At 69.3% G+C, this 44,378-nt stretch carries 44 protein-coding genes, 1 tRNA gene and 6 pseudogenes (1 of these 51 running past the window's edge); 28 read left to right on the top strand and 23 right to left on the bottom strand.

Annotation, left to right across the window (positions count from 1 at the left end):
- On the bottom strand, window positions 1–481 hold the 5' portion of the coding sequence (locus tag ACWD1U_RS24635) for a Uma2 family endonuclease (protein WP_451110562.1). Its footprint begins 74 nt before the window's first position; 481 of the gene's 555 nt are visible here — the first part of the coding sequence; its start codon is at window positions 479–481; its stop codon lies off the left edge, out of view.
- Window positions 482–654: 173 nt separating this feature from the next.
- Between ACWD1U_RS24635 and ACWD1U_RS24640 the strand changes: the two are divergent.
- The 5 genes and pseudogenes from ACWD1U_RS24640 to ACWD1U_RS24660 all read left to right on the top strand — a co-directional run.
- Window positions 655–933 (top strand): annotated as a pseudogene (locus ACWD1U_RS24640) (hypothetical protein); the annotation flags it as partial.
- A 161-nt stretch (window positions 934–1,094) separates the two neighbouring features.
- Window positions 1,095–1,670, top strand: a complete 576-nt coding sequence (locus ACWD1U_RS24645; RefSeq protein WP_451110563.1) for a hypothetical protein — start codon at window positions 1,095–1,097, stop codon at window positions 1,668–1,670.
- 17 nt (window positions 1,671–1,687) lie between these two features.
- Window positions 1,688–2,950: a peptidoglycan-binding protein gene (locus tag ACWD1U_RS24650; RefSeq protein WP_451110564.1), complete on the top strand. Its 1,263-nt coding sequence runs from the start codon at window positions 1,688–1,690 to the stop codon at window positions 2,948–2,950.
- On the top strand, window positions 2,947–3,657 hold the full coding sequence (locus tag ACWD1U_RS24655) for an ABC transporter ATP-binding protein (RefSeq protein ID WP_451110566.1): 711 nt from the start codon (window positions 2,947–2,949) through the stop codon (window positions 3,655–3,657). Before ACWD1U_RS24650 ends, ACWD1U_RS24655 begins: the two co-directional genes overlap by 4 nt.
- On the top strand, window positions 3,654–4,964 hold the full coding sequence (locus ACWD1U_RS24660) for an ABC transporter permease (protein ID WP_451110568.1): 1,311 nt from the start codon (window positions 3,654–3,656) through the stop codon (window positions 4,962–4,964). The genes ACWD1U_RS24655 and ACWD1U_RS24660 overlap by 4 nt, the downstream gene beginning before the upstream one ends.
- 103 nt (window positions 4,965–5,067) lie before the next feature.
- Here ACWD1U_RS24660 and ACWD1U_RS24665 read toward each other — a convergent pair whose 3' ends face one another.
- Window positions 5,068–5,427 (bottom strand): SH3 domain-containing protein, encoded by a 360-nt coding sequence (locus ACWD1U_RS24665; RefSeq protein ID WP_451110570.1) that lies wholly within the window; start codon window positions 5,425–5,427, stop codon window positions 5,068–5,070.
- Window positions 5,428–5,776: 349 nt separating this feature from the next.
- Between ACWD1U_RS24665 and ACWD1U_RS24670 the strand changes: the two genes are divergently transcribed.
- Window positions 5,777–7,411, top strand: coding sequence for a sensor histidine kinase (locus ACWD1U_RS24670; RefSeq protein ID WP_451110572.1), 1,635 nt, complete (start codon window positions 5,777–5,779; stop codon window positions 7,409–7,411).
- 9 nt (window positions 7,412–7,420) lie between these two features.
- Here ACWD1U_RS24670 and ACWD1U_RS24675 read toward each other — a convergent pair whose 3' ends face one another.
- The 3 genes from ACWD1U_RS24675 to ACWD1U_RS24685 all read right to left on the bottom strand — a co-directional run bounded on the left by ACWD1U_RS24675 (window position 7,421) and on the right by ACWD1U_RS24685 (window position 9,685).
- Entirely contained in the window at window positions 7,421–8,140 is a 720-nt protein-coding gene (locus ACWD1U_RS24675; protein WP_451110574.1) for a response regulator transcription factor, read from the bottom strand.
- Between the two features lie 533 nt (window positions 8,141–8,673).
- Window positions 8,674–8,814, bottom strand: coding sequence for a DUF397 domain-containing protein (locus tag ACWD1U_RS24680; protein WP_451110575.1), 141 nt, complete (start codon window positions 8,812–8,814; stop codon window positions 8,674–8,676).
- Window positions 8,768–9,685: a helix-turn-helix domain-containing protein gene (locus tag ACWD1U_RS24685; RefSeq protein WP_451110636.1), complete on the bottom strand. Its 918-nt coding sequence runs from the start codon at window positions 9,683–9,685 to the stop codon at window positions 8,768–8,770. The genes ACWD1U_RS24680 and ACWD1U_RS24685 overlap by 47 nt, the downstream gene beginning before the upstream one ends.
- A gap of 128 nt (window positions 9,686–9,813) precedes the next feature.
- Here ACWD1U_RS24685 and ACWD1U_RS24690 point away from each other — a divergent pair, with 128 nt between their 5' ends.
- Window positions 9,814–10,314, top strand: a complete 501-nt coding sequence (locus tag ACWD1U_RS24690; protein WP_451110577.1) for an ATP-binding protein — start codon at window positions 9,814–9,816, stop codon at window positions 10,312–10,314.
- Window positions 10,315–10,450: 136 nt separating this feature from the next.
- Here the strand turns inward: ACWD1U_RS24690 and ACWD1U_RS24695 are convergent, their stop codons facing one another.
- On the bottom strand, window positions 10,451–10,978 hold the full coding sequence (locus ACWD1U_RS24695) for a YbjN domain-containing protein (RefSeq protein WP_010032094.1): 528 nt from the start codon (window positions 10,976–10,978) through the stop codon (window positions 10,451–10,453).
- 222 nt (window positions 10,979–11,200) lie between these two features.
- On the opposite strand from ACWD1U_RS24695, the gene ACWD1U_RS24700 reads away from it, so the two are divergent.
- Complete coding sequence (locus ACWD1U_RS24700) at window positions 11,201–11,620, top strand: hypothetical protein (protein ID WP_451110579.1); 420 nt, start codon at window positions 11,201–11,203, stop codon at window positions 11,618–11,620.
- 4 nt (window positions 11,621–11,624) lie between these two features.
- Here the strand turns inward: ACWD1U_RS24700 and clpB are convergent, their stop codons facing one another.
- Window positions 11,625–14,246 carry an ATP-dependent chaperone ClpB gene (gene clpB / locus ACWD1U_RS24705; RefSeq protein ID WP_451110580.1) on the bottom strand — a complete coding sequence of 874 codons (2,622 nt, stop codon included), beginning with the start codon at window positions 14,244–14,246 and terminating at the stop codon, window positions 11,625–11,627.
- A 139-nt stretch (window positions 14,247–14,385) separates the two neighbouring features.
- On the opposite strand from clpB, the gene ACWD1U_RS24710 reads away from it, so the two are divergent.
- Window positions 14,386–14,802, top strand: a complete 417-nt coding sequence (locus ACWD1U_RS24710; protein ID WP_451110582.1) for a pyridoxamine 5'-phosphate oxidase family protein — start codon at window positions 14,386–14,388, stop codon at window positions 14,800–14,802.
- Window positions 14,803–14,979: 177 nt separating this feature from the next.
- Here ACWD1U_RS24710 and ACWD1U_RS24715 read toward each other — a convergent pair whose 3' ends face one another.
- Window positions 14,980–15,315, bottom strand: coding sequence for a hypothetical protein (locus tag ACWD1U_RS24715; protein ID WP_451110584.1), 336 nt, complete (start codon window positions 15,313–15,315; stop codon window positions 14,980–14,982).
- Between the two features lie 304 nt (window positions 15,316–15,619).
- Here ACWD1U_RS24715 and ACWD1U_RS24720 point away from each other — a divergent pair, with 304 nt between their 5' ends.
- Entirely contained in the window at window positions 15,620–16,651 is a 1,032-nt protein-coding gene (locus ACWD1U_RS24720; protein WP_451110586.1) for a helix-turn-helix transcriptional regulator, read from the top strand.
- Window positions 16,648–17,634, top strand: coding sequence for a LuxR C-terminal-related transcriptional regulator (locus tag ACWD1U_RS24725; RefSeq protein ID WP_451110588.1), 987 nt, complete (start codon window positions 16,648–16,650; stop codon window positions 17,632–17,634). Before ACWD1U_RS24720 ends, ACWD1U_RS24725 begins: the two co-directional genes overlap by 4 nt.
- Here the strand turns inward: ACWD1U_RS24725 and ACWD1U_RS24730 are convergent.
- From ACWD1U_RS24730 to ACWD1U_RS24760, 7 genes and pseudogenes are all read right to left on the bottom strand, one after another.
- Window positions 17,597–17,791: pseudogene (locus ACWD1U_RS24730) on the bottom strand (LuxR family transcriptional regulator); the annotation flags it as partial. The gene ACWD1U_RS24725 and the pseudogene ACWD1U_RS24730 overlap by 38 nt on opposite strands.
- A 100-nt stretch (window positions 17,792–17,891) precedes the next feature.
- Window positions 17,892–19,001, bottom strand: a complete 1,110-nt coding sequence (locus ACWD1U_RS24735; protein ID WP_451110590.1) for a sugar ABC transporter substrate-binding protein — start codon at window positions 18,999–19,001, stop codon at window positions 17,892–17,894.
- A gap of 271 nt (window positions 19,002–19,272) precedes the next feature.
- Complete coding sequence (locus ACWD1U_RS24740) at window positions 19,273–19,725, bottom strand: heat shock protein transcriptional repressor HspR (RefSeq protein WP_031142455.1); 453 nt, start codon at window positions 19,723–19,725, stop codon at window positions 19,273–19,275.
- A gap of 5 nt (window positions 19,726–19,730) precedes the next feature.
- Complete coding sequence (dnaJ, locus tag ACWD1U_RS24745; RefSeq protein WP_451110592.1) at window positions 19,731–20,909, bottom strand: molecular chaperone DnaJ; 1,179 nt, start codon at window positions 20,907–20,909, stop codon at window positions 19,731–19,733.
- Window positions 20,910–20,942: 33 nt separating this feature from the next.
- A complete protein-coding gene (gene grpE, locus ACWD1U_RS24750; RefSeq protein ID WP_451110594.1) occupies window positions 20,943–21,596 on the bottom strand; it encodes a nucleotide exchange factor GrpE in 654 nt (217 codons plus the stop codon).
- Window positions 21,593–23,449 carry a molecular chaperone DnaK gene (gene dnaK, locus ACWD1U_RS24755; protein ID WP_451110595.1) on the bottom strand — a complete coding sequence of 619 codons (1,857 nt, stop codon included), beginning with the start codon at window positions 23,447–23,449 and terminating at the stop codon, window positions 21,593–21,595. The genes grpE and dnaK overlap by 4 nt, the downstream gene beginning before the upstream one ends.
- 94 nt (window positions 23,450–23,543) lie before the next feature.
- Window positions 23,544–24,554 (bottom strand): MraY family glycosyltransferase, encoded by a 1,011-nt coding sequence (locus tag ACWD1U_RS24760; RefSeq protein ID WP_451110597.1) that lies wholly within the window; start codon window positions 24,552–24,554, stop codon window positions 23,544–23,546.
- 241 nt (window positions 24,555–24,795) lie between these two features.
- On the opposite strand from ACWD1U_RS24760, the gene ACWD1U_RS24765 reads away from it, so the two are divergent.
- The 5 genes from ACWD1U_RS24765 to ACWD1U_RS24785 all read left to right on the top strand — a co-directional run bounded on the left by ACWD1U_RS24765 (window position 24,796) and on the right by ACWD1U_RS24785 (window position 29,317).
- Window positions 24,796–27,120: a (Fe-S)-binding protein gene (locus ACWD1U_RS24765; protein ID WP_451110599.1), complete on the top strand. Its 2,325-nt coding sequence runs from the start codon at window positions 24,796–24,798 to the stop codon at window positions 27,118–27,120.
- Window positions 27,121–27,205: 85 nt separating this feature from the next.
- Window positions 27,206–27,385: a hypothetical protein gene (locus ACWD1U_RS24770; RefSeq protein ID WP_451110601.1), complete on the top strand. Its 180-nt coding sequence runs from the start codon at window positions 27,206–27,208 to the stop codon at window positions 27,383–27,385.
- Between the two features lie 223 nt (window positions 27,386–27,608).
- A complete protein-coding gene (locus ACWD1U_RS24775) occupies window positions 27,609–28,244 on the top strand; it encodes a hypothetical protein (protein WP_451110602.1) in 636 nt (211 codons plus the stop codon).
- 3 nt (window positions 28,245–28,247) lie between these two features.
- The gene (locus ACWD1U_RS24780; protein WP_451110604.1) at window positions 28,248–28,664 is read left to right on the top strand and encodes a phage holin family protein; all 417 of its coding nucleotides are present in this window, start codon (window positions 28,248–28,250) and stop codon (window positions 28,662–28,664) included.
- The gene (locus ACWD1U_RS24785; RefSeq protein ID WP_451110606.1) at window positions 28,640–29,317 is read left to right on the top strand and encodes a DUF3618 domain-containing protein; all 678 of its coding nucleotides are present in this window, start codon (window positions 28,640–28,642) and stop codon (window positions 29,315–29,317) included. The genes ACWD1U_RS24780 and ACWD1U_RS24785 overlap by 25 nt, the downstream gene beginning before the upstream one ends.
- A 184-nt stretch (window positions 29,318–29,501) precedes the next feature.
- Here ACWD1U_RS24785 and ACWD1U_RS24790 read toward each other — a convergent pair whose 3' ends face one another.
- Window positions 29,502–30,347, bottom strand: a complete 846-nt coding sequence (locus tag ACWD1U_RS24790) for a PRC and DUF2382 domain-containing protein (protein WP_451110637.1) — start codon at window positions 30,345–30,347, stop codon at window positions 29,502–29,504.
- A gap of 405 nt (window positions 30,348–30,752) precedes the next feature.
- Here ACWD1U_RS24790 and ACWD1U_RS24795 point away from each other — a divergent pair, with 405 nt between their 5' ends.
- From ACWD1U_RS24795 to ACWD1U_RS24810, 4 genes and pseudogenes are all read left to right on the top strand, one after another.
- Window positions 30,753–32,276, top strand: coding sequence for a VCBS repeat-containing protein (locus ACWD1U_RS24795; RefSeq protein WP_451110607.1), 1,524 nt, complete (start codon window positions 30,753–30,755; stop codon window positions 32,274–32,276).
- 105 nt (window positions 32,277–32,381) lie between these two features.
- A pseudogene (locus ACWD1U_RS24800) lies at window positions 32,382–32,588 on the top strand (hypothetical protein); the annotation flags it as partial.
- Window positions 32,589–32,618: 30 nt separating this feature from the next.
- A complete protein-coding gene (locus ACWD1U_RS24805; RefSeq protein WP_451110609.1) occupies window positions 32,619–34,052 on the top strand; it encodes an FG-GAP-like repeat-containing protein in 1,434 nt (477 codons plus the stop codon).
- A gap of 130 nt (window positions 34,053–34,182) precedes the next feature.
- Window positions 34,183–35,196, top strand: coding sequence for a Yip1 family protein (locus tag ACWD1U_RS24810; protein ID WP_451110611.1), 1,014 nt, complete (start codon window positions 34,183–34,185; stop codon window positions 35,194–35,196).
- Between the two features lie 173 nt (window positions 35,197–35,369).
- On the opposite strand, the gene ACWD1U_RS24815 is transcribed toward ACWD1U_RS24810, so the two are convergent.
- The 3 genes from ACWD1U_RS24815 to dcd all read right to left on the bottom strand — a co-directional run bounded on the left by ACWD1U_RS24815 (window position 35,370) and on the right by dcd (window position 37,437).
- The gene (locus ACWD1U_RS24815) at window positions 35,370–36,203 is read right to left on the bottom strand and encodes a hypothetical protein (RefSeq protein WP_451110612.1); all 834 of its coding nucleotides are present in this window, start codon (window positions 36,201–36,203) and stop codon (window positions 35,370–35,372) included.
- 122 nt (window positions 36,204–36,325) lie between these two features.
- A complete protein-coding gene (locus ACWD1U_RS24820) occupies window positions 36,326–36,850 on the bottom strand; it encodes a phosphoribosyltransferase (RefSeq protein ID WP_451110614.1) in 525 nt (174 codons plus the stop codon).
- An 11-nt stretch (window positions 36,851–36,861) separates the two neighbouring features.
- On the bottom strand, window positions 36,862–37,437 hold the full coding sequence (gene dcd / locus ACWD1U_RS24825) for a dCTP deaminase (RefSeq protein WP_309097764.1): 576 nt from the start codon (window positions 37,435–37,437) through the stop codon (window positions 36,862–36,864).
- Between the two features lie 515 nt (window positions 37,438–37,952).
- On the opposite strand from dcd, the gene ACWD1U_RS24830 reads away from it, so the two are divergent.
- Window positions 37,953–38,026, top strand: a tRNA-Gly gene (locus tag ACWD1U_RS24830).
- Between the two features lie 79 nt (window positions 38,027–38,105).
- Here ACWD1U_RS24830 and ACWD1U_RS24835 read toward each other — a convergent pair.
- Window positions 38,106–38,500, bottom strand: a pseudogene (locus tag ACWD1U_RS24835) (tyrosine-type recombinase/integrase); the annotation flags it as partial.
- 23 nt (window positions 38,501–38,523) lie between these two features.
- On the opposite strand from ACWD1U_RS24835, the pseudogene ACWD1U_RS24840 reads away from it, so the two are divergent.
- Window positions 38,524–38,791: pseudogene (locus ACWD1U_RS24840) on the top strand (phosphorothioated DNA-binding restriction endonuclease); the annotation flags it as partial.
- On the opposite strand, the pseudogene ACWD1U_RS24845 reads toward ACWD1U_RS24840, so the two are convergent.
- Window positions 38,769–39,167, bottom strand: a pseudogene (locus tag ACWD1U_RS24845) (transposase); the annotation flags it as partial. The pseudogenes ACWD1U_RS24840 and ACWD1U_RS24845 sit on opposite strands and share 23 nt — an antisense overlap.
- A gap of 230 nt (window positions 39,168–39,397) precedes the next feature.
- Window positions 39,398–40,036 (bottom strand): hypothetical protein, encoded by a 639-nt coding sequence (locus ACWD1U_RS24850; RefSeq protein ID WP_451110616.1) that lies wholly within the window; start codon window positions 40,034–40,036, stop codon window positions 39,398–39,400.
- 156 nt (window positions 40,037–40,192) lie between these two features.
- Here ACWD1U_RS24850 and ACWD1U_RS24855 point away from each other — a divergent pair, with 156 nt between their 5' ends.
- From ACWD1U_RS24855 to ACWD1U_RS24875, 5 genes are all read left to right on the top strand, one after another.
- A complete protein-coding gene (locus tag ACWD1U_RS24855; protein ID WP_451110618.1) occupies window positions 40,193–40,519 on the top strand; it encodes a hypothetical protein in 327 nt (108 codons plus the stop codon).
- A complete protein-coding gene (locus ACWD1U_RS24860; protein ID WP_451110620.1) occupies window positions 40,519–40,869 on the top strand; it encodes a WXG100 family type VII secretion target in 351 nt (116 codons plus the stop codon). The genes ACWD1U_RS24855 and ACWD1U_RS24860 overlap by 1 nt, the downstream gene beginning before the upstream one ends.
- Window positions 40,870–40,892: 23 nt before the next feature.
- Window positions 40,893–41,123, top strand: coding sequence for a hypothetical protein (locus ACWD1U_RS24865; RefSeq protein ID WP_451110621.1), 231 nt, complete (start codon window positions 40,893–40,895; stop codon window positions 41,121–41,123).
- Between the two features lie 83 nt (window positions 41,124–41,206).
- Window positions 41,207–41,788 carry a hypothetical protein gene (locus ACWD1U_RS24870; protein WP_451110623.1) on the top strand — a complete coding sequence of 194 codons (582 nt, stop codon included), beginning with the start codon at window positions 41,207–41,209 and terminating at the stop codon, window positions 41,786–41,788.
- A gap of 40 nt (window positions 41,789–41,828) precedes the next feature.
- Window positions 41,829–42,455, top strand: coding sequence for a hypothetical protein (locus tag ACWD1U_RS24875; RefSeq protein ID WP_451110624.1), 627 nt, complete (start codon window positions 41,829–41,831; stop codon window positions 42,453–42,455).
- Between the two features lie 501 nt (window positions 42,456–42,956).
- Here the strand turns inward: ACWD1U_RS24875 and ACWD1U_RS24880 are convergent.
- Window positions 42,957–43,508 carry a hypothetical protein gene (locus tag ACWD1U_RS24880; protein WP_451110626.1) on the bottom strand — a complete coding sequence of 184 codons (552 nt, stop codon included), beginning with the start codon at window positions 43,506–43,508 and terminating at the stop codon, window positions 42,957–42,959.
- Window positions 43,509–43,819: 311 nt separating this feature from the next.
- Here ACWD1U_RS24880 and ACWD1U_RS24885 point away from each other — a divergent pair, with 311 nt between their 5' ends.
- A complete protein-coding gene (locus tag ACWD1U_RS24885) occupies window positions 43,820–44,284 on the top strand; it encodes a hypothetical protein (RefSeq protein ID WP_451110628.1) in 465 nt (154 codons plus the stop codon).
- Window positions 44,285–44,378 lie beyond the last annotated feature (94 nt).

The following is a 44,378-nucleotide window of genomic DNA, read 5'->3' on the forward strand; positions in this document are numbered from 1 at the left end:
GGGGGATGGGGAGCTTGCCCGTGCCGTACTTGTGGGTGTGTGCCGCGATGTAACCGGTGCCGGTCGGCTGGGTGTGGAGGACGACTTCCTGGGCGTACGGGTCGACGACCAGGTAGATCGGGATGCCGTAGCGGCCGTACTTCGCGGTGCAGTCGTCGTAGTCCTTGCGTGCGGAAGAGGTCGAGACGACCTCGGAGATCAGCAGGACGTCCTCGAAGCTGTAGCGCTTGCCTTCCTTGCGTGCGTCCTCGCGCAGGATCGCGAGGTCGGGGGCGGAGTTCTCGTCGGCGGGGAAGTCGATGTAGACGTCGGAGGTGACCTTCGCGTGACGGCCGAGGGCGAGAGCGGAGTCGATCTGCATCGACCTGATGGTGCTGGAGTGCTCTTCGCTCTGTGGGGTCATGATCACCTTTCCGTCGGCCCCGAACAGGACCGTGTACCCCTTGGGGAACTCGGTGTGCACGATCGCGTCGACGCTCATGGACGGCTCCTTCCCGTGTGTGGTCAGGATACGACGGACAGTGTCGCCTCACCGAGCCCGGCGGTACTGCCGGGGGACCGGTCCGGACGGCTTGTGCGGCCGGCTCACCGACGATGCCGCATACCCGCAGCCGGGCCTGTCGCACCGCCGACGAAGAAGTAGGCCAACGAGGTGTCGCCTGGGTGACCGGCACCCCGGAACTCGTGACCGCCGTCCGGCCGGCCAAGCAGCACCTGACCTACGTCAGCGCGGTCCCCTTCCAGTACGCGATCGCCGAGGCGCTGCGCCTGCCGGACGCAAACTTCGACGGCTTCACAAGAGGGACGACGTCCTCCACGAGGCCGCCGTTCGATTGCGGCGCCTGGCTTCGTGACATCACCTTCCCCTGCCGGCACGACCCGCTCGCCGTGCGCCTGGCCGACGCGGGCTTCGAGGTCCACCGCCCCGGGGGACGTACTTCATGGTGTCGCCGGCGGCCGTGACGTGGCGCCCCGCCCGAAGCGCGCCCGCATGATCGGGTAACAGGTTCTTCAAAGGTTCTTCATCACCTCCGGCCTACGGTCGGGCTGCCCGCCGCGCCCGCGGTCGGGCCCGACAGGAGGCGGGAGAACCGATGAGGACGAACCGGGTGCTGATGGCCGTGGTGACGGCGTCGGTCATGGCGATCACCTTGGCCGGCTGCGGCGGCGAGGGCGACGCTCCGAAGGTCCCGACGGCCGGCGACAACGCGTCCGCGACGTCCGGCGAGACGGCCGCCCCGGGCGGTGGCGACGACGTGTCCGCGTACGTGAACGCCCAGCGCGAGTGGGTGAAGTGCCTGCGGGAGAACGGGGTCGACGCCCCCGACCCGGACGCCAAGGGGCAGGTCGACTTCGGCGACAACGCGGCGCTGAAGAAGGACACGAAGTTCCTGAACGCCTCCGAGAAGTGCGCCTCGCTCGTGGCCGCCGTCCCCGAGAGCCTCGAGAACGCCAACCAGCCCGAGCTCACCCCCGAGCAGGTCAAGGTCAAGCGCGACTACGCCGACTGCATGCAGAAGAACGGCGCCCCCGACTTCCCCGATCCCGGCCCCGACGGGACCGCGCAGGGCACCGAGTGGGACCAGACGTCGGCGGGAGCCAAGCGTGCCACCCGTGTCTGCGCTCCGATCATCGGCGACCCGGTGGACCAGCCCACGGGCAAGGGCTGACGATGACGGAGACGGTGATGCAGACCGATCACGAGCGCGGGGCGGCTCCCGCGCCGCCGCCGCGCGGACGACGCGGACGGCGCACGGCCCTGGTGGCCTCGGCCTTGGTCGTCGTGGCGGCAGTCACCGTGATCGGTGCGCTGGGCCTCGGTGGAGGCGGCGCGGAGGGCAGCTCCTCCGCCCCGCCCCGCAAAGGCTCCACCGTCCTGGTCACCCGTGCCACGCTGACCGAACGCACCACGGTGGACGGACAGTTGGGCTACGGCACTGAGATACCGCTGCCCGTCAAGGCGACGGGGACCGTGACCTGGCTGCCCGCGGAGGGCAAGACGGTGGAGCGCGGCGGCACTCTGCTGCGCGTCGACGACCGGCCGGTGGTGCTGCTGTACGGAACGCTGCCGATGTACCGGGAGCTGGGCCTGACCGCGGGCACCCAGCAGGGGACCCGGGTGGACGCCGGGGCCAAGGGGAGCACCCAGGACTCGGGTGACCAGGGCCTCACGGACGAGCCCTCCGGGGCCCCGGACCCCTCCGGATCGCCGGCGCCGGGGGGCGCCGGGGCCGGAGGGGCACGGGGCACCCTGCGCGGGATGGACGTCCTGCAGTTCGAGAGCAATCTCGCCGCTCTCGGCTACACCGGCTTCACAGTCGACGAGAAGTTCACCGACCTCACCGCCCGCGCGGTCAAGCGCTGGCAGAAGTCCCTCGGGCTTCCCCAGACCGGCACGGTCGGCGTCGGGGACGTCGTCTACTCGGCCGGCAAGGTGCGGATCGGCCACGCGGGTGTCCGGCTCGGCTCGACGGTCACCGAGGACGTCCTCACGTACACCGGTACGTCTCGGAAGGTCGTCGTCAACGCCTCTGCGGCGGAGGACTCCTGGGCCGTGCGCGGCGCCGCCGTCACGATCGGGCTGCCGGACGGGAAATCGGTGAAGGGCCGGGTGGCCTCGGTGGGCAAGAGCGCGACCGCGCCCGAGGAGGGAGGCGGGGAGGGCGGCTCCGGGGCACCGACGGTTCCGGTGACCATCACCATCAAGGACCAGAAAGCTGTGGGAAGGCTGGAGAGCGCGCCGGTCACCGTCGAATACGTGGGGCGGGAACGGACGGACGTCCTCACCGTCCCGGTCGCCGCGCTGGTCGCCCTTGCCGAGGGCGGCCACGGCCTGGAGACCGCGGACGGCCGGTTCGTCGCGGTGAAGACCGGGCTCTTCGCGGACGGCCGGGTGGAAGTGAGCGGAAGCGCGGTCCGCGAGGGCATGAAGGTGAGGATCCCCGAGTGAGCGGAGCTGCGGCGGTCGTGGAGTTCGACGCGGTCTCCAAGACGTACCCCGGTGGTGTGGCGGCGGTACGGGAGGTGAGCCTGAGCATCGGGAGCGGCGAACTCGTCGCCGTCGTCGGCCCGTCGGGCTCGGGCAAGTCCAGCATGCTGAACCTCATGGGCAGCCTCGATCGGCCCTCCGCCGGACGGGTGCTGGTCGACGGCCATGACGTAGCGAAGCTGACGGACCGTGAGGTGTCGGCGCTGCGGGCCACCCGGATCGGCTTCGTCTTCCAGCAGTTCCATCTGGCGGTAGGGGTTCCGGTTCTGGACTCCGTGGCCGACGGGCTGCTGTACACCGGGGTACCGCTGCGCCGCCGCCGGGCCAGGGCGGCGGTGGCCCTGGAACGGGTCGGCCTCAGCCACCGCGTCGACCACCTGCCGCACCAACTGTCCGGCGGCGAACGCCAGCGGGTGGCGGTGGCCCGGGCGGTGATCGGCGAACCGGCGGTCCTGCTGGCGGACGAGCCGACCGGCAACCTGGACTCCGCTTCCGGGGGCGCCGTACTCGGTCTGCTGCGCGAGCTGCACGCCGCCGGGACCACGGTCGTGATCATCACCCACGACCGGGAGATCGCGGCCGGGCTGCCCCGCCGTATCGAGATGCGCGACGGCCGCGTGGTGGCGGACACCGCGACCGCGGCCGCGCCGAGCGGGGCAGACCGATGACCGACGGTACGACGAACGGCCTCCCCGTGGACGACGCCCCACCCGCCCCGCCGTCCGGCCCCCGCAGGCGCGCCGGACGGGGCCGCGGACGAGCGAGCGGTGCCGGCGGTGCCGCGGGCGGCCGGCTTCGGGCCGCCCGCCTCGGCCCCCAGGACATCGTGCGGCTCGGCGGGACAGGGCTGCGGACTCGTCCCCTGCGGGTCTTCCTCTCCGCGCTCGGGATCGCCATCGGCGTCGCCGCCATGATCGCGGTGGTCGGCATCTCGGGCTCCGGCCGGGCGGAGGTGGACCGCCGGCTCGACGCGCTCGGCACCAATCTGCTGAGGGTCGCCCCCGGGGACGCACTCGACGGCACCGAGGCCAAGCTGCCCCACGAGGCCGTCGCGATGATCGGCCGCATCCCGCCCGTGCGGCAGGTCGCCGCCACCGGCGCAACCGACGCACACGTCTACCGCAATGAGCACATCGCCATCGGCCGCACCGGCTCCCTCGAGGTCCTCGCGGCGGGCACGGACCTGCTTCCGGCCGTCGGCGGTCATGTCCGCCGGGGCCGCTGGCTGGATTCCGCGACCGAGAGGTACCCGGCGGTCGTGCTCGGCTCCACGGCCGCGGGCCGGCTCGACGTGTACACCCCGGGGACCCGGGTCTGGCTCGGCGGCCGTTGGTTCTCCCTCCTCGGCGTCCTCGATCCGGTACCGCTCGCGCCGGAGATCGACAGCGCGGCGCTGGTCGGCTGGCCGGCGGCCCGGACGTACCTGCGCTTCGACGGCCATCCGTCGACGGTCTACGTCCGCGCCGAGGACAGCCAGGTCGCGGAGGTACGGGCCGTGCTGCCGGCCACGGCCTACCCGGAGAAACCGGGCCAGGTCCGCGTCTCCCGGCCCTCCGACGCGCTCGCCGCCCGCGAGGCCACCGAGTCGGCGCTGACCGGGCTGCTGCTCGGCCTCGGTGGCGTGGCCCTGCTCGTCGGCGGCGTGGGGGTCGGCAACACGATGGTCATCTCGGTCCTGGAGCGGCGCCCGGAGATCGGCCTGCGCCGGGCGCTGGGGGCGACCCGCGGCCAGATCAGGACCCAGTTCGTGACGGAGTCGCTGCTGCTGTCGCTCATCGGCGGCCTCGGGGGGACGGTGCTGGGGACCGCGATCACGGCGGCCTACGCCCTCAGCCGCGACTGGCCGACGGTCGTCCCGGCGTGGGCGAGTGCGGCGGGGATCGGCTGCACGCTCGTCATCGGCATGATCGCCGGACTGTATCCGGCGGTACGGGCCAGCCGGCTGTCACCGACGGAGGCCCTGTCCGGCTCCTGAGCGGCCCGCCCGTCCTACGGGTCAGGGGCGGCCTCGACGAGACCGCCCCTGACGCTCTATCAGCCCGGCCTGCTCGGCACTCCCCCTTGGGCCGGCGGCTGTACTAGAAGCCGCAGTAGTTGAGGCTGCCGCCGTCGCTCAGCAGGTCGTCGCGGACCCAGCCGTGCGTACCGGTGGTGTCGTTCCGGAGGTACGTCCAGGTCTCACTGGTGTTCCCGATGCGCGTGTAGCAGTGGTAGTCGAGGTTGTGGGTGTTGTAGGCGATGCCGAGGATGGCGCAGCCGGTGCTGGAGCCGCTTCTCTGGTTGGCGCCGTTGGCCGTCCTGTCCCAAGAGCTGCTGTCCAGGTCGGAGGCGGTCCTACCGCAGGACGCGGCTGCGCTGGCCGGCGTGGAGAGGGCGAGCGGGACGGCCATTGCCACCGCCGCCAGGGCGGGCACCACAGCCGCGAGTCGACGCTTCATTTCTGTACCCCCATGAGTCTTTTTTCTGTTGGCACTGCTTCCCCGGGCACCGTCCGGAACCTGAGCAAAACAGCGGCCACTGCATCAATCGATGTGCAAGTGGCGTCAGTACGATCGCAGTCACAAAAATCCTGAAGAAAGAATTCCGCCCGCAACTGTCCGATTCCTGCCGACGGGGGACCGAAAATGCCACGAGTGAAAATGCGCCGCTCTACAGTCTTTTTGGCCCGAGGCGTCCCCTTGACGAGCATCCGACACCCGCACCTCACGACTTCCGGTACCTACGAGACCCAGCCGAAGGAGTCCCGTTGAGCACACACGTCCTGGCAGGTGGGCGAGGTGGCACGCGATGAGCTTCCGGCTCCGGGTACTCGGCCTGCTGATGCTGGTCGCGATGACCGCCACCGCCGCCACCGCCTGGCTGACCCTGCGTCAGGCGAACCGCCAGGTCCAGGAGAGTGTCACCGCGGGACGGCAGGAGGTCTCCCGGATCACCGGCGAGCTCCGCGCGTACGGGGTCGCGCACGGCACCTGGGAGGGCCTCTCACCGACGGTGAGCCGCCTGGCCGAGGACACCGGCCAGCGCATCCGGGTCGCCACCGAGAACGACGTCCTGCTCGCCGATTCCGACGCGCTCGAGGGCCGTGCCCCCCGCCCGGTGAGCAGCCAGCCGCCGGTGCTCGTCGACCCGCGTCCCGTCCTGCGGATCCCCGCGGGACAGATACCGCGGACCTCCATGAAGCTGACGGCGACCGCGATCGCCCAGTACCGCGCCGAAGCGGCGTACGCGGCCTGTCTGACCCGGGCGGGGGCCGAGGTGACGGCCCGGCCGGACGACACCGGCGTGCCGCGGATCCGCACAGAGCACCGGCCGGAACAGTGCGAGGAGCCGACAGGCGAACCGGACCCGCGGACCTCGCAGGACCTCGAGGCGATCAGGACATGCGAGTCCGAGCAGCAGTTCGTCACCTGCCTGCAGCGGGTGTTCAACGAGCGCGTGGGCTCCGCCGCCCCGCCACGCCTGGAGATCCGTCTCGGCGTCCGGGACGAGTCCCCGCCCACCCTGGCCGCGGCACCCACGGTGGCCGTCGCCGGGGGCGTCGCCCTCGCCGCCGTGGTCGGCGCCCTGCTCCTGAGCCGGGCGGTGCTGCGCCCGGTCCGTGCCATGACCCTGGCCGCCGGGGGGCTGGGCAAAGGCGACCTGGGGCGGCGGGTCCCCGTCTCCGGCCGGGACGAGATCGCCCAACTCGGCCGTGCCTTCAACCGGATGGCGGACTCCATACAGGCCGGAGAGGAACGCCAGCGCCGCCTCACCGGTGACATCGCCCACGAGCTGCGCACCCCGCTGGCCAATCTGCGCGGCTATCTGGAGGCCCTGCGGGACGGGGTCGTCGAACCGACCCCCGAACTGCTCGATTCCCTCCACGAGGAGGCACTGCTGCAGCAGCGGATCGTGGACGACCTGCAGGATCTCGCACTGGCCGAGGCCGGTGAGCTCACCTACCACCGCGCACGCGTCGACCTGCGCGAGCTCCTCGAAGCCGCCGGCACGGCCCACCGCGCCCAGGCAGACGCGGCGGGTGTCGCGCTGAGGCTGGAGGCGCCGCGACCTGTGTACGTCGTCGCCGACGCCGACCGACTGCGTCAGGTCGTCGGCAATCTGGTCGGCAACGCCCTGAGGGCCACGGCACCGGGCGGCACGGTGACACTCGCCCTGGTCCCGAGCGGCGACCTCGCGATCATTCAGGTGCGGGACACCGGCAAGGGCATACCCGCCGAGGACCTGCCGCATCTCTTCAACCGCTTCTGGCGGGCGGACGCGGCACGGGGCCGCGCCACCGGAGGGAGTGGCCTGGGACTGTCCATCGCCCGCCAGATCGTGACCGATCACCAGGGGACGATCGACGTGGAGAGCGCCGTCGGCGTCGGCACGACCTTCACCGTCGCGCTCTCCACGGCCCGGCCGCCGGCCGACGCCGGCTGATCATCCCGTTCAGGTTCCCGGGAGCGCGTGGGCGGGGGCCGAGCCGTCCAGCAGGCGGTACCCCCGGCCGTACACGGTCTCCAGATGGCGTGGCCGGGCCGGGTCGTCCCCCAGCTTCCGGCGCAGGTTGCGCACATGGGCGTCCACCGTGCGCTCGAGTACATCGCTGTCGAAGCCGAAGGCGCACTCGATGATCTGGGCCCGGGTGAACACCCGCCCCGGCTTGCGGGCCAGAGCCTCCAGGATCGAGAACTCCTTGGAGGTCAGCGCCACCGGACGGCCCGCCACCCGCACCTCGAAGCGGGCGGTGTCCAGTTCGACAGCGCCGACCCGCAGCACCTCGCTCCCGGCCGCGCCGCCTTTCCTCGAGCGCCGCAGCAGCGCCCGTACCCGCGCGGTGAGCTCGCGGGGACTGTAGGGCTTGGTGAGGTAGTCGTCGGCCCCCAGATCGAGGCCGAGGAGCATGTCCTCCTCGGTGCTGCGGGCGGTCAGCAGCAGAATCGGTACCTCAGAGGCCTCGGCACGCAGAATGCGGCATACGTCGAGGCCGTCGACGAGCGGCAGCATCACATCGAGAACGATGAGATCCAGCCCCGTCGAACGCGCCCGTTCCAGCGCTGCCCTGCCGTCGGCCACGACCTGCACCGCGTTGCCTTCTCGTTCCAGATAAATCCGGATGAGACGAGATTGTTTTTCGTCATCTTCGGCGACCAGGATGCGCGCGCTCAACGATTCTCCTCAGCGAGGCCCTGCACGATTCCATCACCGTTGATACCAACGCACCGCCGGAATTCCCACCTCCGGCAATGACGAGGCCGCGCCGGTCGGCGATCTCGTGGCAGATGCGCTCCTGTGGTTCGACGCCCGTCTCGCCGTCATCCTCCTCCTGGGATATGCGGCAGTGGACGGCGGCCGGCTCACCGGTGAGCCGGCGGTCGGGGAGCCGTACGGTCAGCAGTTCCGTGATCTCCCGTGGTCCGACACCGGCCGCCAGCCACTCGGCGACGGCCGGTGCCAGGCGGGCGGCCTCCCGCGCGGACAGGACCAGGCGGGCGTCGACCCGGCGCAGGGCGGTCAGTACGGCGACCGCCTCTGGGTCCGAGTCGGCGAGTGCGGGTGCCGGGCTGCCGGGTTCCTCAGGACCGGGGGCGGGCGCCGCCTCCCGCCGAGTTTCCGGGACGGGGGCCGCTTTCCCCTGAAGTCGGAGGTCAGTGGCCTACCGGACCCTCACGGACAAGGGCCCGGTGAGTCCGGAAGCCGCCTCAGGGACGGTGATGCCGGGCCTTCAACTCGCCTATGAAGGCGGCCCAGGAGGCGGCTTCGAAGCACAGCGCCGGACCCTGCGGGGTCTTGCTGTCACGGACCGGGACGACGGCCCCTCGGAACCCGTCGGCCACCTCCACGCAGTTGCCGCCTTCCTGATTGCTGTAGCTGCTCTTGCGCCAGGCGGCGCCGTTCAGATCGGGACGGGACCTTCGCTCCACGGTGGTTGTCCTCCCTCACGGATCGGATCATGTCGAGCGACATGAGCGGGGGCAGAGCTGCCGCCCGCAGCCGATCGTAGGTCAGCGCGAAACTCCTGACCTCGTCCGGATCCTCGATGAGTTGGCCGTAGTGCGCGCCCTCGGTATAGGCGACCTCCGAGCCGTCCGGCATGGTGAGCACCGTGAGCGAACCGCCCATGACATCGTGCTCGCCCTGGTCGAACGGCCGTACCTGCACGGTGATGTGAGGCTCCACGCTGGTCCTGAGCAATCGCTCCAACTGCTCACGCATCACCACCTGGCCACCGACGGGACGCCGGAGCACCGCCTCGTCGAGAACCACCCACAGCTCGGGCCGATCGGGCATGCCGAGCCGCTCCTGTCGTCCCAGGCGGAGCGCGACCCGTTCTTCCAACTGCTCCTCGCTGCCGAGCGTCCGGCCGACTCTCAGCACCGCACGCGCGTAGTCCTCCGTCTGCAACAAGCCGGGCACCACATGAGCCGCGTACTCGCGGACGGCCACCGCCCGCTCCGCGTACTCCATGAACCTCCGCGACCAGTCCGGGAACGCCTCCCGGTACACGTACGGCCACAACTCCACCAGCAGGTCCTCCGCGCCGAGCGCCGCGTCCAGCGCTCGCGCCAGCTCCAGCGTCGGCCTCGCTCCGGACGCCCGCTCGATCTGCGTGATCCGCGTGCTCACCACATGCGTCCGGTCGCCCAGCTCGGCCTGCGTCAGCCCCGCCGCCGTCCGGAGCCTGCGCACCCGCGCACCGAACAGCGCGGCCATCGACGCACCGGGGTCAATTCCGTTGGCCAAGGCATCACTTCCGTTCCTTACGGCCTCACAAATAAGGCTGCGCCCCCTGTCGAGCGTAGGGCGATCCACCGACTCTTGAACACGGAACGTGATGACTCATGTGCGTCACGGAGCGCCTCGACTCGACGGAAAGGGACGAACAGGCCGTGCTGACAGAAACCGCCGCCCCGGGAGACATGCCGCGGCCTGAACTCCAGTCGCTCACGCTGCAGTACCCCTCATCACCACGAGGTGCGCGGCTCGCCCGGCGGCACGCTGTCCGCTGGATGGAGGAACGGGGCTACCCGCCGGCGTCGGACGTCTCCTGCGCGGTCGCCCTCGTCGTCGGGGAACTCGCGGCGAACGCCGTGCAGCATGGTCGGGTGCCCGGCCGGGAGTTCGGTCTCCGGCTCGCCCTGGACCGGGCTGCGGGCCTGCTGCGTGTCGAGGTCGCGGACGCCGCCGCGAAGCGGCTGCCCACGGCCCCGCCCTCGTCCTCTCCCGAAGGCGAGTCCGGCCGGGGGCTGCTCCTGGTGGACGTCCTGGCCGTGCGCTGGGGGTCGACGCCTCGCAGCCCGGTGGGCAAGACGGTATGGGCGGAGCTGTGTCTTGAGAGGTGAAGGCGATCCGCTCGCACACCTTGATCTCGTGCTGGAGGGCCCGCAGCTCCGCGGAGTCATGGAAAAAGGCAAACGGCGCGTACAGCACGTACGAGCTCGTACGTGCCGACGCGCCGCGGAGGGCGGGGCCGGAGGTCTACTCCTCGTCCTCGGGCTTCTCCGCCTCGTTGATCTCCTCTTCGAGACCGAGCTGTTCGATGAGCCACTTGTCGAACTCGATCGCGGCCCGCACCCAGCTGACCGTCGAGGAGACGAAGTGCTCCAGGCTCACGCCCATACCGATCAGCATCTGCGCCTCGCCGATGAGGCGGACCGTGCCGTCGTCGTGAGTGTGGCTGTAGACCTTGGGCCACAGGGTGCGGCGGTTCCAGTCGTCGATGGACTCCAGGATCTGCGGCTTGGCCTCGATCTCGTGGGGCCGGTCGTAGAACGTCCGCACGGAGAAGACCTGCTGGTCTCCCTCTCCCCGGAACATGAAGTAGGTGCGGAACTGCTCCCACGGCGCCGCGAGGTCTCCCTCGTCGTCGACGACGTACTTGAGCTCCATCTGGTCGAGGAGCTGCTTCACGAGGTCCTGATCCGGGACGACGGGGCCTGCCGGTCCTTGCGGCTGCGGCTCGGGCTGGCCCCCGAAGTTCGGAATCGAGGACGGGTCGATGGTCACCGTGAATTTCCCTTCGTACGGATTCCGCCATCCTCCCCCATGCGGGGAGGGGGGTGGCAAGCCCCGACAGGCCCTGTCAGCCCTCGGCTGACACGATCCGGTCAATCGCAACCGCCGGGCGGGGGGCACCGTCCTCCTGAGCAGCGGACGGAGGGGGCGGTGGTCATGGCGGCAGCGGACCGGGGTCATACGCGGTGGGGGCTGATTTTGCCGATTCTTGCAGTGCCCGTGCTCGTCCTCGGGTTCCTGATCATCGGCCTCTTCACCTGGGCCCTGACCGACGAGGACGACCCGCGCGCGGGCAAGGCCGAGGCGAAGGCACCCTGCGCCGAGGCACTGGCCTTCGGCGGCGCCGAACGCCCCGCGGGCGCCGAGGTGCGCGACTGCACCGTGCAGCGGGGCATCGACACCGCGTACGCGGCGGTGCTGCGGATGCCCCGCGCGGACGTGTCCGGCTGGCTGCGCGCCACCTTCCCGGACGCCCCGGAGCCCCGTACGGGCGGCTCCTGCGGGGCACTCTGCCTCGACGTGACCCACGAGGAGGGCCTGCCCGGCACGGCGGCGGCACACGTGGTCCAGGTGAGGGTGGAGTACGTGAACGCCGAGACAGCGCGCGTGCGCTTCTCGGCGTTCACGATGTGACGTCCTACAGCGTCTTGCCCGTCGCCGGCCCCACGAGCAGTCCCTCGCCGGAGCGGTCCACGCGGACCGTGTCGCCGTCCTTGATCTCCCCGGAAAGGATCTCCTTGGCGAGCCGGTCGCCGATGGCCGACTGGACGAGCCGTCGCAGCGGCCGCGCACCGTACGCCGGGTCCATGCCCTCCTCGGCGAGCCAGGCCAGCGCCGCGGGCGTGATGTCGAGCATGAGGCGCCGCTCGGCGAGCCGCTTGGCCAGGCGGTCGATCTGGAGCTTCGCGATGCGCTCCAGCTCGGGCTTGGTCAGCGCGGCGAAGACGACCAGGTCGTCCAGGCGGTTGAGGAACTCCGGCTTGAAGGAGGTCCGCACCACCTCCAGGACCTGCTCCTTCTTCTCCTCCTCGCTGGTGAGCGGGTCGACGAGGAACTGGCTGCCCAGGTTCGACGTCAGCACGAGGATGGTGTTGCGGAAGTCGACCGTACGGCCCTGCCCGTCCGTGAGCCGCCCGTCGTCGAGCACCTGCAGCAGGATGTCGAAGACCTCGGGATGGGCCTTCTCCACCTCGTCCAGCAGGACGACGGAGTACGGCCGGCGGCGCACGGCCTCGGTGAGCTGGCCGCCCTCCTCGTAACCGACGTATCCGGGCGGGGCGCCGACCAGCCGGGCCACGCTGTGCTTCTCGCTGTACTCCGACATGTCGATGCGGACCATCGCCCGCTCGTCGTCGAAGAGGAAGTCCGCGAGGGCCTTGGCCAGTTCGGTCTTTCCGACACCGGTCGGGCCGAGGAAGAGGAAGGAGCCGGTGGGGCGGTCGGGGTCGGAGATCCCGGCGCGGGACCGCCGTACGGCGTCGGACACCGCCCGCACGGCCTCGCTCTGTCCGATGAGCCGCTTGCCGATCTCGTCCTCCATGCGGAGCAGCTTCTGTGTCTCGCCCTCCAGCAGACGCCCGGCGGGGATGCCGGTCCAGGAGGCGACGACGTCGGCGATGTCGTCGGCGCCGACCTCCTCCTTGACCATGGTGTCCTTGGCGCCCCCGCCGGAGGCGGAAGATGTCAACGCCTCCTCGGCCTCGGAGGCGGCCTCCAGCTCCTTCTCCAGGGCGGGAATCTCGCCGTAGAGCAGCTTGGAGGCGGTGTCGAAGTCGCCGTCGCGCTGGGCTCGTTCGGCCTGGCCGCGCAGGTCGTCGAGGCGTTCCTTCAGCTCACCGACCCGGTTGAGGGACTGCTTCTCCTTCTCCCAGCGGGCGGTGAGGCCGCGCAGCTCCTCCTCCTTGTCGGCGAGGTCGCGGCGCAGCTTCTCCAGGCGCTCGCGGGAGGCCGCGTCGGTCTCCTTGCCGATCGCCAGCTCCTCCATCTTCAGCCGGTCGACGGCGCGCTGGAGTTCGTCGATCTCGACGGGGGACGAGTCGATCTCCATGCGCAGCCGCGAGGCGGCCTCGTCGACGAGGTCGATGGCCTTGTCGGGCAGGAAGCGGGAGGTGATGTACCGGTCGGAGAGGCTCGCGGCGGCGACCAGCGCGCTGTCGGCGATCTGCACCTTGTGGTGGGCCTCGTAGCGCCCCTTGAGTCCGCGCAGGATCGCGATGGAGTCCTCGACGGTCGGTTCGGCGACCAGCACCTGCTGGAAGCGCCGCTCCAGGGCGGCGTCCTTCTCGATCCGCTCCCGGTACTCGTCGAGCGTCGTGGCACCGACCATGCGCAGCTCACCGCGGGCGAGCATGGGCTTCAGCATGTTCCCGGCGTCCATGGCGGAGTCACCGCCGGCACCGGCCCCGACGACGGTGTGCAGCTCGTCGATGAAGGTGATGATCTGCCCGTCGGAGTCCTTGATCTCGGCCAGGACGGTCTTCAGCCGCTCCTCGAATTCGCCCCGGTACTTCGCGCCCGCCACCATGGCCCCCAGGTCGAGCGCGACGAGCCGCTTGTCCTTCAGCGACTCGGGCACGTCGCCCTTGACGATCCGCTGCGCGAGCCCCTCGACCACGGCGGTCTTGCCCACGCCGGGCTCGCCGATCAGCACGGGGTTGTTCTTGGTCCGCCGCGACAGCACCTGCACCACGCGCCGGATCTCCTGGTCCCGCCCGATGACGGGATCGAGCCTGCCTTCGCGCGCCGCGGCGGTGAAGTCGGTGCCGAACTTCTCCAGGGCCTTGTACTGGCCCTCTGGGTCGGCCGTGGTCACCCGGCGCGCTCCTCGTGTCTTCTGGAAGGCGGCCTGCAGCTTCTTGGCGTCGGCTCCCTGGTGGGAGAGCACCTCGCCGGCCGCGCCGCCCTTCGCGGCGATGCCGATGAGGAGGTGCTCCGTGGAGAGGTACTCGTCGCCGAGGTTTTTGGCGCGGGCCTGTGCGTCGGCGACGACGGCGAGCATCTCGCGGTTGGGCTGAGGCGGCGCAACGGTCGACCCGGTCACGCTGGGCAGCCCGGCGAGCACGCGCTCGGCCCCGGCGCGTACGGCCGCCTGGTCGGCGTCGACCGCGGCGAGCAGGTCGGTGATGTTCTCGTTGTCCTGCCCCTGGAGCAGCGCGAGCAGCAGGTGGGCAGGGGTGAGGTCGGGGTGTCCCTCGGTCACGGCCCGGTTGCTGGCAGCGTTGATCGCGTCCCGGCTCCGGTTGGTCAGCTCGGCGTCCACGTTCGCGTTCTCCTCCTCGCGTGAAGCTGTGTGCCACGTCCCCTCGGACAGTCCGCACTGACTCGGTCAACGTGCACAAAGTTGAGTCTATTCCACTCAAGGCCGGTTCCGGGAGGGTCGGAGGGCTAAGTTGCGGGGCATGGCGACCAAGTACTCCGTGGACCCGGGCGCTCCGGACCCGTCGTATCTCAGCTTCTGGCGGGAGCGGCACGTGTGCACCCTGACGACTCCCCGCCCGGACGGTACCCCGCACGTAGTACCCGTCGGGATCACATACGATCCCGCGGCCCGTCTCGCTCGGGTGATCGCCAACAAGGCGAGCGCGAAGGTGCGGCATGTACTGGCCGCCGGGGAGCAGGGGGCGGCCGTCGCCGTCTGCCAGATGGAGGGCCGCCGCTGGGCGACCCTGGAGGGCCGGGCCTTCGTGCGCGGCGAACCGGAGCAGGTGGCCGAGGCGGAGCGGCGCTATGCGGAGCGCTACGGCAGGACGCCGTCACCGAACCCGGCGCGCGTGGTGATCGAGATCCACCTGACGCGGGCGATGGGGCGCGGTTGACCGAAGTGAAAATCCACACCGGTGATCGACTGGATCCGGCCACTGAGAACCGACGTGCGCGTGTGTCGATACCCGGAAATGTCCCCAGAAACTGCAGCGGCGTCACCGTGTTCAGGTCACGGTGACGCCGCTGCGGGGGGAAGCACCTGAGCGATCTGTTACGACGGGGGAATCGCGTCAGGCACTGCGGGGGGTGGCAGTAATGGTCCGCGGGGCAGGAGAGTCGGCCTCCACCTGCTGATGGTCCCTCTGGTCCAGGTTCACAAAGATCATTCCGTACCGTACGGCACACCGCACAGGCTGCGGCGCCCCCCGAGGCCGCCGCAGACACCGGTAAGCCCGTACGTCCTCGTCGTCGTCCCGCGTGACGACCACCGGCTCACCGAAAACAGTCACCATCAACGAGTCACCACTGTGGGGGATGGCGGTGACCAGGTCGATGAAGTGCCAGCCGGAGCGGTAGGCGGTGGCCATTTCACGACGGAAGGAGCGGTCGTCGGGTGGAGTGGTCACGGTCAGCTCCCGGATCCGTCGACCCCGGGGCTCGGCCACTGAGTGTTGTCAGCAGCTGCTGCAACATTCACAGCCACCGCCGGCCACTGCGTGTTCGCCCGGGTTCCGCTCTCCTCATCGGAGAAGCCGCTCAGCACCCCGAGGGCTACAACGACGGAGAAGGCGGCGACAAGCACCGAGCGAAGCATTTTGTTACGCATAGTCGGCTTCGTCCTCACTTGAAGGTCCCCTTTTCCCCCGTCGAGTACGACGATGGCTCATTCGGGCACGTCATGGCCACACAATCAGTGCATCATGTTCCTGCATGTTCAGGACCCTGGGGGGTGGAGATTTGGGCACCAATCGGACCAAGGGTGCGCATACCCACCCGATCACCGAGCTGTGCGAGGCGGGAAGTCGTCTCTATACCACAGCTCTGCGCGCCGGACGGGTGGCGCGCGCTGACGCGGAGTCCGCTCCCTGCCTGGTGGAACTCGCCCTGCTGCACCCCGATCCCGACGATCCGAACTGGCTGCGCCCGGTGCCGCCGACGGTCGCGCTTGCTCAGCTTCTGCACCCCCTCGAGCGGGAGATCACCGAACGCAGGCGCCTCTCGGTGCAACTCGCGGACACCTTCGAGCCGTTCATGGCGCTGGGCATGCAGGCGACCACCACCAGCGACTCCATCACGGTGCTGGAGGGCGGGGAGCGCATCAACGCCGCGCTCAACCTGGCCACCGCCCAGTGCCAGACGGAACTCCTGACGGTGCAGCCCAGTGATCGAGTCTCCGAAAGAAGCCTGCTGCGAAGCCTCGAACGGGACAAGCCCTTGATCGATCGAGGCGTCAAGGTCCGTAGCCTCTACCAGCACACCGCCCGGTACAACCCGGAGAAGCTGTCCTACGTTGCCCGGCTCAGCGAAGGAAAGGTGGAGTACCGCACCATCGACGAATTGGTCGAGCGGTTGATCATCTGTGATGAGACGGTCGCCTTCATCCCCGCGCGTGACGACCAGCAAGTGGCCTTGGAATTGCGCCACCCCGGGCTCGTCCGCTACCTGGTCAAGGTTTTCGAGTACTTGTGGGACCGCGCAGTTCCGATGAGCGCCGGCGCGCCCTATGGAACGGCGCCCGACGGCATCACCGAGATCCAGCACTCCATAGCCAAGCTGTTGGTGGAGGGCCACGTGGACGAAGCAATCGCCCGCCGCCTCGGCATGAACGTCCGTACCTGCCGGGCACACATAGCCAAGCTGGCGTCGGCTCTGGGCAGTGGCAGCCGAGCGCAACTCGGGTACCTCATAGCGCGGTCGGGGATCCTGAAACTGGACGACGTAACAGGAGGAAGTCCCGAGTGACGTCGGCGCCGCACCCGGAGCACGGCTCGGCGGAACTGTGCCCCGCCGGAACGGACCTGTACGCCCTGGCCCTGAACGAAGGACGGATAGCCGCCGAAGCGGCCCGCACCGCGCCCTGTTTGATCGACTTCGGCCTGCTGCACCCTGCCGTCGACGACCCGAACCGGCTCGAGCCCGTCGCGCCGGCCGTCGCCCTCCACCGGCTGTTGCGGGCCTCCGGGGAGCGGATCGCACGCGAACGGCGACGCGAGGAACGGCTGGCCGAGACTTTCGGGCCGCTCATGGCCGTCGAAGGGCAACGTGCGCCAGCCGCGACACCGACGCTCACCCTCCTCGACGGAAAGAAGCGGATCAACACGGCCATCACCGAGGCCATGGCGGACGCGACCCGGGAACTGCTCACCATCCAGCCCCGCGTCGGGCTTCCCAGGGAACGCGTCGAGGGGGCCTATGCCGTCGCCACCCGCCGCGACCAGGCGCTGCTGGACCGCGGCGGTCGTATCCGCACCCTGTACCACCACACCGTCCGCCACTCCCCCACCACCGTCGCGCACCATGAACGACTGAAGGGCGACATCGAGGCGCGAGCGCTGCACGAGCTCACCGACCGGCTCATCATCGTCGACCGGGACATCGCCTTCCTCCCCGCCGACGGCGACGGCGGCCTCGCACTGGAAATCCGCCAACCGGCCATCGTCGGATACCTGGCCACCACGTTCGACCGCTTCTGGCGCCTCGCCACCCCGGTGTTCCCCGAAGCCGCCCCCCAGCCCACCCGCGACGGCATCACCCCCCGCCAACGCGTCATAGCCGCCCTGCTCGTCGAAGGCCACACCGACGCCGTCATAGCCGACCGTCTCGGCATGAACATCCGCACCGCCCGCGTCCACATCGCCAAGCTCGCCGCGACGCTGGGAAGTCAGAGCAGAGCCCAACTCGGCTACCTCATCGGGCAGTCCGGGATCCTTGATCAGGAAGGCTGAGGGACGGGGAAGCCGCCGCTCCCGGCGGACCGTCCAGACCCGCCTGGGCGATGCGGACGCCCAACTGCGTACGACTGGCCGCCCCCAGCGTGTCCGAGAGACGGGCGATGTGCGCCCGGCACGTCCGTGCGTTGATGCCCAGCCGTTCCGCGAGCAGGAGGACACGGAACGCTGCCACGGCGAAGCCGTGTCGCGGAGCAGGTCCGGCGAGGCGCGGCACCAGGTGCCGAACAGGTACGCCTCCGCCTTCTCGCCCGTCAGGTCAGGCCGGCCGCCTCGCACGCCGCCTTGTACTTCGCCGTGCAGATGTCGGACAGCTTGTAGATGTCGTCGGCGACGACCGTGTCCTTGATGTTCTCCTTGGTGAGGGCGACCACGGGCACGAGCTGGGCCGGGATGCCCTTGTCCGTGGGGCTGTCGACCCTGTCGCGGGCGAGGGCGGCGAACTGGATGTCCCGGCCCTGGACCTTGGCGACGGCCATCTCCGCGGCGTTCTCCGCCTCCTGCGGGTACGACTTGTACACACTCATGTACTGCTCACCGGCGAGGATGCGCTGCACCGCCGGCAGCTCCGCGTCCTGCCCGGTGATCGGTGGCAGCTTGGTCACGCCCGCGGCCTCCAGCGCCGCGACGATGCCGCCCGCCATGCCGTCGTTGGCCGAGTAGACGGCCGCGATGTTGCCCTTGCCGATCTTCGCGATCGCCTCGGTCATGTTCGCCTGGGCGTTCTCCGGCTTCCAGTCCTTGGTGTCGAAGGACTGCGCGATCGTCACCTTGCCGTTCAGCTCGGACATCGCGCCGGCCTTGAACTGCTTGGCGTTCGGGTCCGTCGGCGAGCCGTTCATCATGACGATCTTGTCGGACAGGCTCGCGTTCTCGCCGATGGCCTCCAGGAGGGAGCGGCCCTGGACCTCGCCGACGAGTTCGTTGTCGAAGGAGATGTACGCGTCGATCGGGCCCTCGGCCAGCCGGTCGTAGGCGATGACCGGAATGCCGGCCTCCTTGGCCTTCTTCACACCGCTGGCGATGGCGTGCGAGTCGACCGCGTCCAGCAGGATCACATCGACCCGGTCGTCGATCATCTGCTGCATCTGGCTCGCCTGCTTGTCCGCGCTCGCCTCGGCGTTGGCGTACTCGACGCGGCCCTTGTCGTTGGTGAGGGACTCGACCTTCCGCTTGATGATGGGGTAGTCGAAGTTCTCGTACCGCGTGTTCGCCTTCTCCGGCAGCAGCAGGCCCACCGTGATGTCGTTGCCCTTGGTGGGGCTCGCGTCGGCACTGCTCCCGGTCGCGTTGAGCACGCCGCAGCCGGCGAGCGTGACGGACATCGTGGCCGCGGCCACGGATATGGAGATACGACGACGCATGCGGGCTCACTTCGCGTGTGATTCGGACGTGGGCACAGCTTTGTGGCCCATGTGACTGAAAAGCCAACGCTGACGCGCCCCCAGCGTCAAGCGGAACCACTTAACGAGATGACAACACCACGCTCCGCAGCAGTTGTGGAGACTCTGCGGAATCGCCTCCAAGCGCTCTGCACGGCCCGCCCATCGACCGAAGACCCGGCGAAAACGGCCCAAGAAACCCGAAAGGGGCCGGGAGTTGCCTCCCGGCCCCTTTCACGGACTTCCAGGGCTGTCAGTCCGACTGCTGCTGCCGCTTCGGCCGCCACACCACCAGCGCGCTGGTCTGCTGCACCTCCTGGTACGGCACCAGGTCGCGGCGGTACGACGCGTGCACCGCCGCCTCGCGCTGCCGCATCGCCGCCGCCGCGCCGTCGAGCGCGTCCTCCAGCTCGGCCACCCGGGCCTGGAGCGCGGCGACCTGGTTCTCCAGTTCGATGATGCGCTTGATGCCCGCCAGGTTGATGCCCTCGTCCTGCGACAACTGCTGGACGGTGCGCAGCAGTTCGATGTCCCGGGCCGAGTAGCGCCGGCCCCGGCCCGCGGTGCGGTCCGGGGACACCAGACCCAGACGGTCGTACTGGCGCAGGGTCTGCGGGTGCAGGCCGGACAGCTGGGCCGCCACCGAGATGACGTAGACCGGGGTTTCCTCGGTCAGTTCATACGGGTTGCGTCGACGACCGTCCATCTGACTCATGCTCCCTTCGCGGCCTGGAACAGCTCCGCCCGCGGATCCTCAGCCGCGGTCGCCTCGCGATACGCCTCGAGTGCGTCACGAGCCTTCCCCGTCAGGTCCTTCGGAACACTCACCTCGACGGTGACCAGAAGGTCGCCGCGGGTGCCGTCCTTGCGGACCGCGCCCTTGCCCCGGGCGCGCATGGTGCGGCCGTTGGGCGTGCCCGGCGGCAGCTTCAGCGTGACGGGCGGGCCGCCCAGCGTCGGCACCCGGACCTCGCCGCCGAGGGCCGCCTCGGTGAAGGTGACCGGGACGGTGACGGTGAGGTTGTCGTCCTTGCGGCCGAACACCGGGTGGGAGTCGACGTGCACGACCACGTACAGATCGCCCGCCGGGCCGCCCCGCTCACCGGGCGCGCCCTTGCCGCGCAACCGGATGCGCTGCCCGTCGGAGACACCCGCCGGGATGCGGACCTGCATCGTGCGCGAGGACTTGGCCCGGCCGCTGCCCTTGCAGACCTCGCAGGCGTTCTCCGCGATCAGGCCGCGGCCCTTGCAGTCCGGGCAGGGGTCGGTGAGGGAGAAGCCGCCGCCGCTGCCCCGGGCGACCTGCCCGGTGCCGACGCAGGTCGGGCACACGCGCGGTGTGCCGTTCTTGTCGCCGGTGCCGGAACAGGCCTTGCAGGGCGACTGCGACGACATCCGCAGCGGGACGGTCGAGCCCTCGATCGCCTCCGTGAAACTGAGCGTGACCTCGGACTCGATGTCCTGGCCGCGCCGGGGCTGCGTACGCGTGCCCGGGCCCGCGCCGCCGCGGTTGAACAGGCCCCCGAAGACGTCGCCGAGTCCGCCGCCGAAACCGCCGGCTCCCTGGCCGCCCTGGGCGCCTCCGAAGAGGTCGCCCAGGTCGAAGTTGAAGGAGCCGCCGCCCGCGCCGGGCCCCGGGCGGAAGCCGCCGTTGCCGAAGAGGGCGCGTGCCTCGTCGTACTCCTTGCGCTTCTTGGGATCGCCGAGGATGTCGTTGGCCTCGGAGATCTCCTTGAAGCGCTCCTCCGCCCTGACATTGCCCTTGTTGGCGTCCGGGTGGAACTCGCGGGCGAGCTTCCGGTACGCCTTCTTGATCTCGGCCTCGGTGGCGTCCTTGGGGACGCCGAGGACCTTGTAGTAGTCCTTCTCGATGAAGTCCTTGGTGCTCATCCTCGACGCCCCTCCTTCCCTTCGTCTGTGACGTCAGCCCTCGTCCGGGCCACCGCTCTCCTTGTCGTCGGCGTCGGCGGACTCGTCCGCCTTGACCGTCTGTGCCCCCGGCTGGGGTTCGGCCACGGCCACCCGCGCGGGGCGGATGGTGCGCTCGCCGATCCGGTACCCGGGCTGCAGAATCGCCACGCAGGTCGTCTCGGTGACGTCCGGCGCGTAGCTGTGCATCAGGGCTTCGTGGATCGTCGGGTCGAAGGGCTCCCCCTCCTTGCCGAACTGCTGCAGTCCCATCTTCGCCGCGGTACCTTCCAGCGACTCGGCGACGGACTTGAAGCCGCCGACCAGCTCGCCGTGTTCCCGCGCGCGGCCGATGTCGTCGAGCACCGGCAGGAGCTCGGTCAGGAGATTCGCGATGGCGATCTCCTTGACCGCGATCCGGTCGCGCTCGACCCGGCGGCGGTAGTTCTGGAACTCGGCCTGGAGGCGCTGGAGGTCGGCCGTGCGCTCGCTGAGCGCCGTGCGGGCCTGGTCCAGCTGGGCCACCAGAGCCACGTCCTGACCCGTGTCCCCGGCCGGGGCCGCCTCCTCCTCCGGGGAGGGGGCGGCCTTCGGCTCGGCGTCATCGGAGGTGGCGCCGGAAGGGACGTCGGGCTGCTGCTCGTCGAAGCCCGGGGTCTCCTCCGTCACGCGGCACCGTCCTTCCGCTCGTCGTCCACGATCTCGGCGTCGACCACGTCGTCGTCGGCCTTGGCGTCGCCGGCACCCGCGCCGGCTCCGGCGGAGGCGCCGCCGGCGGCCTGCGCGCCCTGGGCGTCGGCGTACATGGCCTGGCCGAGCTTCTGGGAGACGGCCGCGACCTTCTCCGTGGCGGTGCGGATCTCGGCCGTGTCCTCGCCCTTGAGCTTCTCCTTCAGCTCGTTGACGGCTTCCTCGACCTCGGTCTTGATCTCGCCCGGGACCTTGTCCTCGTTGTCCTTGAGGAACTTCTCGGTCTGGTAGACGAGCTGCTCGCCCTGGTTGCGGGACTCGGCGGCCTCGCGGCGCTTGTGGTCCTCCTCCGCGTAGCGCTCGGCCTCCTCGCGCATGCGGTCGACCTCGTCCTTCGGCAGCGAGGAGCCGCCGGTGACGGTCATCTTCTGCTCCTTGCCCGTGCCCAGGTCCTTGGCGGTCACGTGCATGATGCCGTTGGCGTCGATGTCGAAGGACACCTCGATCTGCGGGACGCCGCGGGGCGCCGGGGGCAGACCGGTCAGCTCGAACATCCCGAGCTTCTTGTTGTACGCCGCGATCTCGCGCTCGCCCTGGTAGACCTGGATCTGCACGGACGGCTGGTTGTCCTCGGCGGTGGTGAAGATCTCGGACCGCTTGGTCGGGATCGTCGTGTTCCGCTCGATGAGCTTGGTCATGATGCCGCCCTTGGTCTCGATACCGAGGGACAGCGGGGTGACGTCGAGGAGCAGGACGTCCTTGACCTCGCCCTTGAGGACACCGGCCTGCAGGGCGGCGCCGATGGCGACGACCTCGTCCGGGTTGACGCCCTTGTTGGCGTCCTTGCCGCCGGTCAGCTCCTTGACGAGCTCGGCGACGGCGGGCATACGGGTCGAGCCACCGACGAGGACGACGTGGTCGATCTCGCTGATGGAGATGCCGGCGTCCTTGATGACGTTGTGGAACGGCGTCTTGCAGCGCTCCAGGAGGTCCGCGGTCAGCTGCTGGAACTGGGCGCGGGTGAGCTTCTCGTCGAGGTGCAGGGGGCCCTCGGCGGAGGCGGTGATGTAGGGCAGGTTGATCGAGGTCTCGGTGGACGAGGACAGCTCGATCTTCGCCTTCTCGGCGGCCTCGCGCAGACGCTGCAGGGCCATCTTGTCCTTGCCCAGGTCCACGCCGTGGCCGGACTGGAACTGCTGGACCAGGTAGTCGACGACGCGCTGGTCCCAGTCGTCACCACCGAGGTGGTTGTCACCGTTGGTGGCCTTCACCTCGACGACACCGTCGCCGATCTCCAGCAGCGAGACGTCGAACGTACCGCCACCGAGGTCGAAGACCAGGATGGTCTGGTCGTCCTTGTCGAGGCCGTACGCCAGCGCGGCCGCGGTCGGCTCGTTGACGATGCGCAGGACGTTCAGACCGGCGATCTCGCCGGCTTCCTTCGTGGCCTGGCGCTCGGAGTCGTTGAAGTACGCCGGGACGGTGATGACCGCGTCGGTCACCTTCTCGCCCAGGTAGGCCTCGGCGTCCCGCTTCAGCTTCTGGAGCACGAAGGCGCTGATCTGCTGCGGGTTGAAGGGCTTCCCGTCGAGCTCGATCTTCCAGTCGGTGCCCATGTGGCGCTTGACGGACCGGATGGTCCGGTCCACGTTCGTGACCGCCTGACGCTTGGCCACCTCTCCGACGAGCACCTCACCGTTCTTGGCGAAGGCGACGACGGACGGCGTGGTCCTGGCGCCCTCGGCGTTGGTGATGACGGTGGGCTCGCCGCCCTCCAGAACGCTGACGACGGAGTTAGTCGTGCCCAGGTCGATGCCGACCGCACGTGCCATGGTTGATTCCTCCAGCTGACTTGAGTGGAACGGACTCAAGTGTGCACGACGGCTCCCGACCGGTCAACAGAGCTGAGTCGACCGGGCTCAACTCTTATCCGCCCCTTACACGCAATAGCGCTCTGACCTGCTGCGACATGGTGCGTCGATCGGCGTATACAGGCACACACGAGAGGGCGAACGCGACGGCGAGGGCCCCTCCCGCCACCCACCACAGGGCATCGGCCCCGACCCACCCGGCGTGCGCGAGTACCCCGACGAGCGCCCCGGAGAACGCCCCCACCCCCAGCAGCAGCGTGACCCCCGGCACGGTCAGCCCCAGCCGCCGCAGCCGGTGCGCGAGATGATCGGGCCCTCCGCGGACGACAGGCCGCCCGCCCAACCGCCGCGACAGCAGCACGAGTACGACGTCGGCACCCACCAAGGCGGTCAGCGCGAACAGCACCCCCGCGCTCTCCACGACGCCGAGGCCGGCGCGGACGTGCACGGCGCCCACCGCGATCGCGAACCCCGCGGACATGGACCCGCAACTCCCCAGCGCCACGCGCGCGGGATGCCAGTTGTGCAGCAGGAACCCGGTCAGTGCGGCGGCCAGGACGCTCATCGGCACGGCGATCCCGTCCATCACGTCGACAGCGGCGCAGGCCGCCACGCCGAAGGCGCCGACGACCCCGGCCGCCCCCGCGAGCCCGTCGGCGTGATCGAGCCCCCGGAAGCCGAGGGTCACCCCCACCACCCACACCACACCGAGCAGGCCTGTCCCCACCCCCGTCTCCGCGTACGGCACGACACAGGCGGCCGCCACGCCGGAACCGGCGACCAGCACCCGCCGCCGCAGCCGCCACACGTCGTCGGCGAGCCCGAGCAGCGCGACCACTCCACCGGCCACGAGCAACCCGCCGATCCCGCTCCCGTCCGACGCCCCGTCCCGGACCCCCACGACCACCCCGGTGACGGCCACCACGGCCACACCTCCGGACAGCGGCACCTCCCGCCGCCGACGCCGCTCGATCAGCCGCAGCCGCAGGGCGGGCCTCCGCAGGACGGCCGCGAGCAGCGCGGTGAGCAGGAGGGCGGTGGCGGCGGCGGTGATCCCGTAGAGCACGGATATAAGTTAGGCGCACTATGACAATTCGGTACGAATAACACGACGAGATCCCGACCGGATCCGTACTGTTTCTGAGGCAACCCTCAGCGATTCAGATCACCCCCCACCCGGCTACAGTGCTGCGGAAGATAGGGGTAGTCTCAGACGGACTGCATAAGTTACCGCTTAGTAATTTCGGGGAACCCTCCAGACGGCAGGCACCCCCCGACGAAACCCCTCGCAGGCCCGAGGAGCCCCCATGCAACTCGCCGCGATCATCGTGTCGCTGGTACTGACCGTGGTCGGCGTCGCGCTGCTCGCACGCGCGATCGGCCAGTTCGTCCGGTACTTCAAGCTGGGCCAGCCGGTCCCCGCCGGTACCCGGACCGACAACCCCTACCAGCGCAGCGTGACCCTGGTGAAGGAGTTCCTCGGCCACACGCGCATGAACCGGTGGGGCATCGTCGGTGTCGCCCACTGGTTCGTGGCGATCGGCTTCCTGACGCTGCCGCCGACCCTGGCCCAGGCCTTCGGACAGCTGTTCCAGGCCGACTGGGTGCTGCCGGTCATCGGCACCTTCCTGCCGTTCGAGCTGTACATCGAGTTCATCGGTGTGATGACGATCCTGGGCATCGCGGTGCTCATCGTCATCCGCCTGCTGAACCTGCCGAGCCGCCCCGGCCGCAAGTCCCGCTTCGCGGGCTCCAAGGCCGGCCAGGCGTACTTCGTCGAGTACGTGATCCTCACCATCGGCCTGGCGATCTACGTCCTGCGGGGCCTGGAGGGCGCGCTCCACCACGTCGACCACTACGAGGCGTCGTACTTCGCGTCGTACCCCCTGGTCCTCGCCTTCAAGGGCCTGTCGGTCTCCGCGCTGCAGAACCTGGTCTACCTGGTCGCCATGATCAAGATCGGCACCTCGTTCGTCTGGATGATCGTGGTGTCGCTCAACACCAACATGGGTGTGGCCTGGCACCGCTTCCTGGCGTTCCCGAACATCTGGTTCAAGCGCGAGGCGAACGGCGGGACGGCCCTGGGCGCCCTGCAGCCGATGACGTCCGGCGGCAAGCCGATCGACTTCACCGACCCGGGCGACGACGACGTCTTCGGCGTCTCCCAGGTCGAGCAGTTCTCCTGGAAGGGCCTGCTGGACTTCTCCACCTGCACCGAGTGCGGCCGCTGCCAGTCGCAGTGCCCCGCCTGGAACACGGGCAAGCCGCTCTCCCCCAAGCTGCTGATCATGTCCCTCCGCGACCACGCGCACGCCAAGGCGCCGTACCTGCTGGCCGGCGGCGGCAAGACGATGGAGGGCGAGGAGAAGGCGTCCGAGGAGCAGCTGGCCGGCGTGCCCGCCGCCGCCCTGGCGGAGGCCGAGCGCCCCCTGGTCGGCACGCTGGAGGACAACGGCGTCATCGACCCGGACGTCCTGTGGTCCTGCACCACCTGCGGTGCCTGCGTCGAGCAGTGCCCGGTGGACATCGAGCACGTCGACCACATCGTCGACATGCGCCGCTACCAGGTGATGATCGAGTCCGCGTTCCCGTCCGAGGCGGGCACGATGCTCAAGAACCTGGAGAAGAAGGGCAACCCCTGGGGCCTGGCGAAGAAGCAGCGCCTGGAGTGGCTCAAGGAGGTCGACTTCGAGGTCCCGGTCGTCGGCAAGGACATCGAGGACCTGTCCGAGGTCGAGTACCTCTACTGGGTCGGCTGCGCCGGTGCCCTGGAGGACCGCGCCAAGAAGACGACGAAGGCCTTCGCCGAGCTGCTCCACATCGCGGGCGTCAAGTTCGCGATCATGGGCGGCGACGAGAAGTGCACGGGTGACTCGGCCCGCCGCCTGGGCAACGAGCCGCTGTTCCAGGAGCTCGGCATGGAGAACGTCATGGCGCTGAACATGGCGTTCGGCGAGGAGATGGACGACGAGGGCAAGGTCGTCCCGGAGTCCGCGAAGCCCAAGTCGGCCAAGAAGATCGTCGCCACCTGCCCGCACTGCCTCAACACGCTCGGCAACGAGTACCCGCAGCTCGGCGGCGACTACGAGGTCATCCATCACACGCAGTTGCTGCAGCACCTGGTGGACGAGGGCAAGCTGATCCCCGTGACCCCGGTCGAGGGCATCATCACGTACCACGACCCCTGCTACCTGGGCCGCCACAACAAGATCTACACGCCCCCGCGCGACATCATCGCCAGCGTCCCCGGCATCCGCAACGAGGAGATGCACCGCCACAAGGAGCGCGGCTTCTGCTGCGGCGCCGGTGGTGCGCGGATGTGGATGGAAGAGCGCATCGGCAAGCGCATCAACAACGAGCGCGTCGACGAGGCCCTGTCGGTGAACCCGGACATCGTCTCGACGGCCTGCCCCTTCTGCCTGGTCATGCTCACGGACTCCGTCAACGGCAAGAAGAACGACGGCAAGGCGAAGGAGTCCATCCAGGTGGTGGACGTGGCTCAGCTGCTGCTGGACTCCGTCAAGACGCCGGTCCCCGCGGAGGGCGAGGCCGACGACGGCGACGACGACGGGGAGCCGCCGGCGGGCGCGGCGGACTCGGAGAGTGCGCCGGAGCCGGAGCCGGTGAAGTAGGCGGTTGCCGCGGGTCGTTCCCGACGCCCCCTGCCCTGAGTGATCGGGCAGGGGGCGTCGGCGTTCCGCGACTGCTGCCGTACCGGTGGCACGGGCGTCCGCAACCGGGCTGGAGCCCGACGCCGAGGGCGAAGGGGAGGGGCAGATCGCGGCTGGCGGCAGTCGGCGTGCAGGTCTCTGCGAGACGTACGGCACGAGCATCCCCGCAGTCGCACTGCCCGAGCAGAACGCCGCCCAGGCGAGCCGGGGCGGCCCCGACAGCTGAGGGCGCGGTTGTCCCCTGCCTGCTTCCGGCCCGCTCCCCGGCATGCGCGGCCTCGCCGAGTGCGAGCAGGCCACTGCCTCACGCGGACTGGGCGGAGCCGGCCGACCAGGGGTCTCGGATCGAGCCCAATGAATCACCCCTGACGGGTGTGAACCCGGACAGAACAGTCACTCGCATACATAGAGGATCAAAAGTCACATGATCGTGCGAGGAGGAGTGGCTGATGAGCGAGGCAGCGCAGGGTGGCACGACGAGGTTGAGGCAGACCGGGGAGACGGCCAGGGCGGAGGCGTCGGCCACCACCGATCAGGCCAGGCAGGCCGCGGGACAGGTCGCGGGTACCGCCGTGGACCAGGCCAAGGCAGTGGCGGGTGAGACCCGGCAGCAGGTCGGCGCGGTCGCCCAGGACCTGCGGAGCCGTGCGATGAACGAGGCCGAGGAACAGGCCAGGCGGGCGGCCGGTTCGCTGCGTCAGTGGGCGGACGACATGGCCGGACTGGCGGAGAACGCCCGGAGCGACTCGCCGGCCCGTAGCCTCGCGGCTCAGGCAGCCAGCGGCGGGCACCGGGCGGCCGACTACCTGGACAAGCAGGGAGTCGACGGCGTCCTCACCGACGTGCAGGACTTCGCCCGCCGACGCCCCGGCATGTTCCTGGGCGGCGCGCTGCTGGCAGGACTGGCCGTCGGACGGCTGGTGAAGGCAGCGAAGTCCGACGGTTCCGCTCAGGGCGCACAGCAGCCTGCGGCGCCGGCCTCGGGGCAGCCCACAGCGCTGCCGTCCGGACCCCCGCCGGAGGCGCAGCCGTCCGTCGGCATGCCTCCGGGCGGTGCCACGGCTCGTCCGTACCCGGAGGTGTGAGCCATGGCCTCGATCCAGGCCCGCCAAGTGGAGACCCGTGGTGGGGACCCCTCGGTGGGCGAGCTGCTGTCCGCCGTGACCTCCGACGTCCAGACCCTGTTCCGGCAGGAGGTCGAACTGGCCAAGACCGAGGTCAAGCAGGAGGCGACCAAGGCGGGCAAGGCGGCCGGCATGTACGGCGGCGCGGGATTCGCCGGCTACATGGTGCTGCTGTTCCTGTCGCTGGCCGCGGTGCTGGGACTGGCCAACGTCATGGACGGCGGTTGGGCCGCCCTGATCGTCACCGCGGTGTGGGCCGTGGTCGCGGCGGTGCTGTACCAGCGGGGCCGTACCGGGATGCGCGCCGTGACACCGAAGCCCGGGCACACAGTCGAGACGATGAAGGAGAATGCGCAATGGGCACGTCACCCGACCAGATGAGGGCCGAGATCACCGCCACGCGGGACCGCTTGTCCACCGACATGGACCGGCTCACCGACCGGACCAGCCCCCGGCGCATAGCCCGTCGCCGCACCCGCAGGATGCGCGGCGCCGTCTCGGGCATGCGGGAACGGGTCATGGGATCCGCTTCCCAGACCGCCCAAGGCGTCAGCGGCAGTGCGCAGTCGGTGGCCGGATCGCTGCAGGAGGGCACCCAGCAGGCCGCCGACACCGCGCGTGAGGCGGCCGGCCAGGCCGGTGAAGCCGTCCGGCAGGCTCCGGAGCAGGCTATGCGCCAGACCCAGGGCAACCCGCTGGCCGCCGGTCTGATCGCCTTCGGCGCCGGCATGCTGGCGGCTTCGATACTGCCCGTCTCCCAGATGGAGCAGGAGAAGACCACCGAGCTGATGCAACGCGGCGGCGAGGCACTGGAGCCGGTGAAGCAGGCCGCCCAGGATTCCGCGCAGCACCTGAAGGAGGGTGTCAAGGAGACCGCCCAGAGCGCGGCGCAGGAAGTGAAGGACACCGCCGCGGAGGCCGCCCGCACCACACAGGACGAGGCCCGCGGCCAGGCCACCCAGGTGGCCGAGCAGGCGCGCGACTCCGGGAGGCAGGTCGCCGACGAAACCCGGCAACAGTCGGGCTCCGGCTGAGCCACCGACTCCCGTCTCTCGTCCTCACCGGCCCCGGACCATGATCGGTCCGGGGCCGGTGACGACCCGGCGCCGGACCGACGCGACCCGGCGCCGGAACAACGACTGCCCCTGCCGTCGAAGGGCCCCACCGCATCGGTGGGGCCCTTCGACGGCTCTTCGACTGCTCTTCGATGCTCTCCGGTCACTGACCACGCCGACCGGTCTCGCCGGTCTCACCCGTCTCGCCCGTCTCGCCCGTCTCATCGGTGATGTCGGTCTCGATCCGCTCCTTGCGGACCTCGCCACGAACGGTTGCTTCGTCGGTACGCTCCTCGGTGCTCAGCCGGACCCGTTCCACGGGGACCGCTTCCGTCTCCACGACCGGACGCTCTTCGTGGAGGATCACCTCGTGTTCGGCCTCGGTGATGTCGGCACCGGACATCGCCGCGTCCCGGTTGTCGTCGGTGATGGGCTCGTGCTCGACGCGGACTTCCTCGTGGCGCACGGGGACGGTCTGCTGGACCTCCTCGGTGACGACGTACTTGCGCAGGCGCGCCCGCCCGGTTGCGCGGCGTTCGACACCGACGTGCATCTGCTCCTCGGAGCGTGTCATCGCGTCGTCGCCGGCGCGCTCTCTCCCGGCAGCGGTCGCTGGCTGCGCGGCGGTGTCGGCGCCGGTGCGCGCCCAGCCGCCTTCGGCGCCTTGGTCCGTCTGCTGCCAAACGGTGTCCCAGTCCATGCCGTAGTGCTCGTACAGGCGGTGCTCTTCCTCTTCGGACAGATGTCCGCCGGCATCGACGTCGACGTTCGGCGCCTCCGTGACCGTGTCCTTGCTGAACGGCACCTCCAGGTGGTCCTCCACCACGGTCCCGTCGTGAATCGGCACGAACGACTCGCTGGTGCCGAACAGACCGGTCTTCACACTCACCCATTCGGGCTGGCCGGTCACATCGTCGAAGAAGACATGCTTGGCGTCACCGATCTTGTTGCCGCGCGCGTCGTAGACGGGGTGATCCAGCACGGTAGAGATCTGGTCGCGAGTGATCATCAGCGGTTCTCCTTGCTTCTTTGGCTCTCTCTCGCGTAACCACTCAGCCAAGAGCCAAAAGTGAATAATCCGGAAAAAACGGAACACCCTGGCGAAATTGCCTCTTGCTTCACGCACGGATTCGCCGAAGTCGTCCGCGCAGGCTGGAAGTTCGGCACCTGGGCAGTGCGGCCGTCGTAGAGCGCGGACCGCCGCCGGCGGGACCTTCCCGCTCGGCGACGGGTCCGGGAGCCACCGCCTCAGGAATTAACCGAACTCACGTACAACCCTTACGTCCCCACACCGGTCTCCTGATCGCCGACCACCGTGAACGCCCGGACAACTCGCGGCGAACACGGACGGTCCGGTCCTCCATCGACTCCGGATGTCCGCCAGGCATCCCCCGCATGCAGCAGGAGACCCCGCATGCACCAGCACGAGCGCCCCTCCGGGCGCCCGCACACGCACCCGTTCCGTCGCCCCCGCCTGCGGCTCGCCCTGGCGACCGCCGCCGCGGCCGCGCTGACCGGCACGCTGCTCACGGCCACGGCCGGTACCGCGTCGGCCGCGGACCCGACGCACGCCCCGCAGGCCGACTTCGACAACGACGGCATCGGTGACGTGGCGTTCTCCGCCTCCGGCGCCTACGTCAACGGCAAGAAGGACGCCGGCCAGCTCGTCGTCCTGTACGGCACGAAGACCGGAGTGTCCTCCGCGAAGCGGTCCGCGATCAGCCAGAACACCGCCGGCAACCCGGGCACGGCCGAAAGCGGTGACGCGTTCGGCGCCGACAGCGCCTACGCCGACTTCAACGGCGACGGCTACGACGACCTCGCCGTCTCCTCCCCGCTGGAGGACGTCGGCAGCGACAAGGACGGCGGTGGTGTCGCGGTCCTGTGGGGCTCGGCCCAGGGCATCACCGGCAAGGGTGTATCGATCGCGGACGCGGCCCCCGCCCAGCACGACCGGTGGGGCAGGAACCTCGCCGCCGGCGACTTCGACGGCGACGGCAAGGCGGACCTGGCCGTCGGCAGCACCTCGAACGTCGTCCACGTGCTCAGGGGCGGCATCAGCGCCTCCGGCACCGCGGTCAAGGGCCGGTACAGCGTCAAGGCGCCGATCCAGGCCTCGGGCGACGGCTCCGGCCCGCTCAACCTCACCGCGGGCGACGTCAACGGCGACGGCCGCACGGACCTGGTCGTCGACGGCTTCGAGACGGTCACCGGCCGGTACTGGAACGCCAACTACCTGCTCCTCGGCACGGCCTCCGGCCTGTCCGCCGCCGACACCCGGCCGCTGAAGGCCGGTGTCATCACCGGCATCGGCGACATCAACGGCGACGGCTACGGCGACATCGTCACCGGCATGCACTGGAACCGGACCGACGACGGGGTGACCTTCCCCGAGGCCGCCGACGGAGGCAAGGTGTGGATCACCTACGGCGCCCCGAGCGGCGTCGGCTCCACCACCGGCATCACCCAGAACACCGGCAACGTCCCCGGCAGCTCCGAGAAGAACGACTACTTCGGCTACGAGCTGGACCTCGGCGACGTCAACGGCGACCGCTACCAGGACCTCGTGGTCGGTGTCGCGGGCGAGAACATCGGCTCGGTCGCCGACACCGGCCAGCTCGTCGTCCTGTACGGCTCGGCCTCGGGCATCAACACCTCCTCCGGCACCCAGTCCTTCGCGCAGAGCACGGCGGGCGTCCCCGGCTCGGACGAGAAGGGCGACATGCTCGGCGCCGACGTCAAGCTCGACGACGTCACCGGTGACGGCCGCGCCGACCTGCTGGCCGGCTCGTACGAGAACGACGGCAACGGCGCGGTCCTCTACCTGCCCTCCAGCGGCACGAAGATCACCACCACGGGTTCCCGCACCGTCTCCCCCAGCACCTCGGGCGTCTCGACGACGGGCTACCCGAACTTCGGCGCGAACTTCGCCGACTGAACCACCCGCTTCCCCGGGGCCGGGCCTTCCAGGTCCGGCCCCTTCCCCCGAGGGGGCGGCGGCGTACCCGGCGGCTCCGAGCAGGGCGGCCGGTTCGGCGAACGCGTCACGCTCACCGACCACACCGGCGACCACCGCGCCGACCTGTCGGTCTCCGCGCCCGGCGAGAACGCCGGCGACGGCGCGGTCCGGCCCCCGCACTCCACCGCGACCGGCCCGACGGCCACGGGTTCCGTCAGCTTCGGGCCGGGCACGACCGGCGTCTCCACAACCGGCACACGCCGGGCCCACGGCACCGCACTCGACTCCTGACCACCACCTCTCAACCCGACAGGGACTCCGATGCGCAAGCGCACCCTCCTCCTGGCCACGGCCCTCACCACCGGCCTGCTCACGGCCCTGCCCGCGACGACGGCCACCGCGGCGCCCTCCGGCCTGTCCGGCGACTTCAACGGCGACGGCCACCGCGACCTCGCGATCGCCGCGCCGCTCGGCAAGATCGACGGCAGGACCGCGGCCGGATATGTCGCCGTCGTCTACGGCACCGCGAACGGCCTCGACAGCTCCAAGCGGCAGATCATCAGCCAGGCCACCGACGGCATCCCCGGCGTCCCGGAGACACGGGACTACTTCGGCGACCGCCTGACCACCGGCGACCTGGACGACGACGGCTACACGGACCTGATCGTCGGCGTGCACGCCGAGCAGATCGGTTCCACCGGCGACTCGGGCGTCGTCACCGTCGTCTGGGGCGGTGCGAGCGGCCTGAAGACCGCGACGGACCTGTCCGCCCCGCTCCCCGAGAACCGCTACGAGCTCGGCTGGTCCGTCGCCACCGGCGACTTCGACGGCGACGGCGACACCGACCTGGCCGCCGCCAACATCGCCTACCCCGAGCTGAACGTCTTCGAGGGCCCGTTCACCCGCACCGGCAAGGCCACCGAGCTCACCGGAATCGACACCTCCACCCAGACCGGCATCAACACCGACCGGGTCGTCGCGGGTGACGTCACCGGCGACGGCCGCGCGGACCTGCTGGTCATGGGGCAGGAGGCGGCCGGCGACGGCTTCCGCACCCGCAGCGTGCTGTACAAGGGATCCGCCACCGGCCTGACGGCGGGCAGCAAGGTCGCCGGCGGATACGACGCCGTCATCGCGGACGTGAACAAGGACGGCTACGGCGACATCGTCACCGGCAACTTCATGGAGAAGACCACGCAAGAGCCGAACGGCGGGCCCGGCGGCGCGGTCACGGTGACCTACGGCGCGGCCGGCGGCCTGAGCACCCGCACCCCCGTGCGCATCACCCAGGACACCACCGGCGTGCCGGGCACCGCCGAGAAGAACGACCGCTTCGGCTGGAGCCTGTCGGCCGGCGACACCAACGGCGACGGCTACGCGGACATCGCGGTGGGCGCCCCGTACGAGGCCATCGGCTCCTCGAGGCAGGCCGGCACGGTCACCGTCCTGCGCGGATCGGCGTCCGGCCTGACCGGAAGCGGCGCCAAGTCCTTCTCCCAGGACACCGCGGGCGTTCCCGGCACCGTCGAGGCCTACGACTCGTTCGGCTACGCCGTGCGGCTGACCGACGCGAGCGGAGACGGCCGTGCCGAGCTGGTCGCGAGTGCCGCCTTCGAGAACACCGGCGACGGCGCGGTCTGGCTGCTGAAGTCCACCGCGTCCGGGGTCACGGCCACCGGCGCCAAGTCCTTCGGCGCCGCGACCGTGGGCGGCCCGGCGAGTGACGCGGCCTTCGGCGACGTACTCGCGGGCTGATCCCGCGCACGGGCTGCCTGAGGCTCGGCCAGGACATGCTCCAGCCGACGCCGCGGCATGCGGCCCGGGAGTGCCCGTACGGCCGAACCCTGATGGGTCACGGACGCCCAAGACCCCTGCCCCTTAAGGGATGTCACAGCTCGGCCGCAAAGCCGGGCCCGGAAGCCCGGGCCCGGCCCGCGACCGCCGGGGACCAGGTACGTTCGAAGACGTGGCTGGATTCAGGATCGGACGCGGCCGGAACAACGGCGCTCCTCAGACGCGACCGCACAACCCTCCGAACGGGCAGCAGACGCCGCAGGGGCCGTCGTACGGCTACCCGCCGGCGCCGCAGCCGTACCCGCAGCAGCAGCCGTACGGCAACGGCGGCGGCCCCACCTGGCCGCAGCAGCCGAACGCCGCACCCGGCGGCGGCTACGGCGGCCAGGGCGAGCCGGAGTACTTCGGCGACGGCGCGTACCCGCCCGGCCCCCAGGGCCCGCACGACCCGTACGCGGCGAACAACCCGGGCCACACCCAGGCCTTCTCGGTCGGCGAGGAGCCCTACAACCAGGGCGACACCTACCGGGCGGGCTCGGCGGCCCCGCCGCCCGGCCCGGTCGGCCCGCGCCTGCGCTGGAAGCCCCTGCTGAGGGGTGTCGTCCTCTCCCCGAACCAGACGTTCCTGCAGATGCGGGACTACTCGATGTGGGGCCCGGCCCTCATCGTCACGTTCCTCTACGGCCTGCTCGCCGTCTTCGGCTTCGACGGCGCCCGCAAGGATGCGATAAACGCCACACTGTCGAACGCGGTCCCGATCGTCCTGACGACGGCCGTCGCGATGGTGCTGAGCGCGTTCGTCCTGGGCGTGGTCACCCACACGCTGGCCCGCCAGCTCGGCGGCGACGGCGCCTGGCAGCCCACGGTCGGCCTGTCCATGCTGATCATGTCCCTCACGGACGCGCCCCGCCTGGTCTTCGCGATGTTCGCCGGCGGCGACGCGACGTTCGTGCAGCTGCTGGGCTGGGCCACCTGGGTCGCCGGCGGCGTGCTGCTGACCCTCATGGTCGGCCGCTCCCACGACCTGCCCTGGCCGAAGGCCCTGGGCGCGTCGGCGATCCAGCTGATCGCCCTGCTGTCGATCGTCAAGCTGGGCACCGTCTGAGACCGCACGAACGGAAAAGGGGCTCCCCTGCGGGGGAGCCCCTTTCCTCTTGCCGAACCCGCTGCCCGTCAGGCGTCGAGGACCTGCCCGGCCCGCCGCACCACAGGCGGTTCCACGGACCAGGCCGAGGTTGCCGACGCGCTGCGACGCGAGATCGCTGGGTGCGGAAAACCTCACTGAGCCGCGAGGACCTCTTGTGCCATCTGCATCTCTGAGACCGCGGCATGCGGCGCGGCCACGCGGAAAGGCTTGCCGAAGTCGCCGAACGATTCATCGAGGTCCGTGGCCGGGAAGGCGACCCGCAGGAGGAGCGGGCTGCCCTCAGCGGCAATGTAGAAGTCCAGCGGTCCCCCCGCGCGCTCATACGTGATTTTGGTGGCGGATCGTTTTCGCACCTTCACCGACTGCTGCCTGGGGTTTTCTTCGGCAAGACGCCCCAGGGAAGGAATGCGCTCCTCCAGCCAGGTTCGGCGGGTCGTCGACTCGCACATCTCACCCATGGCCTCGGACATGGCGGCGCCACGCTTCACCCATCGGTCAGCCATCACCTCCACCCGTACGGGGTCTGCTTTGCCCTCGGGTGACAGTTCGAGGGCCTCTTTGCTACCTCGCGTGTAGAGCGCGGATTCAGTGACGATGAAGTCCAGGGAGGCGGAACCTTTTCGGGAATGTGCCTCGCATGCCGCCCTGCCCCCGCCCAAGGCAATACGCAGGGTGGTCGTCCCCTCGGTCTTGGTACGCCGGGTCGAGCTCAGGTACTCCTGATCGAAAGTCGCGTCGATCGCCCTGTGGACAAGCGCGGCGGCCTTGGCGGCGCGCGACCCGCCACCGCTGTCGGGCGATGCGCCGGCTGCCGGCGACTTGGAACCACGCGCCGTACCGCTCGCCCCCGTATCACTTGCGCCAGAGCCGCATCCGACCAGTGCAAGAAGCACGACGGCCGCGCCCGCAACGGCTGTCGTCGCTCTTGGGGGGCGTCGGCCCGGCGTGCTGTTGATAGCGGGCATGCAGATCTCCCTGGGAGGCGCCATGAAGGATGGGCCAATGATGCACCCACCTGGCGGCTCGCATTCCAGGGGGCATCCGCTGCCGCCCGGGCGGCCATACGCCTGGTATGAGAACAGCGCCCTCAGAGCGCTTCCTTGTTCTCCTTCGGCGCCTCGCCCGACTTATGTACCGGAGGCAGGACACTCCACGGGAAGTTGATCCACTCGTCGGTCCGCTTCCACACGTACTCGCACTTCACCAGCGACTGGGACTTCTCGTAGACCACGGCGCTGCGCACCTCGGCGACGGCGTCGAGGCAGAAGTCGCGCACCAGCTTGAGCGTCTTGCCGGTGTCGGCGACGTCGTCGGTGATCAGCACCTTCTTCCGCGAGAAGTCGATCACGTTCGGAACGGGCGCGAGCATGACGGGCATCTCCAGCGTGGTCCCCACGCCCGTGTAGAACTCCACGTTCACGAGATGGATGTTCTTGCAGTCGAGGGCGTAGGCGAGACCACCGGCCACGAAGACACCGCCGCGGGCGATGCTGAGCACTATGTCGGGCTCGTAGCCGTCGTCGGCGATGGCCTGCGCGAGCTCGCGCACGGCGACTCCGAACATCTCGTAGGTCAGGTTCTCCCGCACGCCGCTCACGCTCGTGTCACTCATGTCCGGGTCGCTCACACCTGGGTCCGGTGGAAGTTGAGGAAGGACCGGGAGGCGGTCGGCCCCCGCTGCCCCTGGTACCGGGACCCGTACCGCTCGCTGCCGTACGGGAAGTCGGCCGGCGAACTCAGCCGGAACATGCACAGCTGCCCGATCTTCATGCCCGGCCAGAGCTTGATGGGGAGGGTGGCGAGGTTGGACAACTCGAGGGTCACGTGCCCGCTGAAGCCGGGGTCGATGAAGCCGGCGGTCGAGTGCGTCACCAGGCCCAGCCGCCCCAGCGAACTCTTCCCCTCCAGCCGGGAGGCGAGATCGTCGGGCAGGGTGATGACCTCGTACGTACTGGCGAGGACGAACTCCCCGGGGTGCAGGATGAACGGCTCGTCCCCCTCCGGCTCCACGAGCCGGGTCAGGTCGGCCTGCTCGATGGCGGGGTCGATGTGCGGGTACCGGTGATTCTCGAACACCCGGAAGTAGCGGTCCAGCCGCACATCGATGCTCGACGGCTGCACCATCGCGTCGTCATACGGATCGATACGCACCCGCCCGGCGTCGATCTCGGCCCGGATGTCCTTGTCTGAGAGAAGCACGCCCCGAGGATACGCAAGGCGCGCGGAGCGACCACAACCGGACGACTCCGCGCGCCTGCGTATCTGCTCGTTGCCGCTTGCCCGCTACCGCTTCTGGTAGCTGACGGGAACCACGCTCCGGAGCCGCGCACAGCGCGGGCACCGAAGCAGCCGCCCGGGACCGAGTCGCTCGGCCTGCTGCATCGGGAACGAAGCGGTGGTGAACACGTGCCCATCGGCACAACGGACGACGGTGCGCTCCATCAAGTCCAAGAGTCCCTTCCCCAAGAGCCGCGTCTGGCTGCTGCTTGCCTGACGACAAAAGCCACAGTACGGGATCAAAGGGACGGCCCTCCAGGCGGCACTCCGGTCCCGCCCGGGCCCTCTTCCGAGCCTCCACCGTACGCCCCAACTCCGTTCCCCCGCAGCGGCATCCCACCCCTGAAACGCCCTCAGGCCCCGCGGCATCAACACCGAGGGCCTGACATGAGGTAAAGTGGCGACCGTTCGGACACCGACCTCGGTCGGCGTCTTACGCGGGTGTAGTTTAATGGTAGAACATCAGCTTCCCAAGCTGAGAGCGCGAGTTCGATTCTCGTCACCCGCTCCATGTGAAACCCCCAGGTCAGAGGCCCGGGGGTTCTTTGTTGTCTAGACCGGTGGGCCGGTCGCGCACCACAACCGCACCATTAGCCCTCGGCAGCCTCCTCGCTGTGGTGCGCGGAGTCGTCCGTGTGGCACTTCGCACGCTCGGCGCGCACCAGATCGTCGAGCCCGGCAGCCACCTCCCGCTGCCGATCCTCGTCGGAGTGCTGGTAGATCAGCGCGGCCTTCTCGGAGGACTGCCCGGCACGCACCATCGTGTCCTTGAGGCTGGCGCCGGAGCGGGTCGAAAGGGTGTGCCCGGTGTGACGGAGGTCGTAGAAGCGTAAGCCGTCCGGGAGACCGACGACCGTGCGAGCCCGGCGCCACTTCCGACCGAAGGAGGTACGCCGGAAGGGGGCGCCCTTCTCCTCCACGGGTAACAGGCCGTAGGGTCCCTGCTCGGCTACCAAGCGAAGTGCCGCTTCACCTCCTTCACAAGAAGGAGGCAGCGGACCAGAAAGCGTGACGCGCGCACCGCACAAACCCCTACTGCTCCTGTACGCCTTCAGCCAGTTCCAGGAGGACGCTGCCAGCGAGCTGCGGTCCAGCGCGGTGGCGCAGGACCTACAGCGGCTACTGACCGAGTACGGCCCGCCCAACACGACGACCGCCTGCCCTTTCCACGACCTGGTCAGCGACGGCGTATGGGAAGTGCGGTACCGACGGAGGCCCCGGCAGTCCAGGCAGTGGCCTGCGAGAATCGAGGTCGGCAGTTCGGCCTGGCCGCGTTCGCGGCGGTGCGGGATGACCAGGCCGGTGCCCCGGTAGCCGCCGTCCGCGATCACCGTTGTCCTGCCGACGGCGGCCTTCGTACCGGACAGCCCCCACGCTTGCAGTCGTTGCGGTTGCCGGGCAACGGGCGGCCGACCGCGACGACCAGCCGGGTGTCGGCGTCGATGACGACCTGGTGATTGGTGGAATGCCGATAGTTCTTCGACTGCTCGGCCATGTTGTGGTCGCGGGGGGGCCAGGGTGCCGTCCACGATCAGCACGGTGTCGCGGCGGAACCGCTTGCGCTGCTGGAGCGCGAGCGAGGGCCCGAGGTGGTGGATGATGCGGTCGGCGGCCGACTTGGACACCCCGAACAGCGGGGCCAGTTGGCGAAGCAGGCGCATCGGGCGGTTCGGCGGCACCACCACCGTCCCGGCAGGAGCATGTGAGGGCGCCGCGGTCAGCGCACGACGTGTAGCGGATGGCTTGCGCAATGAGCACGGTGACCTTGCAGATCTTGAAGCGCAGACGGCTCTGTGATCCGCAAGTGCCGTACTCCCCTCACGTCGGGCACCCCTTCGCGCCCCATGCGACCAAACCGACGAACACGACTCCCCCCTCCCGCTTACCGGCGCACCGCCGTCTCTCGCGACACCTCCATGAGCTCGCTGCCACCCGGGACGGCGAGGACACCGAATCCACGCGTCCTGACTCCTCCTGCCTGCCAGACCTGACCGGCGTACCAAGCACCGTGCTCGAGTTCCTCGGGCCAGTGACGTCGGCGAAGCGGATTTCGCGCGGACATGAGACCGGTCAACTCCTCGCCGTCGCGGTATCGCAGTTGGACAGGCACGCCTATCACGTCCTTGACACCGTCGGGCCGGTGCGCCGCGGAGATCAGCTGCCACGGATGCTGCTCGAGCACCCGCCGGATGCGCTTCAGGGAACCCATTACGTCGCGGCGCAGATAGAGAAGAGTCAGATAGAAAAATGACACCAGGACGATGCCGCCGGCAGCCCGCTCCTTGGCATTTTCGCTTGAGAGATTCCCAAAGAGCACGAAGTATGCCACCCAAGAGAGGGCATACAAGAAGTGCCAGATCCAGCGCCCTTTCTTCGCCTTCCTCCGGGCCTGCTCCCATGCCGCCCGGGTCTCGGGGTGATCGAAAGCACATTTATGCAGAGGGGCGTGCGCATCGGCAGGGCCTCTGTCGGCCTGCGTGCCGAACTTGTCGAAGGGAGGGCCCGCATCGCTGTCTTTCACAATTTCTCCTCGTGTGTGGATTCGAAAGTCCAGGAGACCGCGATCGACACACCACTCTACTGGTATATAAGCTGCCACCCGGTCGGGCAGGACAAGGGGAACCCCTCTGTCCACATTGTCTTTGATTCCCTTCTTCCGTCGTTACGGGGGTGCTAGGTGGGGGACCACTTCAAGGTTGACATCGACCAGTTGGACCGATTCGTCAAGTCACTTCAGCAGGCGACGAAGGACCTCGACGAGGCTCGTAAGGCGCTTTCGCAGGTCCGCAGTGCCGAGATCGGCACTGCCCGACTGGACGATGCCTGCGACACGTTCCAGGAGAGATGGAAGTACGGGTCCGAGCAGTTGAGCGAGCTCATCGGCAGCATCAGTGAGGGCGTGAAGTCCAACAAGCTGAGCTATCAGGAACTCGAGGATAACCTCGAGAAAACCCTGAAGCAGATGGCAGATTCGGTCACTTCGGGTGGCGGGGGGAAGAGCTGATGGCTACGAACCCGTATCCGAACCTCGGCTGGAATCCGGTCCCCGGCATCCCCGCTGAGGTCGCCGCGCTGCAGCAGAAGGTGAAGGCCGCGGCGGACGCGCTGGACAGCTCCCACCGCCAGATCGAAAGACTGCTGGGGGAAAGCGCGCACTGGGAGGGTGACGCGGCGGACGCCTTCCGGGATGCACTCGACGGCGAACTGCCGAAGTACATGAAGAACGCTGCGCGTTCGCTCGACAAGGCCGCGGCGTCGCTCGAAGCGAGGTGGGTCTGGCGGCGGCGGTTGCCAGGGAGAGCGGCGAAGCCATGTCAGTGGGTTCGAAGGTCACTTCCTTCGCCAGCGAAGTGAAGGCCGTCAACTGGGACAGGGCCGTGGATGTCGCCACCGCCCCCAGCAAGCTTCGCGACTGGGCCCTCAACGGTGTCAACGCGACCGCGAACGTGGTCTCCTCGGCGGAGACTGCCGGACTGCTGCCGGAAGACGGCATCGGCCATGACTCCACTGAGGCCACCAAGGCGAGCGTGGCCCTGTCCGGTGCGGCGGGCACGCTCGGAACCTTCGGCACGGACATCGTTGAACTCGCGGGGAGTATCCGGCTGTGAACAATCAACCCGGAGGCACGGCGCCAACGGACACCACGCCGAAGCCGAATTTCTGGTATGGACTCCCCCACGGGTATCTGGAATTGGACTTCAACCCGACGGAGGAAGGAGTCGCAGAACTGGCCCGACAGATCAGCGGACTTCCCGAGGAAGCCCGCGACCGGGCCGACCAGGCATTCCGTCTGTACGCCATGACCGCGCTGCTCCTGCAGAAGCAGCCTGTGGCTGTCTGCGCGCTCGGCATGCACCCCGACGAGAACGGAAAGGCTTCGCTGTCGGTCCTCACGATTTCGGCCTTTCCCTCCGGCGGGGCGAACCCCATGCGTGTCCTCGCCGGCATGGTGGGCGGAAATGCGGGAGGGAACGCGAACAACGGCATGCAGCCCATCGAACTGCCGGTGGGCGTCGGGTTCCTGATCGAGCAGGTGCGGAAGACGGTGGCACCGGGCATCCCGCCCGAAGGTCAGGAGGGACCCTTGGAGGGTTCGGTCTGGCAGGGAACAGTGGCGGTACCGGAGCCCCGTACGTCGTCGATCATCACCGTGCAACTGGTGACCTCGGCGGTCGAACTCGCCGAGGACTACCGCTCGGTGCTGCTCGGCACCGCCCGGACGCTGGCCTTCAAGGATCCGACGGCCGAAGCGGACCAGGGCCCGGGCCGGTAATTCCCGGTTCCGCGGCGCAAGCCATGCAGTCCGACTTCGGGTGATCGCAGAAAAGGCGGGAAGGATCGCCGTGCAGGAGGAGGCTCGCGCACCCTACGCGACCGACGGAACTGATTTCCAGGGCGCTTTGAAGCATCACCGCGCCAAGGCGCTGAAGCGTTTCACGAAACGGGCAGTGGTCTTCGGGCTCATGTGGTTGCAGATCTTCGTGACACGCACCGACTATCTGCTCCCCCTCGCAATAGTAGGGTTTCTCGGCCTCCCCGTCTCGATGATCCGCCTGTCGAGCTCCCTTTCCTGGGTCCGGAGGTGCTCCCGCCTCTTCCACACCTACCCGGTGGATTTCCGCGGCCCGGTACAGCAGATAAGCGCTGAAAGAAACAACTGCTTCACTGTCAGGATAGGAAGGGAATGCGCGGGCTCTCCCACGATGACGGGCACGAACCTTTCGGGCAAGGGATGGCCGGCGGGCGGCTCCGCAGGCGTCTGGTTCGTCGGCGACGATCTCTTCGGGTGCGCCGCCCTCGTCCCGATCACCGGCGAACTGCTGTTCATGCAGCCTGACGACTGGCCACTGACGTCCGAACAGCGGGCAAACGCCCCGGCGGACCGCATCGCGAAAGCGAGACTGGCCGGCATCAACGGCTACGTCTCTCTTCGCTCATAGTTTCGTCGAACCAACACTTGAGGGTGTTATCCCAGCCATGGGATACGCGTAGAGGCCCCGGCAGAACATTCAACGACAACGTGATCGACCCTCATCCTGCAGCCCTCCCCGGGGCCTGACCAGAGACGCCACTCCGCTGTAGGGCATATGAGCCCGGGAAACGGCGTGGACCAGTGAGAACTACGGAGACGGTTTCCGCAGATCACCCCATCCATGGAGCGAGTCGGCCTTGGGCTTGCTTCACGACGTCGATGTGTGCAGTCGCGATTACGCCGCCCGGTCGAGCGAGTCGAGTCACGCCGAGCCTGGAAGGCGCCTACACGGCCGCCGTCGGCTTATCAGTCACGGCGCCGTACCCACAGCATGCCCTTAAGAGGGGACAACAGCGGTCAACAGTGGTGCAAACCTGCTCTCCCGTAGCCACCGCTGGGCCACATAAGCGCAGGTAAACGAGCATGTCGCCTTCCAAGCGCCGTCGCTTCCCAAGCTGAGGGCTTGGGATCAACCACACTGCCCTGTGATGCCCAAGCGTTCGGCGCCCCACGGTGAGAACGTCATGGGGCCGGCCCATCCCTGTTGGATCTGAGCTACCTGGGACGGCACCGGACTCACCGGGTATACATCCCTGCCTCGCGCCCAGTTCGCCAGCAACCCCAGCGTCGTATCGACCGACGAGACCACCATGGTGACCCTCGCCCCGCCCTTACCCCAGGTGTTCCACAGTGCCCAGCCCTCGGCGCGGGCTTCGACACCGAGGCGGGCACACGCCTCCTCGTAGGTCTCCTCCATACCCGGAGGCAGAGAGGTCGGCCGGAGCACCACCACGCCCGCCAACCGCACCGGTGGACGGTCCTCCTCGGGCAAACAGCCGTCGCCGGGAAAGTGGTAGTGCCGGGTCTCGCGTGCAAGTGCGTTTACCGCTCGCTGCAGCGGCGTGGCATCGTCCGGGTCTGGTGCGTAAGACAGGTGGCCCTCGGCGGACGCCGCAGCGGTCACCGCCCTGGCAAGCCGCTCGATCTCCCGCAGGTAATCCAGCTCAGAGAGTTCAGGCACGCGACGGAGTCTCGCACCCGTCCAGCATCACGTGAAACCGGTTATCCGACAGCCCAGACCACAGCACGAAGAAGGTAGGTCGCTCGCTGCGCCAGAGGCAGCGCCGTCTCAGTTCCCGTCTCATTCAGCCCCGTTCACGGCCGTTCAGGCGGGACACGCAGTCGCCCCCTCACCGGCTGTCAGTCGGCCATGAACGCAGGCGAACGCCCCTGCACACCGCACCGCAGGCCACCAACACAGTCGGAAAGCGTGTTGGCATCGGAGTTGGGCAACGACCCGCGGATGACGGCGATGCGTGATCAGCTTGGTATGTGGAGACCATCATCGCCAGCGGCATAGCCGTCCTGGGGACGCTGCTTGGTTCGGGGATCACCCTGGCGTTCCAGCAGCGCACCACCGACAGAAGCCACGAGTTCACCCGCCGCGAGAAGCTCAGGCAGGAACGACTCGATGCCTACTCCGCCTACGCCGGCACGTTGGTCAACTACCGCCGCTGCCTTGTTCACCTCTGGTTCTGCGAACACGAACAGCCACCACCGGAAGACCCTGACACGGTGCGGATCCGCGCCTATGACCTACGCTCCAACGCGCAAGAGACACTGTTCCGGGTGCAGATGATCACCGATGACGAGACGCTGAGCCGGGCCGCGGAGGACGTGCTCGCAGACGTTACAGCGCTGTCCAAGACAGACAGCAGAACCGAACTGGACGAGGCCAGGGTACGGACCCGTGACGCCATCAGCCGACTGGTCCGAGCAGCCAAGCAACACCTCTGAGAGGGCGTTAAGTCCCGTTCCTGGTGATGTGGTGTCGCCCGTTCGTGGGTGATGGGGTGGTTCCTCCCTCGCGTCATGTCGTGTGCATGATGGG

The sequence above is a fragment of the Streptomyces sp. NPDC002788 genome (genome assembly GCF_053592115.1).

Coding starts and splice junctions, on each gene's coding strand:
- ACWD1U_RS24650 (WP_451110564.1), top strand. CDS start 1,688: ATGCAGACCGATCACGAGCGCGGGGCGGCTCCCGCGCCGCCGCCGCGC.
- ACWD1U_RS24710 (WP_451110582.1), top strand. CDS start 14,386: ATGGCGACCAAGTACTCCGTGGACCCGGGCGCTCCGGACCCGTCGTAT.
- ACWD1U_RS24780 (WP_451110604.1), top strand. CDS start 28,248: ATGGCCTCGATCCAGGCCCGCCAAGTGGAGACCCGTGGTGGGGACCCC.
- dnaK (WP_451110595.1), bottom strand. CDS start 23,449: ATGGCACGTGCGGTCGGCATCGACCTGGGCACGACTAACTCCGTCGTC.
- ACWD1U_RS24670 (WP_451110572.1), top strand. CDS start 5,777: ATGAGCTTCCGGCTCCGGGTACTCGGCCTGCTGATGCTGGTCGCGATG.
- ACWD1U_RS24820 (WP_451110614.1), bottom strand. CDS start 36,850: ATGAGTGACACGAGCGTGAGCGGCGTGCGGGAGAACCTGACCTACGAG.
- ACWD1U_RS24685 (WP_451110636.1), bottom strand. CDS start 9,685: ATGGCCGCGCTGTTCGGTGCGCGGGTGCGCAGGCTCCGGACGGCGGCG.
- dnaJ (WP_451110592.1), bottom strand. CDS start 20,909: ATGAGCACCAAGGACTTCATCGAGAAGGACTACTACAAGGTCCTCGGC.
- ACWD1U_RS24795 (WP_451110607.1), top strand. CDS start 30,753: ATGCACCAGCACGAGCGCCCCTCCGGGCGCCCGCACACGCACCCGTTC.
- ACWD1U_RS24645 (WP_451110563.1), top strand. CDS start 1,095: ATGAGGACGAACCGGGTGCTGATGGCCGTGGTGACGGCGTCGGTCATG.
- ACWD1U_RS24765 (WP_451110599.1), top strand. CDS start 24,796: ATGCAACTCGCCGCGATCATCGTGTCGCTGGTACTGACCGTGGTCGGC.
- ACWD1U_RS24810 (WP_451110611.1), top strand. CDS start 34,183: ATGTCACAGCTCGGCCGCAAAGCCGGGCCCGGAAGCCCGGGCCCGGCC.
- ACWD1U_RS24805 (WP_451110609.1), top strand. CDS start 32,619: ATGCGCAAGCGCACCCTCCTCCTGGCCACGGCCCTCACCACCGGCCTG.
- ACWD1U_RS24735 (WP_451110590.1), bottom strand. CDS start 19,001: ATGCGTCGTCGTATCTCCATATCCGTGGCCGCGGCCACGATGTCCGTC.
- ACWD1U_RS24665 (WP_451110570.1), bottom strand. CDS start 5,427: ATGAAGCGTCGACTCGCGGCTGTGGTGCCCGCCCTGGCGGCGGTGGCA.
- ACWD1U_RS24790 (WP_451110637.1), bottom strand. CDS start 30,347: ATGATCACTCGCGACCAGATCTCTACCGTGCTGGATCACCCCGTCTAC.
- ACWD1U_RS24690 (WP_451110577.1), top strand. CDS start 9,814: ATGTGCGTCACGGAGCGCCTCGACTCGACGGAAAGGGACGAACAGGCC.
- ACWD1U_RS24785 (WP_451110606.1), top strand. CDS start 28,640: ATGGGCACGTCACCCGACCAGATGAGGGCCGAGATCACCGCCACGCGG.
- ACWD1U_RS24740 (WP_031142455.1), bottom strand. CDS start 19,725: ATGGACGGTCGTCGACGCAACCCGTATGAACTGACCGAGGAAACCCCG.
- ACWD1U_RS24860 (WP_451110620.1), top strand. CDS start 40,519: ATGGCTACGAACCCGTATCCGAACCTCGGCTGGAATCCGGTCCCCGGC.
- ACWD1U_RS24720 (WP_451110586.1), top strand. CDS start 15,620: ATGTTCAGGACCCTGGGGGGTGGAGATTTGGGCACCAATCGGACCAAG.
- ACWD1U_RS24815 (WP_451110612.1), bottom strand. CDS start 36,203: ATGCCCGCTATCAACAGCACGCCGGGCCGACGCCCCCCAAGAGCGACG.
- ACWD1U_RS24775 (WP_451110602.1), top strand. CDS start 27,609: ATGAGCGAGGCAGCGCAGGGTGGCACGACGAGGTTGAGGCAGACCGGG.
- ACWD1U_RS24660 (WP_451110568.1), top strand. CDS start 3,654: ATGACCGACGGTACGACGAACGGCCTCCCCGTGGACGACGCCCCACCC.